The organism is Pseudomonas sp. NY15437 (assembly GCF_048068435.1).
Lineage (GTDB): Bacteria > Pseudomonadota > Gammaproteobacteria > Pseudomonadales > Pseudomonadaceae > Pseudomonas > Pseudomonas nitroreducens_B.
Genome location: NZ_JBLUQC010000002.1, coordinates 385,104 through 441,238, shown reverse-complemented (window position 1 = coordinate 441,238; position 56,135 = coordinate 385,104). Strand labels below are relative to the sequence as shown.

Annotated in this window: 48 protein-coding genes and 1 tRNA gene (1 of these 49 only partly in view); 24 read left to right on the top strand and 25 right to left on the bottom strand. The window is 67.8% G+C overall.

Going from position 1 to position 56,135, the window contains the following annotated elements; translation table 11 throughout:
• Positions 1-30: 30 nt before the first annotated feature.
• Together ACNFIA_RS06090 and dmeF are read right to left on the bottom strand one after the other, a co-directional pair.
• Positions 31-960 carry a pseudouridine synthase gene (locus tag ACNFIA_RS06090; protein ID WP_416783457.1) on the bottom strand — a complete coding sequence of 310 codons (930 nt, stop codon included), beginning with the start codon at positions 958-960 and terminating at the stop codon, positions 31-33.
• An 81-nt stretch (positions 961-1,041) separates the two neighbouring features.
• Entirely contained in the window at positions 1,042-1,995 is a 954-nt protein-coding gene (gene dmeF, locus ACNFIA_RS06085; protein WP_416783455.1) for a CDF family Co(II)/Ni(II) efflux transporter DmeF, read from the bottom strand.
• A 60-nt stretch (positions 1,996-2,055) separates the two neighbouring features.
• On the opposite strand from dmeF, the gene ACNFIA_RS06080 reads away from it, so the two are divergent.
• Positions 2,056-2,331: a metal/formaldehyde-sensitive transcriptional repressor gene (locus tag ACNFIA_RS06080; protein ID WP_259759454.1), complete on the top strand. Its 276-nt coding sequence runs from the start codon at positions 2,056-2,058 to the stop codon at positions 2,329-2,331.
• A 16-nt stretch (positions 2,332-2,347) separates the two neighbouring features.
• On the opposite strand, the gene ACNFIA_RS06075 is transcribed toward ACNFIA_RS06080, so the two are convergent.
• Positions 2,348-2,578, bottom strand: a complete 231-nt coding sequence (locus tag ACNFIA_RS06075; protein WP_416783453.1) for a DUF2789 domain-containing protein — start codon at positions 2,576-2,578, stop codon at positions 2,348-2,350.
• Between the two features lie 167 nt (positions 2,579-2,745).
• On the opposite strand from ACNFIA_RS06075, the gene ACNFIA_RS06070 reads away from it, so the two are divergent.
• Positions 2,746-3,948: an MFS transporter gene (locus ACNFIA_RS06070; RefSeq protein WP_416783451.1), complete on the top strand. Its 1,203-nt coding sequence runs from the start codon at positions 2,746-2,748 to the stop codon at positions 3,946-3,948.
• Between the two features lie 94 nt (positions 3,949-4,042).
• Here ACNFIA_RS06070 and ACNFIA_RS06065 read toward each other — a convergent pair whose 3' ends face one another.
• Positions 4,043-4,660, bottom strand: a complete 618-nt coding sequence (locus ACNFIA_RS06065) for a glutathione S-transferase (RefSeq protein WP_416783450.1) — start codon at positions 4,658-4,660, stop codon at positions 4,043-4,045.
• A 127-nt stretch (positions 4,661-4,787) separates the two neighbouring features.
• On the opposite strand from ACNFIA_RS06065, the gene ACNFIA_RS06060 reads away from it, so the two are divergent.
• Positions 4,788-5,678, top strand: a complete 891-nt coding sequence (locus ACNFIA_RS06060; RefSeq protein ID WP_416783448.1) for a LysR substrate-binding domain-containing protein — start codon at positions 4,788-4,790, stop codon at positions 5,676-5,678.
• An 89-nt stretch (positions 5,679-5,767) separates the two neighbouring features.
• Here the strand turns inward: ACNFIA_RS06060 and ppk2 are convergent, their stop codons facing one another.
• On the bottom strand, positions 5,768-6,586 hold the full coding sequence (ppk2, locus tag ACNFIA_RS06055; protein WP_416783447.1) for a polyphosphate kinase 2: 819 nt from the start codon (positions 6,584-6,586) through the stop codon (positions 5,768-5,770).
• Between the two features lie 226 nt (positions 6,587-6,812).
• Here ppk2 and ACNFIA_RS06050 point away from each other — a divergent pair, with 226 nt between their 5' ends.
• From ACNFIA_RS06050 to recD, 4 genes are all read left to right on the top strand, one after another.
• Positions 6,813-7,649, top strand: a complete 837-nt coding sequence (locus ACNFIA_RS06050; RefSeq protein ID WP_259759460.1) for a VirK/YbjX family protein — start codon at positions 6,813-6,815, stop codon at positions 7,647-7,649.
• 104 nt (positions 7,650-7,753) lie between these two features.
• Positions 7,754-11,221: an exodeoxyribonuclease V subunit gamma gene (gene recC, locus ACNFIA_RS06045; RefSeq protein ID WP_416783445.1), complete on the top strand. Its 3,468-nt coding sequence runs from the start codon at positions 7,754-7,756 to the stop codon at positions 11,219-11,221.
• Positions 11,218-14,910, top strand: a complete 3,693-nt coding sequence (recB, locus tag ACNFIA_RS06040) for an exodeoxyribonuclease V subunit beta (RefSeq protein ID WP_416783443.1) — start codon at positions 11,218-11,220, stop codon at positions 14,908-14,910. The genes recC and recB overlap by 4 nt, the downstream gene beginning before the upstream one ends.
• Positions 14,907-16,934, top strand: a complete 2,028-nt coding sequence (gene recD, locus ACNFIA_RS06035) for an exodeoxyribonuclease V subunit alpha (RefSeq protein WP_416783441.1) — start codon at positions 14,907-14,909, stop codon at positions 16,932-16,934. Before recB ends, recD begins: the two co-directional genes overlap by 4 nt.
• Before the next feature lie 45 nt (positions 16,935-16,979).
• Here recD and ACNFIA_RS06030 read toward each other — a convergent pair whose 3' ends face one another.
• Both ACNFIA_RS06030 and vapB read right to left on the bottom strand, forming a co-directional pair.
• On the bottom strand, positions 16,980-17,393 hold the full coding sequence (locus ACNFIA_RS06030) for a type II toxin-antitoxin system VapC family toxin (RefSeq protein ID WP_416783736.1): 414 nt from the start codon (positions 17,391-17,393) through the stop codon (positions 16,980-16,982).
• A gap of 24 nt (positions 17,394-17,417) precedes the next feature.
• Positions 17,418-17,666 (bottom strand): type II toxin-antitoxin system VapB family antitoxin, encoded by a 249-nt coding sequence (vapB, locus tag ACNFIA_RS06025; RefSeq protein WP_416783439.1) that lies wholly within the window; start codon positions 17,664-17,666, stop codon positions 17,418-17,420.
• A 168-nt stretch (positions 17,667-17,834) separates the two neighbouring features.
• Between vapB and ACNFIA_RS06020 the strand changes: the two genes are divergently transcribed.
• The 4 genes from ACNFIA_RS06020 to ACNFIA_RS06005 all read left to right on the top strand — a co-directional run bounded on the left by ACNFIA_RS06020 (position 17,835) and on the right by ACNFIA_RS06005 (position 25,975).
• Positions 17,835-20,681: an ATP-binding protein gene (locus tag ACNFIA_RS06020; protein WP_416783437.1), complete on the top strand. Its 2,847-nt coding sequence runs from the start codon at positions 17,835-17,837 to the stop codon at positions 20,679-20,681.
• Entirely contained in the window at positions 20,660-21,856 is a 1,197-nt protein-coding gene (locus ACNFIA_RS06015; protein WP_416783435.1) for an EAL domain-containing protein, read from the top strand. Before ACNFIA_RS06020 ends, ACNFIA_RS06015 begins: the two co-directional genes overlap by 22 nt.
• A 144-nt stretch (positions 21,857-22,000) precedes the next feature.
• The gene (locus tag ACNFIA_RS06010; protein ID WP_416783433.1) at positions 22,001-25,234 is read left to right on the top strand and encodes an ATP-binding protein; all 3,234 of its coding nucleotides are present in this window, start codon (positions 22,001-22,003) and stop codon (positions 25,232-25,234) included.
• Positions 25,235-25,324: 90 nt separating this feature from the next.
• Positions 25,325-25,975: a response regulator gene (locus ACNFIA_RS06005; protein WP_259753227.1), complete on the top strand. Its 651-nt coding sequence runs from the start codon at positions 25,325-25,327 to the stop codon at positions 25,973-25,975.
• An 898-nt stretch (positions 25,976-26,873) separates the two neighbouring features.
• On the opposite strand, the gene ACNFIA_RS06000 is transcribed toward ACNFIA_RS06005, so the two are convergent.
• The 5 genes from ACNFIA_RS06000 to ACNFIA_RS05980 all read right to left on the bottom strand — a co-directional run bounded on the left by ACNFIA_RS06000 (position 26,874) and on the right by ACNFIA_RS05980 (position 32,900).
• Positions 26,874-27,593: a molecular chaperone gene (locus ACNFIA_RS06000; protein ID WP_416783430.1), complete on the bottom strand. Its 720-nt coding sequence runs from the start codon at positions 27,591-27,593 to the stop codon at positions 26,874-26,876.
• Positions 27,583-28,935 (bottom strand): fimbrial protein, encoded by a 1,353-nt coding sequence (locus ACNFIA_RS05995; protein ID WP_416783429.1) that lies wholly within the window; start codon positions 28,933-28,935, stop codon positions 27,583-27,585. Before ACNFIA_RS05995 ends, ACNFIA_RS06000 begins: the two co-directional genes overlap by 11 nt.
• Complete coding sequence (locus ACNFIA_RS05990; RefSeq protein WP_416783427.1) at positions 28,932-31,520, bottom strand: fimbria/pilus outer membrane usher protein; 2,589 nt, start codon at positions 31,518-31,520, stop codon at positions 28,932-28,934. The genes ACNFIA_RS05995 and ACNFIA_RS05990 overlap by 4 nt, the downstream gene beginning before the upstream one ends.
• On the bottom strand, positions 31,504-32,256 hold the full coding sequence (locus tag ACNFIA_RS05985; RefSeq protein ID WP_416783425.1) for a molecular chaperone: 753 nt from the start codon (positions 32,254-32,256) through the stop codon (positions 31,504-31,506). Before ACNFIA_RS05985 ends, ACNFIA_RS05990 begins: the two co-directional genes overlap by 17 nt.
• A gap of 98 nt (positions 32,257-32,354) precedes the next feature.
• Positions 32,355-32,900 (bottom strand): fimbrial protein, encoded by a 546-nt coding sequence (locus tag ACNFIA_RS05980; protein WP_259753232.1) that lies wholly within the window; start codon positions 32,898-32,900, stop codon positions 32,355-32,357.
• Between the two features lie 235 nt (positions 32,901-33,135).
• Between ACNFIA_RS05980 and ACNFIA_RS05975 the strand changes: the two genes are divergently transcribed.
• The 6 genes from ACNFIA_RS05975 to ACNFIA_RS05950 all read left to right on the top strand — a co-directional run bounded on the left by ACNFIA_RS05975 (position 33,136) and on the right by ACNFIA_RS05950 (position 37,054).
• The gene (locus ACNFIA_RS05975; RefSeq protein ID WP_416783423.1) at positions 33,136-33,504 is read left to right on the top strand and encodes a YciI family protein; all 369 of its coding nucleotides are present in this window, start codon (positions 33,136-33,138) and stop codon (positions 33,502-33,504) included.
• A 39-nt stretch (positions 33,505-33,543) separates the two neighbouring features.
• Positions 33,544-34,074, top strand: a complete 531-nt coding sequence (locus tag ACNFIA_RS05970) for an SRPBCC family protein (protein WP_416783421.1) — start codon at positions 33,544-33,546, stop codon at positions 34,072-34,074.
• A gap of 29 nt (positions 34,075-34,103) precedes the next feature.
• Entirely contained in the window at positions 34,104-34,256 is a 153-nt protein-coding gene (locus ACNFIA_RS05965) for a hypothetical protein (protein WP_259753235.1), read from the top strand.
• Positions 34,253-35,035: a DUF899 domain-containing protein gene (locus tag ACNFIA_RS05960; RefSeq protein ID WP_416783419.1), complete on the top strand. Its 783-nt coding sequence runs from the start codon at positions 34,253-34,255 to the stop codon at positions 35,033-35,035. Before ACNFIA_RS05965 ends, ACNFIA_RS05960 begins: the two co-directional genes overlap by 4 nt.
• 22 nt (positions 35,036-35,057) lie before the next feature.
• Positions 35,058-35,495, top strand: coding sequence for a YybH family protein (locus tag ACNFIA_RS05955; RefSeq protein WP_416783417.1), 438 nt, complete (start codon positions 35,058-35,060; stop codon positions 35,493-35,495).
• 305 nt (positions 35,496-35,800) lie between these two features.
• Positions 35,801-37,054 carry an RNA polymerase sigma factor gene (locus ACNFIA_RS05950; RefSeq protein ID WP_416783416.1) on the top strand — a complete coding sequence of 418 codons (1,254 nt, stop codon included), beginning with the start codon at positions 35,801-35,803 and terminating at the stop codon, positions 37,052-37,054.
• Between the two features lie 36 nt (positions 37,055-37,090).
• Here ACNFIA_RS05950 and ACNFIA_RS05945 read toward each other — a convergent pair whose 3' ends face one another.
• From ACNFIA_RS05945 to ACNFIA_RS05930, 4 genes are all read right to left on the bottom strand, one after another.
• Positions 37,091-37,864, bottom strand: coding sequence for an SDR family NAD(P)-dependent oxidoreductase (locus ACNFIA_RS05945; RefSeq protein ID WP_416783415.1), 774 nt, complete (start codon positions 37,862-37,864; stop codon positions 37,091-37,093).
• Between the two features lie 382 nt (positions 37,865-38,246).
• Complete coding sequence (locus ACNFIA_RS05940; RefSeq protein WP_259753240.1) at positions 38,247-39,050, bottom strand: gamma-glutamyl-gamma-aminobutyrate hydrolase family protein; 804 nt, start codon at positions 39,048-39,050, stop codon at positions 38,247-38,249.
• 394 nt (positions 39,051-39,444) lie between these two features.
• Positions 39,445-41,115: a diguanylate cyclase gene (locus ACNFIA_RS05935; RefSeq protein ID WP_416783413.1), complete on the bottom strand. Its 1,671-nt coding sequence runs from the start codon at positions 41,113-41,115 to the stop codon at positions 39,445-39,447.
• A 492-nt stretch (positions 41,116-41,607) separates the two neighbouring features.
• Positions 41,608-42,936 carry an OprD family porin gene (locus tag ACNFIA_RS05930; protein WP_259753242.1) on the bottom strand — a complete coding sequence of 443 codons (1,329 nt, stop codon included), beginning with the start codon at positions 42,934-42,936 and terminating at the stop codon, positions 41,608-41,610.
• Between the two features lie 451 nt (positions 42,937-43,387).
• Here ACNFIA_RS05930 and ACNFIA_RS05925 point away from each other — a divergent pair, with 451 nt between their 5' ends.
• From ACNFIA_RS05925 to ACNFIA_RS05905, 5 genes are all read left to right on the top strand, one after another.
• Positions 43,388-43,765 (top strand): RidA family protein, encoded by a 378-nt coding sequence (locus ACNFIA_RS05925; protein WP_416783411.1) that lies wholly within the window; start codon positions 43,388-43,390, stop codon positions 43,763-43,765.
• Positions 43,766-44,158: 393 nt separating this feature from the next.
• A complete protein-coding gene (locus tag ACNFIA_RS05920; protein WP_416783409.1) occupies positions 44,159-44,677 on the top strand; it encodes a hypothetical protein in 519 nt (172 codons plus the stop codon).
• A gap of 61 nt (positions 44,678-44,738) precedes the next feature.
• Positions 44,739-45,584, top strand: a complete 846-nt coding sequence (locus ACNFIA_RS05915; RefSeq protein ID WP_416783407.1) for a DUF692 domain-containing protein — start codon at positions 44,739-44,741, stop codon at positions 45,582-45,584.
• Positions 45,577-46,350, top strand: coding sequence for a DNA-binding domain-containing protein (locus ACNFIA_RS05910; RefSeq protein ID WP_416783406.1), 774 nt, complete (start codon positions 45,577-45,579; stop codon positions 46,348-46,350). The genes ACNFIA_RS05915 and ACNFIA_RS05910 overlap by 8 nt, the downstream gene beginning before the upstream one ends.
• 12 nt (positions 46,351-46,362) lie before the next feature.
• Positions 46,363-46,785, top strand: a complete 423-nt coding sequence (locus ACNFIA_RS05905) for an organic hydroperoxide resistance protein (protein ID WP_416783405.1) — start codon at positions 46,363-46,365, stop codon at positions 46,783-46,785.
• An 811-nt stretch (positions 46,786-47,596) separates the two neighbouring features.
• Here the strand turns inward: ACNFIA_RS05905 and ACNFIA_RS05900 are convergent.
• The 4 genes from ACNFIA_RS05900 to ACNFIA_RS05885 all read right to left on the bottom strand — a co-directional run bounded on the left by ACNFIA_RS05900 (position 47,597) and on the right by ACNFIA_RS05885 (position 51,003).
• Entirely contained in the window at positions 47,597-48,112 is a 516-nt protein-coding gene (locus ACNFIA_RS05900; protein ID WP_416783403.1) for a DoxX family protein, read from the bottom strand.
• An 80-nt stretch (positions 48,113-48,192) separates the two neighbouring features.
• Positions 48,193-48,831, bottom strand: coding sequence for a ferric reductase-like transmembrane domain-containing protein (locus ACNFIA_RS05895; RefSeq protein WP_416783401.1), 639 nt, complete (start codon positions 48,829-48,831; stop codon positions 48,193-48,195).
• Between the two features lie 124 nt (positions 48,832-48,955).
• The gene (locus ACNFIA_RS05890) at positions 48,956-50,266 is read right to left on the bottom strand and encodes an ATP-binding protein (RefSeq protein ID WP_259753251.1); all 1,311 of its coding nucleotides are present in this window, start codon (positions 50,264-50,266) and stop codon (positions 48,956-48,958) included.
• Positions 50,263-51,003, bottom strand: coding sequence for a response regulator (locus tag ACNFIA_RS05885; RefSeq protein WP_259753252.1), 741 nt, complete (start codon positions 51,001-51,003; stop codon positions 50,263-50,265). Before ACNFIA_RS05885 ends, ACNFIA_RS05890 begins: the two co-directional genes overlap by 4 nt.
• 225 nt (positions 51,004-51,228) lie before the next feature.
• Between ACNFIA_RS05885 and ACNFIA_RS05880 the strand changes: the two genes are divergently transcribed.
• Positions 51,229-51,501 carry a DUF2790 domain-containing protein gene (locus ACNFIA_RS05880; protein ID WP_416783400.1) on the top strand — a complete coding sequence of 91 codons (273 nt, stop codon included), beginning with the start codon at positions 51,229-51,231 and terminating at the stop codon, positions 51,499-51,501.
• Between the two features lie 94 nt (positions 51,502-51,595).
• A complete protein-coding gene (locus ACNFIA_RS05875; RefSeq protein WP_416783398.1) occupies positions 51,596-52,816 on the top strand; it encodes a cytochrome c biogenesis protein DipZ in 1,221 nt (406 codons plus the stop codon).
• A 40-nt stretch (positions 52,817-52,856) separates the two neighbouring features.
• Here ACNFIA_RS05875 and ACNFIA_RS05870 read toward each other — a convergent pair whose 3' ends face one another.
• The 5 genes from ACNFIA_RS05870 to ACNFIA_RS05850 all read right to left on the bottom strand — a co-directional run.
• Entirely contained in the window at positions 52,857-53,153 is a 297-nt protein-coding gene (locus tag ACNFIA_RS05870; RefSeq protein ID WP_416783396.1) for an addiction module antidote protein, read from the bottom strand.
• A complete protein-coding gene (locus ACNFIA_RS05865; protein WP_416783394.1) occupies positions 53,150-53,446 on the bottom strand; it encodes a type II toxin-antitoxin system RelE/ParE family toxin in 297 nt (98 codons plus the stop codon). The genes ACNFIA_RS05870 and ACNFIA_RS05865 overlap by 4 nt, the downstream gene beginning before the upstream one ends.
• Positions 53,447-53,546: 100 nt before the next feature.
• Positions 53,547-55,394 (bottom strand): diguanylate cyclase, encoded by a 1,848-nt coding sequence (locus ACNFIA_RS05860; protein ID WP_416783392.1) that lies wholly within the window; start codon positions 55,392-55,394, stop codon positions 53,547-53,549.
• 112 nt (positions 55,395-55,506) lie between these two features.
• Positions 55,507-55,580, bottom strand: a tRNA-Gly gene (locus ACNFIA_RS05855).
• Between the two features lie 151 nt (positions 55,581-55,731).
• A protein-coding gene (locus tag ACNFIA_RS05850; protein WP_416783391.1) for an alpha/beta fold hydrolase crosses the window boundary here: on the bottom strand, positions 55,732-56,135 show its 3' end. 490 nt of this gene lie beyond the right edge of the window; 404 of the gene's 894 nt are visible here — the last part of the coding sequence; its start codon lies beyond the right edge, outside the window; the stop codon is at positions 55,732-55,734.

Here is a 56,135-nt window from a genome sequence, read left to right as displayed (position 1 = left end):
CCGGGCCACTATCGACGGAAATGGATCGCCTTAAGGGTGACCATCGATGAAATTGATGGAAGGCCAGGTCAGCTCCAGCTGGCTGGTGAACTGCCGCGCTTGGCCAGTGACCGGGTCGATGAACGCCAGCTGCCGGGCCAGCAGCTTCAGCGGCTTGTCGAAGTCTTCCGGCGGACGCTCGCCGCGCGGCGGCAGCGTCGGGTAGAGCGGATCGAAGCACAGCGCCGCGCCCAGGCCGGACATGTGCACGCGCAACTGGTGGCGCTTGCCGGACACCGGGTGCAGCCCGTAGCGCCAGAGCTCGCCGCGCCGCTCCAGCACCTCGATGCGGGTTTCGCTGTTGGGCGTGCCGTCCACTTCCCGCATGCGGATGAACGGGTCGCCCTCGACCATCCGCGAACGGTGCACCAGGGGAAACTCCCTGTGCGGCAGGGCCGGCGCGATGGCCTCGTACAGCTTGTCGATGCGCCGCTCGCGGAACAGCGCCTGGTAGGCGTCGCGGTTGTCCGGCTTGGCGGAGAACAGCACCAGGCCGGCCGTGAGCCGGTCGATGCGGTGCAGCGGCACCAGCAACGGGTTGTCCAGGCGGCGGGCCAGGCGGGCGAGGAGGGTTTCCTCGACGTACTGCCCCGACGGCGTCACCGGCAGGAAATGCGGCTTGTCCGCCACCACCAGGTGTTCGTCGGCATACAGGATGCTTTCCCGGAAGGGGATCGGCGCTTCCTGCGCCACTTCGCGGAAGTAATGGATGCGCAGTGCTTCGCGGTAGGGATGTTCGGGGCCGATGGGCTGGCCGTCGCTGCCGAGCACCTTGCCCCGCGCCATGCGGTCCAGCCAGGTATCGCGGCTGATCGCCGGGAAGCGCGCGCACAGGCAATCCAGCACGGTCGCCCAAGGGCCGGCCGGCAGGTGCAGGGTGCTGGCGCGTTGCTGGGCGGCGGAGAAGTGCGGGCTGGACATCGTCGGGGCAACCGGGGTTCGACAGGCTGCGCATTAGGCCGCAGCGGCGGCCGTGCGTCAAAGCCGGCGCGACCTCCGGCGTCAGGTCGTGGTGGGGTTGATCTCCACGGTGATGTGCGCCAGCTCCTCGTGGACCTGCAGGCGCTGGCGCACCAGTTCCGGCGTCAGCTCGTTGCTGCTGGCCAGGCTGAGGATGCAGGCGTAGCTCGACTTGCCCACGCGCCACAGGTGCAGGTCGGTGATGCGCGCCGGTTGCGGCAGCGCGGCGACCACCTCGCGGATTTCCTCCACCACCGGGTCGTTCATCTCCGCATCCAGCAGCACCCGGCCGCTCTGCTTGAGCAAGCCGACCGACCAGACGGCCACCAGCACCGCGCCCACCATGCCCATCAGCGGGTCGAGCCAGGCGGCGCCCCAGATCAGGCCGCCGATCAGGGCGATGATGGCCGCCACCGAGGTGGCCGCGTCCGCGAGCACATGGAGGTAGGCGGCACGCAGGTTCAGGTCGTGGTCATGATCATGGCCATGATGGTGGCCGTGGTCGTGATCATGGTGGTGATCGTGGCCATGATGGTGGTGCTCGCCGCGCAGCAGCCAGGCGCAGGCCAGGTTCACCAGCAGGCCGACGACCGCGATGGCGATGGCTTGCTGGTAATGGATCGGCGACGGGGAGAGCAGCCGGGCGACGGACTCGAACATCATCAGCGCCGCCACGCCCAGCAGCAGGATGGCGCTGGTGTAGCTGGCGAGGATCTCGATCTTGAAGGTGCCGAAGGCGAACCGCGCATCACCCTTGAAGCGCCGCGCGGCCACATAGGCGAAGAACGCCAGGCCCAGCGCCAGGGCGTGGGAGCTCATGTGCCAGCCGTCGGCCAGCAGCGCCATGGAGTTGAAGATCCAGCCGCCGGCGATCTCCACCACCATCATCACCACGGTCAGCAGCGCGGCGCGCAGGGTGTTGCGTTCGGCCAGGGGATTGCCTTCGTGGAACTGATGGTCGTGGCGACCGTCTTGCGGGTGGGCGGCGTGCTGCATGATGATGGTCCGTAGAATCGGTCTGGATACTATACCTCAGTATACCTTTGGAGTTTTGACGTGGGACATACCATCAAGGATCAGAAGAAGCTGCTGACCCGGGTGCGGCGCATCAAGGGCCAGAGCGAGGCGCTGGAGCGGGCGCTGGAGGCGGGCAGCGAATGCACGGCGATCCTGCAGCAGATCGCCGCCATCCGCGGTGCGGTGAACGGCCTGATGGCCGAGGTGCTCGAAGGCCACCTGCGCGACCACCTGGGCGCCGAGGACCGCACTGCGGAGCAGCGCCACGAGGACCTGGAGCAGGTCATGGGCGTGCTGCGCTCCTACCTGAAGTAAACCGGCGGATCGCCGCTCAGCGGGACAGGCGCACCGCCAGTTCGTCGACGTCTTCGGCCCAGTCCGAATCCTGTTGCCATGCCTCGCGCAGGAACTGCGCCTGGGCGGGGTTCCAGAACGGTGCGTCAGGCAGCTTCTGGCCTTCGGCCAGGCGGTGGCCGGCGAGGAAGGCATCGATCTCGCTGCGGCCGTCGGGCAGGCCCAGTTGCTTGAACAGGTTGGCCAGGGTGTGCGGCGTGGTGTCCATCGGGGGCTCCTTCACAGGCTGGGCACGCCGGCATGGCGTGCGGCAGTGCAACAACTATAGGAGCCAGCGCCGCCGGGCAGGGCACAGATTGGCAAGCGGGGCGGAAATAGATAGCCTGCTTTCAATCGTCCCGTTACCCGCTCCGCCACCCACCGTCAGGCCCGTCCATGAGCTCATCCGAGCAGCGAACCGCCTCCGTCACCCTGCGCATCCTCGCGACCGTCTTCTTCACCTTTGTCCTGTTCCTGAGCATCGGCCTGCTGTTGCCGGTGCTGCCCGGCTTCGTCCACGACAGCCTGGGCTACTCCACGGTCGTGGCCGGGGCGGTGATCGGCCTGCAGTACATCGCCACCCTGGTCTCCCGCCCCTTGGCCGGCCACGTGGCCGATACCTACGGCGCCAAGCGCGCCGTGCTGTACGGCCTGGGTGTGCTGGGCGCCGGCGGCGCGCTGGTGCTGGCGTCCACCAGCGTCGGCGCGGTGACCTGGCTGAGCCTTGCGCTGCTGCTTTTCAGCCGCCTGCTGTTCGGCCTGGCGCAGGGGCTGCTGGGAATCGGCACGGCGAGCTGGGGGATTGCCCTGGTCGGCACGCAGAACACCGCCAAGGTGATTTCCTGGAACGGCATCGTCAGCTACGGCGGCATCGCCATCGGCGCGCCGCTGGGGGTGGCCATGTCCGGCTCGCTGGGACTGTGGAGCCTGGGGGCGAGCATCCTCGCGCTCACTGCGCTGGGCTGGTTGGCGGCCCGAGGCCGGGACGAGGTGCCGACCATCCCTGGCACGCGCATGGCCTTCCACGCCGTGCTCGGCCGCGTGCTGCCCTACGGCATGTGCGTGATGCTGGGCTCCATCGGCTTCGGTACCCTGGCGACCTTCATCACCCTGTATTACGGCAGCCAGGGCTGGGCGAACCCGGCCTGGTGCCTGACGGCGTTCGGCGTCTGCTTCGTCGGCGCGCGGCTGATCTTTTCCGGCATGGTCAATCGCTTCGGCGGGTTTGCCGTCGCGGTGGTCTGCCTCGGGGTGGAAGTGTGTGGCCTGCTGCTGCTCTGGCAGGCGCCGGGGCCGGGGTTTGCGCTCCTGGGAGCGGCGCTGACGGGCTGCGGCCTGTCGTTGGTCTATCCGTCGCTGGGCGTCGAGGCGGTGCTGCGCATCCCGGCCAGCAGCCGCAGCGCGGGCCTGGGCGCCTACGCGCTGTTCTTCGACCTGGCGATGGGCGTTGCCGGCCCGCTGATGGGCCTGGTCGCCGCCCGCCACGGTTATGCATCGATCTTCCTCGCCGCAGCGGGCCTGGCGCTGTGCGGCTTCGTCATCTGCTTCGGCCTGCTGCGCTTCACCCGGCAGCGGCACGAGGAACTGCCCAAGGATTGAGGGGAGGGCGGCGGCCGGGTTCGTGAGCTCGCTCCTGCAAAGGGCCGGCCGCCGAGGCACGGACCAGTAGGAGCGAGCTTGCTCGCGAACCGCATCACACCGGCGGAAACGCCTTGAAGACGTCCAGCGCCTCGGCCTGCTCCGTCCAGTCGGCCACGGCCGGGTAGCTGTCCGCCGGAATGTCTTCCGAATGCAGCAACTGCACGAAGGTCCAGGCCACGGCGATGCTCACGCCGGCCTGGTCCAGCGGGGCGCCGGCGTCCAGCGACATCTCTCGCAATTCGCTTTCCAACTGCGCCAGGCCGGCGTGCAGTTGCTGGTCGACCCGTTCCTGCCAACTGGCCAGCTGCTTGTCCTGCGGCCGCTGCTGCTCGTAGTAGCGCTGTACGGCCTTTTCCATCACCGCCAGGGCCAGGCCCAGGAGCCGCATGGCGCGCAGTCGCGCGGCCGGTGCGGCCGGCATCAGGCTGCGCCCGGCGAGGTGTTCGAGGTAGTCGATGATCAGTGTGGAGTCCATCAGCACCTGGCCGTCGCCCAGCACCAGGGTTGGCGCCTTCACTACCGGGTTGATGCCGCGAAACTCCTCGTACGTGCGAAATACCGACAGCGATTGGTGGCTGAATTCGATACCGAGCAGGCGCAGGGTGATGGCGACACGGCGCACATAGGGTGAGTCGAGCATGCCGATCAGGTGCGGAAGCTTCTGTTGCATGGGGGCGTCCTGTTAGTGGAAATTGCAGGGGGCTGGCGCAGTTTTCCGCGTGGTGGCCATGAATCTAGCGGCTTTGGTCGCTGGGAAATAGCGACGATTAGTGACCGATTCAGTTAGGAAAACTTACATGAGCGCATTGCCGCCACTCTCCGCCCTGCGCAGTTTCGAGGCCGTGGCCCGGCTCGGCAGCGTGACGCTGGCGGCCAGCGAGCTGCACGTCACCCACTCGGCGATCAGCCAGCAGGTGCGCCAGCTGGAAAGCCTGCTCGGCATCACCCTGCTGCTGCGCGAAGGCCGGGGGCTGCGCCTGAGCGAGGAGGGGCGGCTGTACGCCCTGCAGATCCGCGCGTCGCTGCGGGACATCGCCGAGGCCACCCGGCTGGCGAAGGCGCGTCCCGGCGAGGACGAACTGGTGGTGGCGCTCACCCCGTCCTTCGGCCAGAAGTGGCTGCTGCCGCGCCTGCCGTCCTTCCGGGCGAGTTATCCACAGTACCGCCTGCGCCTGCTCGCCAGCCTGGAGGTGATGGACCTGCGCCAGGGCCTGGCCGACGTGGCCGTGCGCATCGGCCAGGGGCACTGGGAAGGATTGGCGCAGCAGCGCCTGTTCGACGACGAGGTGGTGGTGGTCGCCGCGCCGGACTTCAACGGCGGCCGGCTGCCGCGCAGCCCTGCGGAAATCCTCCGTTGCCCGCGCGTGACCGGATTCGAGTCCTGGCTCGGCTGGTGCCAGGCGGCCGGCGTGGCCGTGCCGCACGAGCCGGCAGCGTTCGTGGTGAACGATTCCAACCTGAGCATCGAGGCGATCCGCATGGGCCAGGGCATTGGCCTGGAGCGCCGCAGCCTGGTGGCCGGCGCGCTGCAACGCGGCGAACTGGTGGCGCTGAGCGACCTGCGCGTGCCCTACGGTTTTCCTTACTGGCTGGTGTGGCCCGAGCGCGAGGCGACCCAGGCCAAGGTCGCGGCCTTTGCCGGGTGGCTGACGAATGAGGTGAAGGCCTATCTGCACGCTATCGAATGAGGGACAGCGCCACGCAGGCGCAGGATGTCCAGGCAGACGCGGCAGTAGCGACCCGATCCAGGGCCGGCAGGGGCCGGCCCCGGTGAGCCTCAATAGGCTTCTTCGATGTAGTGGACGGGGTAGTCCGGACTCTTGTACTTGCCGATCTTGCCGCGCTTGGGCAGCTTGACTTCCTCGCGCGGGAGATCCTTGTACGGCACGTGCTTGAGGATGTGGTTGATCACGTTCAGGCGCACGCGCTTCTTGTCCTCGGACGGCGCCACTATCCACGGCGCCCAAGGCGAGTCGGTGGAGGCGAACATCAGGTCGCGGGCGCGGGTGTAATCGTCCCAGCGGGTGAACGATTTCACGTCCATCGGCGACAGCTTCCAGATCTTGCGGCCGTCAGTGATGCGGTCCTTCAGGCGGCGCTCCTGCTCCTCGGGGCTGACCTCCAGCCAGAACTTCAGCAGGATGATCCCCGACTCGGTGAGCATCCGCTCGAACAGTGGGGTCACGGCGAGGAACTTGTCGGCCTGCTCCTCGGTGCAGAAGCCCATCACCCGCTCGACGCCGGCGCGGTTGTACCAGCTGCGGTCGAAGATCACCACCTCGCCGGCGGACGGCAGGTGCTTGATGTAGCGCTGGGCGTAGAGCTGGGATTTCTCCCGCTCGGTCGGCGTGGGCAGCGCCACCACGCGGAATACCCGCGGGCTGACGCGCTCGGTGATGGCCTTGATGGTGCCGCCCTTGCCGGCGCCGTCGCGGCCCTCGAAGACGATGCAGACCTTCAGGCCTTTCTCCACCACCCACCGCTGCAGCTTGACCAACTCCACCGAGAGCTTGCGCAGGTGCTCCTCGTACTCCTTGTTCTTCATCTTCCCGGTCTGTTCGGCGGCCGGGTTCTTTGCCTTGCTCTTCTTGCCCATCATTTCCTCCATGGCTGGCCTGGGACGGCCGTGAAATCAGCATAGCCGCTGACCAGCAGAACGAATGCCCTGGCAACGGGCTTTCGAACATGTGGGAGAGCGACTGCCAGTTCCTGAGGGGCCGGTCGCAAAACGCGCAACAGCCGCCCGCCTTGGGAGGCCTTAAGCCTTCCACAAGGTGCCGCCAGCACCCTGTTGCCGTCTCGTTTGCCACCCTGTGACCTTCATGCATCTGCGCTCTCTGCGAAACGCCGCCCAGAAAGTGGTGGCCCTGATTACCGCCCCTCGTTTGCATTGGCTGTGGTCGCGCCAGCGGGAGCGCTATCCGGCGCTGAATGCCTCCTACAAGGGGCAATTGATTCCTGCTCGCCGCCACCGCAAGACCTACCTGTGCCGCCACTGGAGCATCGCCCGCCGCCTGCGCGCGCTGCACGAGCATTACCGGCAAATGGACCAGTTGCCGGCGGCCTGGTCGCAGCGCCTGCTCCGCCACCTGGGCATCGCCTTGTGCGACGTTGAGCTCAAGGGTGGCGAGTGGCTGCACCTGTCGCTGGAACCTTCGGAGTTCGCCAAGGAGGGGGAGTTGGGTCTGTTCCTGCGCGACGCTGCCGGTGAGCGCCTGTACTCCCTGAGCTTCTGCCTGGGCAAGGCCTGCATCATGATCGGGGGCCTGCAGGGGCCGCGCCCGAGCGTCGAGGAAGGCATGGTCAAATGGCTGGGCAAGGAGATGCACGGCCTGCGGCCGAAGAACCTGTTGATCTCCGCGCTGTACGAATTGGCACGGTGCCTCGGATGTCCACTGATCCTGGGCATCAGCGACGCGGCGCACAGCTGCTCCGACAAGCTGCGTTCCAGCTATGACACCTTCTGGCAGGAGCTGCACGGGGTGGCTCATGAGCAGCACTGGTATCGCCTGCCCGAATGCGAGCCCGCTCGTGATATTGCCGAAGTAAAGAGCCAGCGGCGCAGCGAATTTCGGCGCCGCGAGGCCTTGCGTGACGCCGCGCTCGCGCAGATCCGTGAGGCCTGGGCGCTCGACCGGGCTGCACAAGGCACCCGCTGAGCGCGGCGGCCCCGTCGTAAAAGGCTATCCCGTTCGGTCCCGTTTTGGTGAAATGCCCGTCGTACTTCGCGGGCAACGGCTGCTCGCCCGACCCTGGAGACACGATGACCGAGCAGCGACTGACCCCCGGCCTGATGGTGATCCACGGCAACCATCCGGAAGCGCTGCGCGACCTGCTGGTTCAGTGGATGAGCCTGCACCCGCTGGCGCCGCTGGAGAACGAGGTCATCCTGGTGCAGAGCAACGGCATCGCCCAGTGGCTGAAGCTGGCGCTGGGGCGCGATGTGGCGGAGGGCGGCTGCGGCGTCACCGCGGCCGTGGATGTGCAGTTGCCCGCGCAGTTTCTCTGGCGCGCCTATCGCGGCGCGCTGGGGCGCGACGAAATTCCCGAGGTCTCGGTGCTCGACAAGGGCCCGCTGACCTGGCGCCTGATGCGCCTGCTGCCGACGCTGCTGGAACGGGACGAGTTCGCCACCCTGCAGCGCTTCCTTGCCGACGACGCCGACCTGCGCAAGCGCCATCAACTGGCCGAACGCCTGGCTGACCTGTTCGACCAGTACCAGGTTTATCGCGCCGACTGGCTGGAGGACTGGAGCCGCGGCGTCGACCAGCTGCGCCTGGCCAACGGCAGCGTGCGCGAACTGGACGCCGACAACCGCTGGCAGGCCGCGCTGTGGCGCGCGCTGCTCGAGGATGTCGGCCCCGAAGGGCTGGCCACCAGCCGGGCCGGCGTGCACGGGCGCTTCATCGAGCGGCTGAAGGGCGCCGAGCAGCCGCTGCCCAACCTGCCGCGCCGTGTCGTCGTGTTCGGCATCTCCGCGATGCCCGCGCAGACCGTGGAGGCCCTTGCCGTGCTGGCACGCCACGCCCAGGTGCTGTTGTGCGTGCACAACCCCTGCCGCCACCACTGGGCCGACATCGTTGCCGACAAGGACCTGCTGCGCCACGAATACCGCCGCCAGCGCCGCCGCGCCGGCACCCCCGAGCTGCTCAGCGACGACCAGCAGCACCAGTACGCCCAGCCCCTGCTGGCGGCCTGGGGCAAGCAGGGCCGCGACTACATCAACCTGCTCGACCAGTACGACGACCCGGAAAGCTATCGCGCGCGCCTGGGCGCCGTGAGCAACGGGCGCATCGACCTGTTCAGCGAGGTGGAGCCGACCAGCCTGCTCGGCCAGCTGCAGGACGACATCCTCGAGCTGCGGCCGCTCGACGAAACCCGCGAACACTGGCCGGCGGTGGACCCGCAGGTCGACGACTCGGTGCGCTTCCACGTGGCCCACAGCGCCCAGCGCGAAGTGGAAATCCTCCACGACCAGCTGCTCGCGCGCTTCGACGCCGACCCCACGCTGCGGCCGCGCGACGTGATCGTCATGGTGCCGGACATCAACCCCTACGCGCCGCACATCGAAGCCGTGTTCGGCCAGATCGCCCGTGACGACAAGCGCTTCATCCCCTACACCCTGGCCGACCAGGGCCAGCGCGGCCGCGAGCCGTTGCTGGTGGCGCTGGAGCACCTGCTGCGGCTGCCCGACAGCCGTTTCGCGGTGAGCGAAATCCTCGACCTGCTGGACGTTGCCGCGCTGCGCGCGCGCTTCGGCCTGGCCGACGCCGACCTGCCGCTGCTGCGCCGCTGGATCGACGGCGCCGGCGTACGCTGGGGCCTCGACGGCCAGCAGCGCGAGCGCCTGGGGCTGCCCGCCGCCGCCGAAGCCAACAGCTGGCGCTTCGGCCTGCGACGCATGCTGCTGGGCTTCGCGGTGGGCGAGGGCGAGGCCTTCCAGGGCATCCAGCCCTACGCGGAAATCGGCGGTCTCGACGCCGCCGCCCTCGGCCCGCTGGCCGGGCTGCTCGGCGCGCTGGAAAATGCCTGCGAACTGCTCGCCGAGGAGACCGATGCGAGCACCTGGGTGCAGCGCCTGCGCCGCCTGCTGGACGACTTCTTCCTGGTCACCGACGACCACGACGAGCTGCTCCGCCAGCACCTGCTGAACCTGCTCGAAGGCTGGCTGGAAACCTGCGGCCACGCCGGCTTCACGGACCCGCTGCCACTCTCGGTGGTGCGTGAGGCCTGGCTCGGCGGCCTGGATGCCGGCGGCCTGAACCAGCGTTTCCTCGCCGGTGCGGTGAGCTTCTGCACGCTGATGCCGATGCGCGCGATTCCCTTCCAGCTGGTCTGCCTGCTGGGGATGAACGATGGCGACTACCCGCGCCCGCAATCGCCGCTGGACTTCGACCTGATGCGCAACGACTACCGTCCCGGCGACCGTTCGCGGCGCGAGGACGACCGCTACCTGCTGCTCGAGGCGCTGCTCTCGGCGCGCCGCCAGCTCTACGTCAGCTGGGTGGGGCGGAGCATCCGTGACAACAGCGAGCGTCCGCCGTCGGTGCTGATCGGCCAACTGCGTGATCACCTCGCCGCCGGCTGGCGCAGCGCCGATGGCGGCGACCTGCTGCACGCGCTGACCCTGGAGCACCCGCTGCAACCCTTCAGCCGCGCCTATTTCGAGGCGCCTGCGGCGCACGGCATCGATGGCCTCTACACCTATGCCCGTGAGTGGCGCGACGTGCACCGGGAGCATGCCGCCGCGACGACCGAGGCCGCGCTCCCGCCCCTCGTGCTGGATGCACCCATCGGCCTGCGCGTGCTCGCCGACTTCCTCGCCAACCCGGTCGGTGCATTCTTCCTGCAGCGCCTGAAGGTGCGCTTCGGCGAGGAGCAACTCATCGGCCAGGACGAAGAACCGTTCGAGCTGAACGGCCTGGACGTGTGGCAGTTGCAGTTCGAACTCTGCGAGCGCCTGCGCCCCTGGGTGGAGCAGCACTGGCAGGGCGAACAACTGGCGGCGCAGCTCACCGCCCAGGTCGAACGTCTGCGCCGCGAGGGCCGGCTGCCGCTGGCGGCCTTCGGCGACTTTTCCGCCCAGGCGCTGGTGGCGCCGCTGCACGACCTGCTGGCGCGCTACCGCGAGCAACTGGAGCATTGGTCGCAGGTGGAGGACGAGCAGCGCGAACTGAGCCACGTACATGGCGGCGTCGAACTGGCCGACTGGCTCGGCGGCCTGCGCCGCAATGCCGACGGCCAGCTCGCCAGCCTGCTACTGGTCAGCGGCAAGCTGCACGAAGGCAAGGGCTACAAATGGCATGGCCTGGTGCGCCCGTGGGTGCGCCATCTCGCCTTGCAACTGTGCGGCGAACCGGTGACCAGCGTGCTGGTCGGCCTGACCGGCACGCTGGAGTTCCCGCCGTTGCCGGCGCAGGACGCGCGCGCCGAACTGGATGCGCTGATGCAGGCGTGGTTTGAGGGCATGGGCCGTCCGTTGCCGGTGGCGTGCAAGGCGGCCTTCGCCTGGCTCGCCGCCGGAGACGACGAAGAGCGTGCCGCCCGCGAAGCCGCCAAGCGCTATGACGGCGGCTTCAACCTGAGCGGCGAGGCGTCGTCGTCGGCGGCGCTGGCGCGGGTCTATCCCGACTTCGCCGCGCTCACTGCCAGCGGTGAATTCGGCGCCTGGGCCGAAGCGCTGTACGGGCCGCTATTCTCGATTGTGCAGCGCAAGGAGCAGGACGCATGAGCGCCGTCGCACAAGCGTTGAATCCCCTCGAGTTCCCGCTGCACGGCAGCCGGCTGATCGAGGCCAGCGCCGGTACCGGCAAGACCTTCACCATCGCCTTGCTCTACGTGCGCCTGGTGCTGGACCACGGCGGTGAGCAGGCAGCGTTCGGCCGGCCGCTGAGCCCGCCGGAAATCCTCGTGGTGACCTTCACCGAAGCCGCGACCCAGGAGCTGCGCGAGCGTATCCGCGCGCGCCTGGGCGAGGCGGCGCGCTGCTTCGCCGAGCCCGGGCAGAAACACGACGGCCTGCTGGTGACGCTGCGCGACAGCTACGCCCCCGAGCGCTGGCCCGGCTGTGCACGCCTGCTGCGCCTGGCCGCCGAGTGGATGGACGAGGCGGCCGTCTCCACCATCCACAGCTGGTGCTACCGCATGCTGCGCGAGCACGCCTTCGACAGCGGCAGCCTGTTCACCCAGGACCTCGCCGCCGACCAGAGCGAACTGCTCGCCGAAGCCGTACGCGACTACTGGCGGCGCAACTTCTATCCGCTGGGCGTGGCCGCGGCCAATGCCGTGCGCCACTGCTACGCCGGCCCCGAAGCCCTGGCCCGCGCGCTGCAACCGCTGCTGGCGGCGCAGGAAGCCGGCTTCCGCTATGCCGACCAGCCGCTGACGGCGCCGGCCTCGCTGGCCGAGCTGCTGGAGGCCACCGGCCAGTTCTACGACGACCTCGCGGCCGCCGAAGCTCGCGCCCGCGAAGCCTGGGCGGCGGACCGCGAAGGCGTCGCCGAACTGCTGCGCAACCTGCGCGGCGACCTCAACGGCAACAGCTATCGCGGCAAGGATGACGACGCGGTGTTCGCCGGCTGGATCGACGCGCTGGATGCCTGGAGCGAGGGCGCGGACGCGCCGGACAACCTGGCGAAGTTCGGCCAGACGCGGATCAAGGTGAAAGCCAAGGCCGTGGTGCCGGAACACCCGGCGCTGCTGGCCATCGACGCCTGGGTCGAGCGCGCCGAAGGGCGCCCGGACATCGCCCCGCAACTGCTGCTGCACGCGCTGGGCGAAGTGCGGCACACCCTCGAAGTGGAAAAGCAGAAGCGCGCCGAACTGGGCTTCGACGACCTGCTGGTGCGCCTCGACCGCGCGCTGGCCGGCAGCGGCGGCGAGCGCCTGGCCGAGCGCATCCGCGAGCAGTTCCCGGTCGCCCTGATCGACGAATTCCAGGACACCGACCCGCTGCAGTACCGCATCTTCGAGCGCGTCTACCGCATCGGCGAGAACCCGAGGAACCTCGGCCTGTTCATGATCGGCGACCCCAAGCAGGCGATCTACGCCTTCCGTGGCGCCGACATCCACACCTACCTGCGCGCCCGCGCCGCCACCGCCGGGCGGCATTACACGCTGGGCACTAACTTCCGCTCGACCCTGGCCATGGTCAAGGCGGCCAACCGCTGCTTCCTGTTCGCCGAAAGCCACCCGCGCGGGGCCTTCCGCTTCGCCGTGGAGGGCCAGGACAACCCCGTGCCCTTCCTCGACGTGGGCGCGCGCGGGCGCGATGAAGCGCTGCTGCTCGAAGGCAGCGAAGCGCCGGCCATGACCTTCTGGCAGCTGGACAACGAGGGCCAGGTCTGCGGCTCCACCCTGTATCGCCAGGAAATGGCCGCGCGCACGGCCAGCGCCATCCAGCGCTGGCTGAGCTCCGCGCAGAGCGGCTTCCGCACGGCCGATGGCCAATGGCGCGCGCTGCGCCCCGCGGATATCGCCATCCTCGTGCGCGGCCGCAGCGAGGCTGAAGCGGTGCGCGGCGAACTGGCGAAGCGCCGGCTCGCCAGCGTCTACCTGTCCGACCGTGATTCGGTGTTCGACAGCGCCGAAGCCATCGACCTTCTGCACTGGCTGCGCGCCTGTGCCGACCCCGGCGATGACGGCGCCCTGCGCATCGCCCTGGCCACCCGCAGCCTGGCGCTGGACTGGGCGACCCTGGAGCGGCTGAACCAGGACGAGCGCTTCTGGGAAGACATGGTCCTGCGCTTCCGCGATTACCGGGTGCTCTGGCAGCAGCAGGGCGTGCTGCCGATGCTGCGCCGCCTGCTCGCCGACTTCGCCCTGCCGGCGCGCCTGCTGCGCGAAACCGACGGCGAGCGCAGCCTGACCAACTTGCTGCACCTGGCCGAATGGCTGCAGCGCGAGGCCGTTGAAGTGGACGGCGAGCACGCCTTGCTGCGGGTGCTCGCCGAACAGCTGGAGAATCCCTCCAGCGAGGAAATCCTGCGCCTGGAAAGCGATGCCGACCTGATCAAGGTGGTGACCATCCACAAGTCCAAGGGCCTCGAATACCCGCTGGTGCTGCTGCCTTTCATCTGCACCTGGCGCGAGCTGGACGGCAAGAGCGGCACGCCGCCGAGCTTCCAGTCCGGCGAGGCACGCGTGGTGGAACTGTCCCGCGACAAGGAGCTGGCCAAGGCGGCCTTCCAGCAGGCCAACGACGAGCGCCTGAGCGAGGACATGCGCCTGCTCTACGTGGCCCTGACCCGCGCGCGCCATGCTGTCTGGCTGGGCATGGCGCCGCTGGTGATGAGCAACAGCAAGAACCCCGAACTGCACAAGGGCGCCATGGGCTACCTGCTCGGTGGCGGCAATGCGCTGAGCGTCGAGGACGTGACCGCGCGGCTGGGCGACCTGCAGGCCGGCCTTGCGGAAATCGTCCTGCAGCCGGCACCGGACATCGGCACGGACCTGTTCGTCGGTGTGCAACGCGGTGAGCTGGGCGCCGCGCGGGAGCCGCGCCGCCGCGTGGCGGAGAAATGGTGGATCGCCAGCTATTCCGCGCTGGCGAACCTGGCCACCGAGGGGGCCGAGGAGGGCGACAGCGACATCGCCCCGGCGCCGGCCGCCGACGAACCCATCAGCGCCGACGAAGACCTGCTGCGCGAAAGCAGCCTGGAAGAACAGCGGGTGCTCGAGGCCGTGCCCGCGCCCTTCAGCCTGCACGCCTTCCCGCGCGGCGCGAACCCCGGCAGCTTCCTCCATGGGTTGCTGGAGTGGGCCGCCGACGAGGGCTTCAACGCCGACGACGACACGTTGCGCGACCAGGTCGCCCGGCGCTGCGCCGTGCGCGGCTGGGACGAGTGGATCGAGCCGCTCGCCGGTTGGCTCGGCCAGTACCTGCGCACGGCATTCCGTGTGCCCGACGCGGCGCCGGTCAGCCTCGCCGGGCTGACCACCTTCCAGAAGGAAATGGAGTTCTGGTTCGCCACCCGCCATGTCGATACCCAACGCCTGGACGCCGCCGTGATCCGCCATACCCTCGGCGGCGCGCCTCGGCCGACATTGCAGGCGAACCAGCTCAACGGCATGCTCAAGGGCTTCATCGACCTGGTGTTCGAGCACGAAGGGCGCTACTACGTGGCCGACTACAAGTCCAACTGGCTGGGCGCCGACGACGAGGCCTACACCGCCACGGCGCTGCGCGAGGCCTTGCTGGAGCATCGCTACGACCTGCAGTACGCGCTCTACCTGTTCGCCCTGCATCGGCTGTTGCAGGCGCGCCTGCCCGGCTACGACTACGACCGCCACATCGGAGGCGCGATGTACCTGTTCCTGCGCGGCAGTGCCTCGGCAACCCAGGGCATGTTTCTGGAGCGGCCGCCCAAGGCGCTGATGGACGAGCTGGACCGGCTGTTCCGAGCGCAGGTGACCGCATGAAGAGCACCACCCAGATGCTCGACCTGATCGGCCGCTGGGCCGAGCGCGGCTGGCTGCGCGAGCTGGACCGCGCCTTCGCGATCTTCCTGGTGGAGCGCGCGCCGGATGCCAACCCGCTGCTGATTCTCGCCGCCGCCCTGGCCAGTCACCAGCTCGGCCGTGGGCACGTCTGCCTCGACCTGGAAGCGACCCTGGCCGACAGCCGCTTCGCCCTGTCCCTGCCGCCGGAAGGCGACTCGGCCAAGGATGCCCCGGAGCTGCCCGGCGTGCTGCTGGACGGCTTCGACCTCGACGGCTGGCGCGCCGTGCTCCGCGACCCGCGGCTGGTCGGCGACGGCCCCGGCGACACGCCCCTGGTGCTGGCCGGCCGACGCTTGTACCTGCGTCGCTATTGGCAGTACGAGCGCGACGTGCGCGCCGGCATCGATCAACGTCTGCAGCAGGGCGATGCGCTGCGTGCCGCGCTGCCCGCCGCGCCCCTGCGCCGGGCGCTGGATGCGCTGTTCCCGAAGAAGCCCGGCGCGCCGGCCGACTGGCAGAAGCTCGCCTGCGCACTGGTCGCGGGCAACGCCTTCGGCATCGTCACCGGCGGCCCCGGCACCGGCAAGACGACCACCGTGGTGAAACTGCTGGCACTGCTGCAAAGCCTGGCGCTGGAGGAGGGCGGCCGACCGCTGCGTATCCGCCTCGCCGCGCCCACCGGCAAGGCAGCGGCGCGCCTCAACGAATCGATTTCCGGCGCGGTGAAGGGCCTGAAGCTGGACGCGCTGCCCGATGGCGAAGCCGTGCGCCAGGAGATCCCCACCGACGTCACCACGCTGCACCGCCTGCTCGGCAGCCGGCCGGACAGCCGCCAGTTCCGCCACCACGCCGGCAACCCGCTGGCGCTGGAGCTGCTGGTGGTGGACGAAGCCTCGATGGTCGACCTGGAGATGATGGCCTCGCTGCTCGCCGCCTTGCCGCCGCGTGCGCGATTGATCCTGCTCGGCGACAAGGACCAGTTGGCCTCGGTGGAAGCCGGCGCGGTGCTGGGCGAGCTGTGCAGCCGCGCCCGCGAAGGCCATTACCGCCCGACCACCCGCGACTGGCTGGAGGCCGTGACCGGTGAGCGGATCGATCCGGTGCTGCTGGACGAACAGGGCAGCGACCTCGACCAGGCCGTGGCCATGCTCCGCCACAGCCACCGTTTCAGCGCCGCCAGCGGGATCGGCCAACTGGCCGAAGCGGTCAACGCCGGCGATATCCCGGCCTTGCGCCAAGTGTGGAAGGCGCAGCACGAAGACCTCGCCCGCATCGCCGTGGACGCCCAGGACACCCGCCGCCTGCGCGACCTGGTGATCGACGGCGGGCGCGGTGGCGACCTGTTCGGGCCGGTGGGGTACGCCCACTACCTGCGCGTGGTGAGCGGTGGCCGCCCGGCGGACGACGCCGACCAGGCCGCGCTGGACGGCTGGGCCAGGCAGGTGCTGCACGCCCACGGCCAGTTCCAGCTGCTCTGCGCGCTGCGTCGCGGGCCCTGGGGGGTGGAGGGGTTGAACAGCCTGATCGGCGAGCTGCTGCAGCGCGAAGGGTTGATCCCCTCGGCGAGCGGCTGGTTCGCCGGCCGCCCGGTGCTGGTCACCCGCAACGACTACGGCCTGGGCCTGATGAATGGCGACATCGGTATCACCCTGGCGCTGCCGCAGGCGGCCGACGACGGCACGGTGCGTTGGGTGGCGCGCGTGGCCTTCCCGGCCGGCGACGGCACCGATGCCATCCGCTGGATCCTCCCCAGCCGCCTGCAAGCGGTGGAAACCGTGTTCGCCATGACCGTGCACAAGTCCCAGGGCTCGGAATTCACCCACGCCGCGCTGCTGCTGCCCGACAGCCTCAACCCCATCCTCACCCGCGAGCTGGTCTACACCGGCATCACTCGCGCGCGCCAATGGTTCACCCTGGCCAGCGCCGGGCGCGGCTGGCAGGTGCTGGAAGCGGCGACGGAGCGGCGGGTGCAGCGGGCGAGCGGGTTGCTGGATCGGTCGTGAGGTAGCAACGCTGGCCGGGGCGACCCATGGCGCCATGAGGCTCCGTCAGGTCGGCTGATCTCTGCACCAGTCCTCGACGAGCAGCCCCGGTACCCGACAAAACTCGCGGGTGTTGTTGGTCACGACGGTGCATTGGGTCGCCAGCGCATGCCCGGCGATGCCCGTGTCGTTCGGGCCGATAGGCGTCCCCGCGTCGAGCAGTTGCCGCATCAGCTTCGCGGAGGCATCCACGGCGTCGCTATCCCAGGGCAGCACGTCATCCAGACGCTGAACCAGCGCGTCGATCCATGCCGTCACTGCTCGGGGGGCTTTGGGCGATGCCGCGCCGTAGCGCAGCTCCGCATAGGTGATGGCCGAGATCACCAGCCGATTGCCGGCTTCTGCCGCCTCCTGCAGACGCTGCAGAACCTGCGGTGGGTTCTTGCGCATGATGAACGAACAGATGTTGGTATCCAGCATGTAGGTCACGGGAGCCGCCACAGGTCACTCCTCGTCGTCGCTGAAATCGACCCGGCCGGGTTCGATTACCGTGGGCCGATCGGACAGGATGTCGGCATCGATGGGCTCAAGGTCGGCCAGGCTGCTCCAGGTGGGGCGGGCCGGACGTAGCGTCAGGGTGTCGCCTTCACGGGTCATCACCAACTCGGTCACGCCCTTGAACTCCATGTCCCGGGGAATTCGGACGGCCTGGTTCTTGCCATTGCGGAACAGGGAAACGGTGGTGGTCGGCACGGTGCACCTCCTGGTCAAGGGAACGAAACCTGAGGTCCACAGTTTAACATATGCCAGGCATATGTCTGCATCAGGAGTGTGGAGCCGCGACGGGTGCCAGCCCGCATTTCCCCACTTTTTAGATTTGTCTGATGTCCGCCTGGCAAGCTTTTCGCCAGGCTGGCGGCCATGAAACTCAAGCAGTTCCTTCGTCGTCAGGATTCATCCTTTTCCACCCCGAAGGCGGCCCGAAAGCTCCTTCGTCTGCTGGCCTGGGTGGTGATCGCCTGTCTGTTCTTCACCCTGGGCCTGTTCCTCGCCGCGAGTTTCAACAGCGAAGTGTCGCAGCTGCGACGGCAGATGAATGCCGCCATGTACGAGGCCCAGGACTACCTCGGCCAACGCGAATCACTGCTGGAGCACCTCAGCCGCGGCGTCACCTGGAGGGCCCGCGAGCCGTTACTGCAATGGCGCCAGCTGAGCGTGCCGGTGCCGCCCCATGAGCAGGTCTTCGTCACCCTTGGCGAGCCGGATTCCAACTGGAGCCTGGCGCTGTCCGGCCGCGACCTGTCGGAGCTGGAAGCCAAGCGGCTGAACCTGATCTACGTATCGCCCGCGGGGGACCGGGTCGTCACCCGCCTGTACGGGGCGCCGGCGCTCAACGCCGTGGTGCCGCCCGCGGTCCTCGAAGCACTCGGGCAACCCGGCACGCCGAAGGAAGAGCAGCAGGTGCGCTGGCTCGCCGACCCGACCGACCCGCAGGCGCGGCAGTACCTGTTCACCCGCGTGACCCGCGAACAGGACAACGGCTGGCTGGGCCTGGAATTGTACGGCGCCGACCTCGCCGCCGCCCTGGGCGTGCCCGAGGCCGGGCGCTTCCTGCTGCTGGACCGCGAGCACCGGGCGATCCTCGGCAGCGCGGTCACGCCGCAGCTCGGCCTGCAGTTCAGCGACCTCTGGCAGGGCGACCACTTCGCCTTCAGCGGCCCCGGCCTGCTGCCCAGCCACCTGGCGCTGCTCAAGCACCTGGGGAGCTCCGACTGGTCGCTGATCTACTACTTCAACCTGGCCGAACTGCTGGTGCCGATGTGGCCGCGGGTGCTGGCCTCGCTGCTGTTCCTGCTGGGCTGTTCGCTGCTGGTCTGGGGCATGTGCCGGCGCATCGACCGCCGGTTGATCGGCCCGGCGCAGCACCGTCTGGACGCCCTGGTGGAGAACGAGGGCTTCTCCCGCGCCATGATCCAGACCGCCCCGGTGGCGCTGTGCGTTCTGCGTCGCAGCGATGCCGAGGTGGTGCTGGAGAACCGTCTCGCCCAGCAGTGGCTCGGCACGGGCGACGAGCGCCGCTACTGGAGCCACGGCTGGCTGGAGCGCGGCTTCAACAGTGGCGAGGAGGGCGGCTGCGAGGAGGTGGAAACCCACACCGGCCGGCACCTCTACCTGAGCTACACGCCCACCCGCTACAAAGGCGAGGAAGTGCTTTGCTGCGCCTTCAGCGACATCAGCGCGCGCAAGCAGACCGAAGCGGCGCTGGCCGAAGCCAAGCGCCTGTCCGACGCCGCCAACGAGGCCAAGACGCTGTTCCTGGCGACCATGAGCCACGAGATCCGCACCCCGCTGTATGGCGTGCTCGGCACCCTCGAACTGCTTGGCCGCACCGCCCTGGACCACCAGCAGTCGGGCTACCTGCGCGCCATCCAGCGCTCCTCCTCGACCCTGCTGCAATTGATCAGCGACGTGCTCGACGTCTCGAAGATCGAGGTCGGCCAACTGGGCCTGGAACCGGTGGAGTTCTCCCCGCTGGAGCTGAGCCTAGACAGCGTCCAGGCCTACGCCGCCGCGGCCCGCGCCAAGGGCCTGCAGATCTACGCCTGCTGCGACCCGCAGATGCCCGAGCGGATGCTGGGCGACGCCGTGCGCATCCGCCAGATCCTCAACAACCTGCTGAGCAATGCGGTGAAGTTCACCGACAGCGGGCGCATCGTCCTGCGCGTTCGCGCAGAGCCGGGCGAGGACGGGCAGGACACCCTGCACTGGCAGGTGGCGGACACCGGCATCGGTATTCCCGAGGACCAGCAGGCGAACCTCTTCGACGCCTTCTACCAGGTCTCCGGCCAGGCGCGCATGGCCGGCGGCACCGGCCTCGGCCTGTCGATCTGCAAGCGCCTCACCGAACTGATGGGCGGGCGCCTGCGGGTGGTCAGCGACGTTGGCCTGGGCAGCAGCTTCTCCGTCAGCCTGCCGCTGCACTGCGTGGACCGGCATCCCCCCGGCGAGCCCCGGCTGAGCAACGCCATGGTCTGGGTGCATGCGCCCAACCGCGAGCTGGCCGAATGCCTGTGCGGCTGGATCACCCGCTGGGGCGCGCGCGCCCAGGTGGTGGCGTGCGATCAGCCGGTCGAGGACGACGCCACCAGTGTGCTGGTGGACCTGCGCGTCAATCCCCATGACCGCACGCCGCTGCCCGCCTGGCGGGGTTGCCGGGTGCTGATCAGCGACCTGGGCGGCGAGCTGCCGCGCCAGGAGGGCTGCGACTGGCACGTGGGGCGCTACAACCTCGAAGGACTGCGCCGCGCCCTGGCCTCCGCGCAGGGCTGCGTCGGCGGCGAAGCCGCGCGCCTGCACGAGTCACTGCCCGATATCGGCCTCGGCCTGCGCGTGCTGCTGGTGGAGGACAACCCGATCAACCAGCTGATCCTGCGTGACCAGCTGGAGACGCTCGGCTGCACCGTCGAACTTGCCAGCGACGGCCGGCAGGCACTCGCCCGCTGGCAGCCGGAGTCCTTCGACGTGGTGCTCACCGACGTCAACATGCCCCACCTCAACGGCTACGAACTGGCCCGGGCGCTGCGCCAGCGCGGCTACCGCGGGCCGATCATCGGCGCCACCGCCAACGCCATGCACGAGGAAAACGACCGTTGCCTCGCCGCCGGCATGAACCTCTGCCTGCTCAAGCCGGTGGACCTGCGCACCCTGCGCCACTGCCTGACCAGCCTGCCCGCGGAGGTGCCGCCATGCGACATCAGCGAATCCTGATCGTCGAAGACCAACCCTTCCAGCGCGAGTACCTGCTCAACCTGTTCCGCGAGCAGGGCGTGCTGGAACTGCGCGCCGCCGAGGACGGCGCCGAGGCGCTGCGCTGGCTGGCGCGGGAGCGTTTCGACCTGGTGGTCAGCGATCTGATGATGCCCGGCCTCGATGGTGTGCAGCTGATCCAGCGGCTCGCCGCGCTGAGCGATCCGCCGCTGCTGGCGATCATGAGTTCGGCGTCGCGCCCGTTGATGGGCAGCGCCTGCATGGTCGCCCGCGCCCATGGCATCACCGTGCTCGAACAGATCGCCAAGCCGGCTCGTGCGCCGGTGATCCGCCGCCTGCTGGAGAAGCTCGTCGCACGCCAGGAGCGCGCCGAGCAGCGGCGTGCGCCGGTCATCCCGACGCCGACCCGCGAAGCGCTGGAAGAAGCCCTGGCGCAAGGCCAGTTCCGCGCCTGGTTCCAGCCCAAGGCCTCGCTGATCGACGGCCGCATCGTCGCGGCCGAAGCCCTGGTGCGCTGGCAACATCCGGTCCACGGCGTGCTGTATCCGGGGAGCTTCATGCCGGCGCTGACCGCCGCCGGGCTGGACGAGGCATTGCTGTGGGCGGTGCTTGGTCAGGCGTTGCAGGCCCAGGCCAACTGGAGCCAGCTCGGCTTTCACCTGTCGGTGGCGGTGAGCCTGCCGACCCATCTGCTGGACGATGCCGAGCTGCCGGATCGCCTCGCCGCCTTCGTCGCCACCCAGGGCGGCGTGCCGGCGCACATCGTTTTCGAACTGCTCGAATGCAGCAGCACGGCGACGCCGGCCAACTACTACGCCGGCACCTGCCGCCTGCGCATGAAGGGTTTCGGCCTGGCCCAGGACGATTTCGGCCAGGGCTACAGCTCGCTGTACAACCTGGTCTCCACGCCGTTCACGGAGCTGAAGATCGACCGCGCGCTGGTGCACGGTTGCGTGGACGACGAAGGCCTGGCGGCAGCGCTGGAGAGCATCGTCAAGCTCGGCAGGCAATTGGGTCTGGAGGTGATCGCCGAGGGCGTCGAGCACCCCGAGGAGCTGGCGCTGCTGCGCCGCCTGCGTTGCGATTGCGCCCAGGGCTTCCTCATCTCCGAGGCGGTGCCGCCGGACGTGTTCACCCGCCAGCTGCTGCAGGAGCGCGCCGCCATGGCTCATTGATCCATGGCAGACAGATCGCAGATGCCACGGCGCTCGTCGGCGCGGCATCCGCCCGCAGGTCGCCTAATTCGTTACTCACATCTACAGTTCGCTGGTATCCGGCGGGCCCTCCGCCGCCACTTTCCGCGACACCGGATGTTTTGCATGATGGAACATGACCACGGCTCGATTCGTAAACTGGCGAGCTCGTCGCTGCGCCTGAACGTCGTGCTGCTGTGCGCCGTCTCCCTCGCCCTGATGCTGGTGGGTGCCTGCTACTGGGCGCTGGGCCGGGTGGTGCAGGAAGAGCGCGACAAGGTGCATTTTCACTTCACCCGCCTGGTGGGCGACATCCACGAGCACGAGGCCTTCCTCAACCGCATCGCCCAGCAGAGCGACGAGTCGACCCAGCGCCAGGACCTGGATGTGATCCCGCTGCAGCGGCGCCTGCTGATCCGTGAAAACGGCATGGAGATCCACGAGGGGCGGGAATTCTCCTTCGCCATGTCCTTCACCCTGGCGCAGCAGGTGCGCCATGTCGATCCGCGCGACCGGCCCGGCACCTTCTCCTTCGGCGTGATGCTGGCGAATTTCTACAGCAGCTACTGGAGCACCTCGTCGTTCCCCTCGCCGCAGGTCCTGGTGCTCGACCTGCATGGGCCGACCAGCCTCGCGGTGCCCTCCATCGGCAACTTCCGCGGGCAGCGGCCGCTGACCCGGGTCAGCTACCTCCCGGTGATCGAGCGGGTGCACCAGGCGCTGGAGGCGCGTTCGCCCAAGCGCAGCGATACGCAGGTGCACTGGGCGCCTGCGCTGCCCTACACCGGCGGCGAGAGCCGCGAGCTGCTGGCGTATGTCAGCCTCGACCTGCCCGATGCGCTGTGGTGGGAGTCGGACCTGGATCGCCGCGTCGTCGCGGTCTCGCTGCTGGACCTCGAACGCATCAATGACCTTGAGCAGGTCCTCGACCGCCCGGTGTTCGACGAGCTGGAACTGGTGTCGCCGAGCGGCCAGGTGCTGATCGACTTTCCCGGCGGCGAGAAGGACTACCACGAGGGCCTGAACGTCAGCAGCGACGGCCTGGTGTTCAAGGTCCGCAGCGAATTCAACGGCGGCTGGACCGCGCTCTACCGGCTGAGCTACGCCAGCTTCTTCCGCTACGCCAAGTGGCAGTTCCTCGGTGGCCTGGCGCTGATCCTCGGCAGCCTGGCCGGTGGCTGGGTCGCCATCCGCTGGTACTCGCGGCGGGTGATCCGCCCGGCCCGCCGCGCCCACCTGGAGATCGTCGAGAGCGACGCCTTCAGCCGCGCGGTGATCCAGACTGCGCCGGTGGCGCTGTGCGTGCTGCGCCACGGCAGCCACCAGGTGGTGATGCAGAATCGCCTGGCCGAACTCTGGCTGGGCGATGCCGACGCCATCACCCGCATCAGCCGCGACTGGGACCTCAGCGGGCGGATCGGCGCAGGCGCCGGCGAGCTGGTGTTCGAACTCGAAGGCCGCGCCCTGCACGCCAGTTTCGCCCCGACCCGCTACCGCGGCGAGAACGTGGTGCTGTGCGCCTTCAACGACATCAGCGCGCACAAGCAGGCGCAGCAGATGCTGGCCGACGCCAAGCGTTCGGCGGACGCCGCCAGCGAGGCGAAATCGGTGTTCCTCGCCACCATGAGCCATGAAATCCGCACGCCGCTGTACGGCGTGCTGGGCACCCTGGAACTGCTCGGCCTGACCGAACTGACCGGCCAGCAGCGCGACTACCTGGCCACCATCCAGCGTTCGTCCTCGACCCTGCTGCAACTGATCAGCGACATCCTCGACGTGTCCAAGATCGAAGCCGGGCAGATGGCCCTGGAAGCGGTGGAATTCAACCCGCTGGAGCTGGCCGAGGACGTGGTCGCCGGGTACGCCGGGGTGGCCGAGGGCAAGCAGTTGCAGCTCTACGCCTGCATCGACGCGGACATTCCCGGCCTGGTGCGCGGCGACGCCGTGCGCATCCGCCAGATTCTCGCCAACCTGCTGAGCAACGCGCTGAAGTTCACCGACATCGGCCGCGTGGTGCTGCGCCTGCGCAGCGTCGCCAGCGAGCACGGCGAGACGGCCCTGCAGTGGCAGGTGACCGACACCGGCATCGGCATGTCCGATGCCCAGCAGCAGCGCCTGTTCGAGCCGTTCTACCAGGCCCACGGCCACGAGCACACGGTCAGCGGCACCGGTCTGGGCCTGTCGATCTGTGCGCAGTTGAGCGAGCTGATGGGCGGCCACCTGCGCGTGGTGAGCGAAACCGGCCTGGGCAGCAGCTTCACCTTCACCTTGGCCTTGCCGGTGCTCGAACACGACCAGCCGCTGGCCGATGCCGCGCCGCTGCTGCCGCAGCCGGTGTATGTGCGGGCACCGGTGAAGGAGCTGGCGCAGAGCCTGGCTGCCTGGGTCGACTGCTGGGGCGGCTCGGCGCTGGTGCAGGACGAGCTGCCCGCGGATGCACCCCCCGGCGCGGTATTGCTGGATGCGCTCGACGCCGGCGACGCGCCGCTGTGGCACGGCCCGCGCGTGCGTGCCCTGACCGACGGTGGCGCCCATCCGCAGGCGTCGGCCCAGGGCTGGGAAGCCAGCCTCTACCACCTGGCCGGCATCGCCCAGGCCCTGCGCCTGGCCCAGCAGGGCGGCAGCGTCGAGGATCGCCAGGCGCCGCGTATCCCCCGGCTGGGCAAGCTGGGCCTGCGCGTGCTGGTGGCCGAGGACAACCCGATCAACCAGGCGCTGCTCAAGGAGCAGCTCGAAGAACTGGGCTGCCGCGTGACCCTGACCAGCAACGGCCGCGAGGCGCTGCAGCGCTGGGCGCCAGGCGCGTTCGACGCGTTGCTCACCGATGTGAACATGCCGGTGATGAACGGCTACGAACTGGTGGGCGAACTGCGCCGCCACGACAGTTGGCTGCCGATCATCGGCGTCACCGCCAACGCCCTGCGCGAGGAGGGCGAGCGCTGCATGTCGGTGGGCATGAACCTCTGGCTGGTCAAGCCGATGAGCCTGCGCACCCTGCACGACGGGTTGCTCAAGGTGTGCGGGCATCTGCCGGCCGAGCCGGCGCCGGACGACGAGCCCTCGGCGGCGCCGGTGGCGGACCGCATCGAGGTCTCGGATAAGATGCGCGAACTGTTCCTGCGCACCATGCGCCAGGACATGCAGGGCGTGGGCGACGCCCTGCAGCACGGCGACCTGGCTACCGTTCGCCAGCAGGTGCATCGCCTGCGCGGCGCGCTGGCGGTGGTCCAGGCCCACGGGCTCAGTGATGCCTGCGGTGCGGTGGAACAAGCGCTGATCGCGCAGCCTGCCGGGCCGGAACTGTCCGCGGCGGTGAGCGCGCTGCTGGGACGAATCGAGGCAGCCCTGGCGCGGCTCTGACAGCCTGCGCGCAAACCGGGGCTACTCTGGAAAAGTGGCCGTGCCCCTGTGGCCGGCCGACGATCGCAAACGTTGGGACTCAGGAAACTCATGGAAAAAGTCAGAGTGGCACTAGCGGACGACCATCCCATCGTCCTGATGGGGGTTCGCGAAGTGATCGAGCGGGACGATCGCTTCGAGGTGATCGGCGAGGCACACAACTCCAGCGAACTGGTGGCCCTGTACCGAGAACAGCACCCGGCCATCGTCATCACCGACTACAACATGCCGGGCGACCAGACCTACGGCGACGGCCTCAAGCTCATCGAGTTCCTGCTGCGCAACTTCCCCGGCACGCGCATCCTCATCCTCACCATGCTGTCCAACCCGCTGATCCTCTCCAGCCTGTACGACCTGGGGGTCTCCGGGGTGATCCTGAAGAACGGCGATCTCGACGAGATCCTGGTGGCGCTCAAGGCGCTGGCCCAGGACCGTATCTACCGCGGCCCGGGCATGCAGTCCGCCAGCAGCGTGCTGGCCAGCGGCGATGACGTGGAGGGGCGTATCGCCAGCCTGTCGGCGAAGGAGTACGAGGTGCTGCGCCACTTCGTCTCGGGGATGAGCGTGCGCGACATCGCCCTGTTGCTCAACCGCAGCGTGAAGACCGTGAGCGCGCAGAAGATTTCCGCCATGCGCAAGCTGAACGTCGAGACCGACCAGGCGCTGCTGACCTTCTGTGTGATGGCGAACCTGTTTCAGTAGGCCTGACGCTGCATTCCTGCAGGCGGCCGTGCCATGTCTCGCGGCTTAGGAGCAACTGTCTTTCTCTGAAGGTCCATGCCGAGGGCTTCCCTCTCCCTAACCCTCTCCCTAAAGGGAGAGGGGACCGGTCGGTGCAGGAGGAATCAAAGGTGTCAGCCGGCACGGGCAGCTCCCTCTCCCTTCGGAGCGGGGCGCGCAGCCAGGGCGGGGGAGAAGGGCACGCCCCGGCGCGATTTTTCAGGTTGGAGCGGACTTTGTCCGCGATGGTCTCCGGCCCCATACGAACCTATCGCGGACGGAGTCCGCTCCTACGAGATCACGAACCCCGGAGGGAGAGTGGCCCGACTGGCGCAGGCTGACTCAAGGGTATCCGTCATCGGCGGATAACCCGTTCCGGGTTATGCGCCCTTCGGTCTGAAATGCCGATTCAACGAGGCCTCCTGAACGGGCATTCGGCGCGCGTGGATAGTTATCTGGAAGCCTTCTGAAAAGCCAACATCAAACCGGGGGGCTTTTCGTAGGAGCGAGCTTGCTCGCGAACCGCCCAACGCCGGCCTTCCCCTGTAGGAGCGGACCTTGTCCGCGAAGTCCCACCGCCACGCGAGGGGAGGGACAAGGTCCGCTTACGTCAACTCCTGCGTCGTGGCTTGCCCTCTCCCTAACCCTCTCCCTGAAGGGAGAGGGGACTGGTTCGGAGCAGGATGAGCGTCAGCCGGCACAGGCGGCTCCCTCTCCCTTCGGAGCGGGGTGCGTAGCAGGGTTAGGGAAGTTCCCGGCGCGGACGTTCGGAGAAAGACATTGAGCAGAACCGCCCGAAACCGAGCGCCCTTGTGGAGCGGGCCATGCCCGCGATCGCGCGCATGGCGCGCTCCTACAGGGGAATACTGCGCGTCAGTCCTCAGCGCAGCGGCGAGCGCCCCGGTTGGCTGTTGCCGCCGTCGTCGATCCACAGGTAACGCACCTCGCCGCCGCTGGCCGGCAGGGCCCGGGTGGGGGTGAGGGTGCGTTGGGAAAACGGTGGCAGCAGTCCGCCCGGTAGCGGCGAACCCGCCTCACCCTGGCGTACCTCGGCGCCGGCCAGGGTGATGAAGTAGGCGGTGGGGTTCTCCACCTGCACCTGCTCGCCAGCCCGGCGGAACACCAGGCGGCGCGGCGCCTCTTCGGCGTCGTTCACCAGGCTGCGTGGGCGATGGATGACCTTCATCTGCGTGCGCAACGTCACGGTCAGGCGCGCTTGCCCGTCGGCCAGCGCCTCGCCAGGCTGCGGCGGAATTTCGTAGAGGTTGAGCCAGTACAGCGATTCGCGGTCGGTGGGCAGCGGCTCGCCGGTGTAGAGCAGGCGCAGGCTGCGCTGCTGGCCGGGGTCCAGGCGGAACACCGGCGGCAGCGGCATGATCGGCGCCTGGGCGGTCTGCGGCGCGGCCTCGAGGTCGCCGTTGTCGACCCAGGTCTGCACGATGACTGGGTAGCGGTTCTGGTTCACCAGCGCCAGCGAGGCTTCGCGCTGGCCTTCGGTGACGATCACCCGCGTGCGCTCGGCGGTGACCCCGGCATAGGCATTCGCGCCGACCAGCACGGCCAGGCCGAGCAGCGCGGCGCGCAGCGACCTACTGCACACGGATCACCACCTGCGCCGTGGCTTCCACGCGGCCGGGAGTGACCGTTGGCATGCTGCCGAGGCTGAGCTTTTCCAGGCGCGCGCGGAAGGTTTCGGTGTACTGGGTGATGCCGCTGACCTCGCCGGACTTGTTCGAGGCGTTGCCGATCGCCGGGTACCAGCCACGGGCTTCGGCGTTGCTGCCGTTGGCCGAATCCTCGTTGGCCAGCAGGTTCATCGGGCTGCCGTCGCGCAGCAGGCGGATGCCCACGCCCTGGGCCATGCCGGGCTGGCCATAGCGGTCGGAAACCAGGTAGGACAACCCGCCGTTGGCATTCACCAGGCCCAGGCCCGAGGAGGCGGCCAGTGCGCCGGCGGACACCTTGATACCCAGCGCCGTGCCATTGGCGGCGGTGCTGTTGATCACCCCGCTCTGGCATTTGAAATCGACCTGGAAGGGCATCTCGCGACTGGCGCCGGCGTTGATCTCGCCGATGGAGATCGACGGGAACACCACGTGGGGCGTGACGTTGGTGACAGCGCAGGTGGGGTAGCGCTTGAGCGTGACCTTGTTGTACAGGCCAATGGCGCCTGGCCAGTTGTAATGCCAGCCCGGGTAGTTGCCGATGTGGCTCTGGCCGACGGTGGGGTAGGCCAGGCCGGGGCCCTTGATGGCGATGTAACCGGCCGGCTGGGTGTAGAGATAGGCCTGGGAGGCGATGGTCGCCGAGTAGTAGCGGGTGGCCTCGAGCGGCGCGCGGAACAGCTCGGCGCGCACCGCGCTGAGGTTCTTGGCCTTGACCAGCTGGTAGCCGCGCGAGTCGATGTCCAGGCCGGTCAGCTGGCGTTCGCGCCAGATATCGGTGAAGTACTCGCCGGTTTCCACGTGGGTCAGGCGCAGCAGGACGTTGGGCCAGGCGGTGCGGTAGGCCGACTGAAGCCCGATGGAGTTGCCCACGCTGTCGCCGCCGTTGTAGTAGCCGCTGTAGAGGTTGTCGGCGTTGCTGGAGAACATCTCGTAGACCGCGTCTTCCGGCGCGCAGCGGAAGAACACCCGCTCCGGATCATGGCCGGCAGTGGCGCCGTACTGGGTGAAAGGCGCCACCGAGCTGGCGATCACGCTGCCGTCGGGCTGGAAGCTGGCATCGCTGACGTTGATCACGCTGGGCAGGCCGAGAGAGCCGTTGCAGGTATCGCAGGCGCCATCGCCGGGCCAGGCGCCGGCCACGCCTTCGCCGGGGCGGATCGCCGTAGTGGAGGTGGTGGTGGCGCTGCCCACGCTGGTGACCTTGTAGCAGGTGGCCCAGGCGCTTGGCGCCAGCAGCAGGGCGAGCAGCGGCAGGCTGCGCAGGATGGGGTTCATGAGGCCTCCGGTGTGCAGGTGCCTTGCAGGCGGACCAGTACCTGGTCGAGCTTGGCGTCCTTGAGGTCGTAGGGCAGCAGGCAGGCGTCTTCCGGGCGCTCGCCCCACTGCACGCGCAGCCGGCCTTTCTCGCCTTCGGCGCGGGCGTAGACCTGGCCACCCTGGCCGACCATGCCGATGTTCACACCCTTGTCGTCGAACACGTCGGCGCCCAGCGGCAGCGGCTGGCCATCGGCGAGTTGCGCCTGGATCAGTAGCGGATGGCCGGTGAGGGTCTTGAACTCGACGCGCACGGCGGCGCCGGCGTAGGGGGCGATCTTGCGTTCGGTCTCCACCAGCTCGGCGTTCTCGTCGATGCCTTGCGGGTCGAGGCTGATGGGGTTGTAGCGGTAGGGCGAGAGCGACGGCACCACGGCATAGCCGTTGCCGTCCACCCGCGCGCCCTGGCCGCCGCGCACGCCGGCGCCGCTGGCGCCCTTGGCTTCGACCAGGGCGAAGGTGTCGCCGACGTAGGGGCCCAGGGTCAGGCCGCCGCTGTGCAGCACGGCGGCGCCGCGCATGCCGGCGTTGACCTGGCGATAGCTGGAGCTTTCGGCATAGCCGGCATTGAGCGTGGCGACGGCGGTCTGCTTCTGCACGCTGCCGTTGAAGTCGGTGCCCTGGCCTTCGCTGTCGCGCCCGGCAGAGAGCGCGTAGCTCAGGCTGCGTTCTTCGCCCAGGGTGCCGTTGAGGCCCGTCTGGTAGGTACTGCCGCTGCTGTCGCCGGAGCGTCGCGAGGCCATGGCGCTGAGGTTCGGTGCGCGGCTGGTGGAGCCCAGCGGCATCGACAGGCTCAGGGTCAGGGTGTTGTTGCGGTTGCTGCCATGCTGCAGGTTGTATTGCGGCGGTTGCGACGGGTCGTAGTCGTCGTTGACGTCGCGGTACCAGGTGGTCTGCTGGCGCGAGTAGGCGAGGTTGTAGCTGAGCTGCCGCCAGGTGTTCGAGTAGCCGACCTGGAGCTGGGTATCGCGGCTCTTGCCGTCGTAGTAATCGGCGGTGGAGCCGGACAGGTAGAGGTTGCCGTACTGCCCCAGCCCCTGGTTGACCAGCAGGGTGAACTGGTTGCGCTGCTTGTAGCTGCTCGAGTCCCAGCTGTCGCCGTGGTCGCTGGCATCGCGGGCGGAGAGCGCATCGCCGAGGTCGCGGTAGCCCTCGGTGGAGTAACGGTAGCCGGCCAGGGTCAGGGTGGTCTGGGTCGGCTGGAAGGTCCGGCTGTAGTTCAGCCCGACGCGCCAGCCCTGCTTGCGCTGGTCGTTTTCCACGGTGGCGCTGGAGAAGGTGGTGTTCACGCCGAAGGCGCCATAGGGCGTGGCCAGCACGCCACCGCCGAGCACGGCCAGGTAGTCCTCGGCGACGCGGGTGCCGAGGTTGGCGGTGAGGGCGTTGGTCAGGCCGCGCTGGTAGGTCAGGTCGCCGAACAGGTCGTTGCCGTCGCCATACTGGCGCGCTTGCCCGACCGTGGCGCTGTAGCGCGACAGGCCCGGGCGCATGGACTCGGGGACGGCGGAGAAGGGCACGGAGAAGCGCGAGACGCTGCCATCGGCCTCGATCACCTGCACGTCCAGGTCGCCGTCGTAGGCGGTGCCGTAGAGGTCGTCGATGACGAAGGGGCCGGGCGCCACGGTGGCTTCGTGGATCTTCCGGCCGTTCTGGCTGATCACCACGCGCGCATTGGTGTTCGCGGTGCCACGCACCTGGGGCGCGTACTGGCGCTGCGAGTCGGGCAGCATGCGGTCGTCGCTGGCCAGGCGCACGCCCCGGTAGCCCATGCTGCCGAACAGGTTGCCCTCGGTGTAGCTGTCGCCCAGGGTCAGTTCGCTGCGCAGGCCCGGCACCGCCCGCTGGGCGTAGGTGCGAATGCTGTTCCAGTCGCTGCGGGTATCCCCGGCGTAGCTGGAATAGGTGTAGTTGGACTGGTGGCGCAGGCGCCACAGGCCGAGGTTGAGGCCGCCGTTCAGGCCCAGGTAGCCGTAGTCCGAATCGCCGCTGCCGGAGCCTTCGAAGCTCGAACGGTAGAGGTTGGCGTCGTAGTTGACGAAGCCCATGGTGCTGCCGGCATCCCACTCGTCCGGGCTGACATAGCCGCGCGGCTTGATGTCGAGCAGCGCCTGGGGCACCGAGAGGTTCAGGCGCAGGCGAGCGGTGTCGAGGTTCCAGGTCGAATCCGGGAGGCGCTCGGTGAGCCGGTGGCAGATGCCCTGGTCGTCCTTGCCGGCGTTCGGGTCGGGACGCGCCCCCAGGCTCTGGCGCAGGAAGCGTTCGCTGAAGCAGGGCTCGGCGCGCTTGCCGTACTGGCGCATCTCCACTTCGGCGCGGGTGGCGTACTGGCCGTTGAGATAGAGGTCGACATGGTAGGTGCCAGGGTCCACCTGGTCGGCGCGGTTGAAGCGCTCCAGGCTGCCGCCGGCCAGCCCCGAACCCATCAGCAGGCTGTCGTCGAAGCGGTAGTCCGCCTCGCCCTGGGCCAGACCGGCGACCACCATGGCAAGGCCGCCGAGAGCGAACGGCAGCAATGCTCGGGGGTGGCGTTCAACGCGGCAGATCATGGCGAAGTTCCACTCTTGCGCCGTAGTCGTTGATCAGCAGGGCGGACAGCCGCGGTGTGCCGGCGGGCAGTGCCGAGGGCTTTTCCGCCTGCCAGAGGGCCTGGCCCAGGGGGGCGATCATGCCCGCCTGCAGCTTCCACTGGCGCTCGCCGACGCTGAGCGTCGCGCTGCCGAAGGAGGCGTGGTAACCGGTGGGGTTTTCCACCTTCACGCTCCAGGTGCTGCCGCTCTGTACCAGGAAGAAGCGCAGCTTCTCCGGCAACTGCTCCGGGCTGCCGGCGATGCCGGCCGGGCGATAGAACAGCTTCAGGCGATTGCGCAGCATCAGCAGCATCTGGTTCTGCTCGGCCTTGGCGGCGTTGCGTGGCGGGATCTGCAGCACGTTGAGGTGGAACAGCGACTCGCGGTCCTGGGGCAGGCCGGAACCGGTGTAGAGGATGCGCAGGGTCTGGCCGCTACCGGGTGCCATGCGCGACACGGACGGGTTGACCACGAAGGGCGCCTTGGCGGTGTCCGGCGTGGAGGCGGGATCGTTGACGTCGATCCAGGCCTGGATGACGTTGGGGAAGCCGTCCTTGTTGGTCAGTTGCACGGTCTTTTCCCGCGCATCGCCAGGGTAGATGACGCGGGTGCCGGTGATCACCACGCTGGCCTGGGCCAACGTGGCGCTGAAGGCTGCCAGCAGGGCGAGCACGAGCGTCGCCGCGCGCAGAGGGCGCAGTGGAAGGGCATTCATCCGGTTCACCTGTCCTGCCGGGGCGCTCGAGGGGCTGTTCCCCTGGGCGACGCGGCGCAATGCGAAAAAGCGGCACCGGGGGGCGGTGCCGCGGGGTATCACTCGTAGCGCAGGGTGTAGGTCACCGAGCCGAGTACCGGACCAGGCGTCACGGTGGTGGCTTCGGAGACGTACTGCACCGCGTAGTCGTAGCTGGCGCTGGTCTCACCGTCGGCGAGGACGATGTCGCCGGCGGCCACGGCCGCGCCGCCCGCCAGGTTCACCGGGTTGCCGGCCGGGGCGTCGAGCAGCTGCAGGGCGACGCCGGTGGCGCCGCTGGCGGCGGTGTTGGTCAGGTTGCCCGAGGCAGTGGCGTTGGTGGCCTGGAACAGCGTGGTGAAGTGCTCGGCGGCCCCGCTGGGCGCGGCGCAACCGGTCAGTTGCAGGGTGAAGCTGGTTTCACCGGTGGTCTGGCCGACGGAACCGTTCAGGGCGCTGACCGGCACGCTGTCGAGGATGACGGTCGGGTCGGTGTTGCCATCGACCACGGCCGAACAGGTCTGGTCGGTCACTTCACCGCTGAAGTTGATGGTGTTGGCGGCGAAAGCAAAGCCCGGCACAGCGAAAGCGGCTGCGACAGCCAGGGCGGTTGCGTGAAGTTTCATTCTCTTGAGCTCCATGGTCACGGGGGTTTTTCCCACGGCCATCTTCGCTACACCGCGTCCTGAAGGCTCTGAGACGAATCTGAAAGGGCCGGCGTGCCACGGATGAGCGCGGCCCCGGGCCGCTGGCCAGGCATTCGCCCGCGCCTGCGGAAAAAAAATTTTCACCCCGCTGTCGATTCCCATCCGCGCGCTTCGACTAGGACGTAACAGCAAGCGCACTGTGCGGGAGACGAGCATGAAGTACCTCTGCCTGATCTATGTGGATGAGCAGCGCCTGGCGAGCCTGTCCGATGCGCAGTACCGGCGGTTGATGGACGAGTGCTTCGCCAACGACGAGTACCAGCGCCGGGCCGGGCGCGTGCTGGCCTCCGAGGCGCTGGAAACGGTGGCAACGGCCACGACGCTGCGGCACGGCGCCGCCGGCCTGTCGATCACCGATGGGCCCTTCGCCGAGACCCGCGAGTACCTGGGCGGCTTCGTGCTGATCGATGCCCGAGACCTCAACGAGGCACTGCAGATCGCCGAGCGGATCCCCAGTGGCCATCTCGGCGCCGTGGAGGTCCGCCCGGTGCGCGACTGGGATCGATACTTCGCCGGGCGCTGACGCCCGGTGCCTTGAAGAAAGCAACGTCAGGAGAATGGAATGCTCAAGTGGATAGCGGCGGTAGTGGTCGTGGTCGTGGCGGTGGTGCTGGTGCTGGCGGCGAACCGGCCGGACACCTTTCGCGTGGAGCGCACGCTGCGCATCCAGGCGCCGCCGGAGAAAATCCAGGGCTATATCGAGGACTTCCACCGTTGGCCGCAATGGTCACCCTTCGAGAAGCTCGACCCGCAGATGCAGCGCAGCTTTTCCGGCGCCGCACAGGGCCCGGGCGCGGTATACGCCTGGGAAGGCAACGGCAAGGCGGGGGCAGGGCGCATGCAGATCCTCGAGAGCGACCCCGGCCGCCGCGTGACCATCGCCCTGGACTTCCTCAAGCCGTTCAGGGCCAGCAATACCGCCGAGTTCACCCTGGCGCCGCGTGACGGCGGCACCGACGTGACCTGGGCGATGTTCGGCCCGGTGCCCTTCGTGGCCAAGATCATGCACCTGTTCTTCGACGTGGACAGCATGGTCGGCAAGGACTTCGAAGCGGGCCTGGGCAACCTCAAGGCGCTGGCCGAGAAAGGCTGACGCGACCCACGATGCGAAGGAGGTGAGCCATGTGCCCCGTGTGCGTATCGACCCTGACGCTGGCGCTGACCAGCGTTCTTTCCGCCGGCGGCGTCAGTGCGTTCGCCGTCACCCGCCTGCGCGGCAAACGCCGCGCCCGGCCCCACCCGCAGGGGGAACGCCCCCAGGAGCGTGCGACATGACATTGGCCAACCAGGACTTCCCCCGCATGGTTTCCCCGGCCGCCTGGCGGCAGGCGCGCCTTCGCCTGCTGGAGCAGGAAAAGGCCGCCACCCACGCTCGCGATGCGCTCAATGCCCAGCGCCGCGAGTTGCCGGTGGTGCGCATCGACAAGGACTATCGCTTCGAAGGGCCGCACGGCCCGCTGCGCCTGCTCGACCTGTTCGAGGGGCGGCCGCAGCTGATCGTCTACCACTTCATGTTCCACCGCGACACCGGCCTGGGGTGCGAAGGCTGCTCCTACCTGATCGACAACCTCGGCCGGCTGGAGCACCTGCACGCCCGCGGCACCACCTTCGCCATGGTCTCCCGCGCGCCGCTGGAGGAGATCGCGCCGTTCCGCGCGCGCATGGGCTGGCAGTTCCCCTGGTACTCGTCGTTCGGCAGCGACTTCAACTACGACTTCCACGTCAGCATCGACGAGTCCGTCGCCCCGGTGGAATACAACTATCGTGACAAGGCGGAGCTCGAGCGACTTGGCCAGGGCTACCACGTGCGCGGCGAGCAGCCGGGCATGAGCGTGTTCCTGCGCGACGGCGAGCAGGTCTACCACAGCTACTCGACCTATGGCCGGGGGCTGGAGGCGCCGCTGTTCACCTACCACCTGCTCGACCTCACCCCGCTGGGGCGTGGCGAAGGCTGGGGCGGGATGCCCGACTACCAGGGCAAGGGCATGAACTGGACGCGCTTCCACGACGAATACGACGACGCCCCGCAGCCGCGCAGCTGCTGCGGTTCCTGAACCTCGAACAGGAGCAAATCCCATGACTGGCGACAAGAATGCAGACCACGGCGAGCTGCACGCCGTGCTGGAAAGCTGGTTGAACGCCGTGCGGGCCTCGGACGTCGAGGGCATCACCAGCCATTACACCCGCGACATCCTCGCCTTCGACGCGGTGAAGCAACTGCAATTCAAGGGCGTCGAGGCCTACGCCAGCCATTGGCGCGACTGTACGCAGATGTGCCGGGAGCCAACCTTCGACATCCACCAGCTGAGCTTCGAGTGCGGCGGCGACACCGCGTTCGGGCACTACCTCGCCTACTGCGGCGGCACCGACGACAAGGGCCAGCACAACGCTTCCTGGGCGCGCGTGACGGTCGGCCTGCGCCGCGAGGCCGGGCGCTGGAAGATCGCCCACGAGCACTTCTCCATTCCCTTCGACCCGGCGACGGGGCAGTTGCTGTTCGATGCCAAGCCGTAACCCGGTTGGCCTGCAGGAGTGCGCCATGCCCGTTCCTGCAAGAGCAAAGGCCCTCACCCTAACCCTCTCCCGCAAGCGGGAGAGGGGACCGTTCGGCGCAGGATGAAACCATGGCGTCAGCCGGCACAATCGGCCCCCTCTCCCTCTGGGTGAGGGCTGGGGTGAGGGCAACACCCCGCTCGGCCTTCCCGCCCCAACGCAACACCCCGCAACGATCGCCCGTCGCATCCGTCCGACCATTTCCCACCCCGAAGGGAATCCGTGCAGGATAGGCAGACCTTACCCCGCCAAGGACGTCCGGCCCCATGCATGATTACGCTCCGCAGCCCCAGCGCGATGTGGTAGACGAGGTCTACCGCCGCGAATCGCGCCGGGTGCTGGCCACGCTGATCCGCCTGCTGGGCGATTTCGACCTGGCCGAGGAGGCGCTGCACGAAGCCTTCCTTGCCGCCGTGGACCAGTGGCGGCGCGACGGCGTGCCGGCCAATCCGCGTGCCTGGCTGGTCTCCGCCGGACGCTTCAAGGCCATCGACGGGTTGCGTCGCCGCTCGCGCTTCGATGCCTCGCTCGCGCAGATCGCCGAACAACTGGAGATCGACGCGCAATCGGTGGAGGAGCTGGCCGACGAAAGCGTCGAGGACGACCGCCTGCGGTTGATCTTCACCTGCTGCCACCCGGCGCTGCCGGCGGACTCGCAGGTGCCGCTGACCCTGCGCGAAGTCTGCGACCTGAAGACCGAGGAAATCGCCCGCGCCTACCTCGCCACGCCGTCCACCATTGCCCAGCGCATCGTCCGCGCCAAGGCGAAGATCCGCGACGCGAAGATCCCCTACCAGGTGCCGGAAGCCGGCGAGCTGCCCGAGCGCCTGGCCAGCGTGCTGCGGGTCATCTACCTGGTGTTCAACGAAGGTTATTCGGCGTCGGCCGGCGACTCGCTGACCCGCACCGATCTGTCCGCCGAGGCCATCCGCCTGGGCCGGCAACTCCTCGAGCTATTGCCCGAGGCCGAGGTCATGGGCCTGCTGGCGCTGATGCTGCTGCACGAGTCGCGGCGCGAGGCGCGCACCGCCGAGGACGGCGAACTGGTGCTGCTGGAGAACCAGGACCGCTCGCGCTGGAACCGCGCCCTGATCGACGAGGGCCAGCAACTGATCAACGCCGCGCTGGCCACCCGGCGTGTCGGCCCGTACACGCTGCAGGCGGCGATTTCCGCCGTGCACGCCGCTGCGCCCGACATGGCCGGCACCGACTGGGCGGAGATCGTCGGTCTCTACGACCTGCTGCTGGCCATGCAGCCCTCGCCGGTGATCGCGCTCAACCGCGCTGTGGCCCTGGCCATGCGCGATGGCCCCGCAGCGGGGCTGGCGCAGGTGGACGCCATCCTTGCCGGCGGTGACCTGCAGGACTACCACCTGGCCCACGCCGCCCGCGCCGATTTCTGCCGGCGCCTGGAGCGCCGCGACGAGGCGCGGGAAGCCTATGCCCGCGCCCTGGCGCTGGCGAAGCTGGAGCCGGAGCGGCGCTTCCTGGAGCAGCGGCTGCGCGAACTGGAGCGCTGAGTGGCCGCGGGACATCCAGCGGCCAGGCGGTGTGCGCTACAGGCTGCTCACCAGGTGGCCGCCGTCCACGGCGAGCACCGCGCCGGTCATGAAGGCGCCGGCGTCGCTGGCCAGTAGCAGGAAGGGCCCTTCCAGTTCCTTCAGCTGGCCGAGGCGGCGCATCGGCACGGTGTCGCGGATGTAGGCCTGGCCCTTGTCGCTGTCGAAGTAGACGTCGTTCATTTCCGTCTTGAAGTAGCCCGGCGCGATGGCGTTGACCCGCACGTTGAAGCGCGCCAGTTCCAGCGCCAGGGATTTGCTCAGCTGCACCACGCCGGCCTTGGCCGCGCAGTAGTGGCTGTAGCCGCCGCCCACGCGCAGGCCGAGGATCGAGGCGATGTTGACGATGCTGCCGCCGCGCCCGGCCCTGGCCAGGCGTTGCGCCGCGCACTGGGCGACGCGCCAGACGCCGTCGAGGTTGGTGGCGAGCATGGCGCGCCAGTCTTCTTCGCTGATGTCCAGGGCGCGCTGGCCGTTGCCGATGCCGGCGTTGTTGAGCACCACGTCGACCACGCCGAACTGTGCCTCGGCGCTGTCGAAGGCGGCTTCAACGCTGGCGCGGTCGGTCACGTCCAGGGCCACCGCGTGGGCCTGGCCGCCGTCGCCGCGGATGGCCTCAGCCAGTTGCGCCAGCCGCTCGGTACGCCGCGCCGCCAGCACCACACGGGCACCGGCAGCGGCGGCAACGCGCGCCAGGTGGGCGCCGATGCCGCTGGAGGCGCCGGTGACCAGCACGGTCTTGCCGGCGAGGGAGAAGAGGTCGTTGCTCATGGCTGCACCTTGTTCGTCAGAGCGAAATCGCTGGCCGCCAAGGGTAGCCCGAGGTGCTCTCAAGGGCGTGCAGGGTGCGCCATTCGCGCGGCTGATGACGTGGAGCAGAGTGCTCGCAAGGTCTTCTAAAAATCGACCTTTCTCTACCCGGTAGCCTAGTGCTCGGGACTGGCCCTCACCCTAGCCCTCTCCCGGGGGAGAGGGGACGCAGGATGAAACAGTGGCGTCAGCCGGCACGATCTGCCCTCTCTCCCTGAGGGAGAGGGCGGGGTGAGGGGACACGCAATCACGGACTCCGTGGGGAAGACGATGGCTTCTGTAAAACCGCGGAAAAGAAAAAGCCCGGCGCAGGGCCGGGCTTTTTCATGATGCGGGAAGCGAATCAGGCAGCGAGTGCGCGGGCCTGCTTCTTCTTCACCTGCGCGCGGCAGGCATCGCCGAACGCCTGGAAGATCTTCACCGAGTCGGGGTTCTTCGCGGCTTGCCACTCCGGGTGCCATTGCACCGCGAAGAGGAAGGGCGAGAGCGTCGGTGCGTGGATCGCCTCGACCAGGCCGTCTTCGGCGTGAGCGATGGCTTCGATGCCCTTGCCCAGGTTCTTCAGGCCCTGGCCGTGCAGCGAGTTGACGCGGATCTCGTCACCCAGCAGCTGCTGCAGCCAGCTGCCCTGGACCGGGCGAACGCCGTGGGCCGGGCTGTACTGCACGTCGACCGGGTCGTCGGGATTCTCGCGATGGTCGTTGAAGCCGGGCTCGGCGTAGACCTTCTGGTAGATATCGCCGCCCAGGGCCACGTTGATTTCCTGCATGCCGCGGCAGATGCCGAAGATCGGCAGGCCACGGGCAATGGCAGCCTTGATCAGCGGGATGTCGAAGTTGTCGCGGTCCTTGTCCTGGCCCTTGCCGGGAGTCTGGTTCTCCTGGCCGTAGAGGGTCGGATCGATGTTGCTGCCGGCGCCGGTCAGGTACACGCCGTCGGCCATGTCCAGGTACTGCTCGAGGTCTTCGATGCCGCAGCAGGTCGGTACCAGTACCGGCACGCAGTCGGACTGTTCGACCAGGGGCACGATGTATTTGTGGGTCATGACCTGATAGTCGTGGCCTTTGCGCTCTTGGCTGCCCATGGACATCAGTACGACGGGTTTACGGAGGGTCTGTTTCTTGTTGCCAATGTTGCTGTTGGACATATGTCACCTTTGGACGGGCTGCAGCCCATCGTTTTTGTGCAGGCGCGCAGCGAAAAGGCGCGCTACCTGAGGCTTCGAGCACTGCCGGGAGCGCACAGAAGGCGAAGTTTCCCGGTCGAAACCTGCCTACCAGCCTGCCAGAGCCGTTAAATATGTCAAACGAATTCGACGCGAGGCGTCAAAAATAATGGCCGAAATCCTGCGGCGGGATATTTCTATCTGACTGTTTTTAAAGGATTTTTATTAATTTCCCGGCGCTCTGAAAAGTCCATTATTTAAAACGCACGGTCATAATGGTGAAAAATTTCGCACACTTTTTCACGCCGCCTGTGCAGGATCGGCAACGCCCGCGCGGGCGGCACGCTCTGCCGCGCGGGTTTGCCACGAGGGGCGATCAGAAGCACTCGATGCGGTTGCGGCCGTTCTGCTTGGCGCGGTAGAGGGCGGTGTCGCTGCGCGACAGCGCGGCTTCGGCGGAGGTGTCGTGCGCTTCCAGCGCGGCGATGCCGATGCTGATGCTCAGCGGTATGCGCTGGCCACCCTGCATCAGCGGCAGTTCCTGCAGCTGCTGTTGCAGGCGCTGGGCGAATATCTGCGCGGCGGCGACGTCGGCGTCGCCCAGCACCACGGCGAATTCCTCGCCGCCCATACGTCCGGCGAAATCCACGCGGCGGATGTCGCGCCCCAGGATGCAGGCGAAATGGCGCAGGGCCTCGTCGCCCACGGCGTGCCCCCAACGGTCGTTGATGGCCTTGAAGTGGTCGATGTCGCACATCAGGATCGCCGCGTGCCGCGTCGTCGAGCGTTGCACGCGGCCCAGTTCGGCCTCGATCAGGCGCATGAAGTGGCCACGGTTGGGAAGCTGGGTGAGGAAGTCGGTGGTGGCCAGCACCTGCAGTTCGGCTTCGATGCGCTTGCGTTCGGTGATGTCGGTGATGAAGCCGTGCCAGATCAGGCTGCCGTCGGGCAGCCGCTTGGGGTGCGCGTTGCCCTGGCGCCAGAGGGTGCCGCGCCCGGCGATCTGCACGCGGTATTCGTGCCGCCAGGGTTGCATCTGGGCGGCGGAGGTTTCCAGCGAGGCAAGGCAGGCGGGCAGGTCCTCGGGGTGGATCAGGTCGCGCAGGAACACCGAGTTCTGCTGCATCTGTTCGGCCGGCACGCCGTAGATGTCCATCACCCCCGCGCTGACGTAGGGGAAGGAGCCGGTGCCGTCGGGCTGGCGGCGGAACTGGAAGACCATGCCGGGGATTTCGTTGGTCAGGTCGGTGAGCAGTTCGACGCTCTCGCGCAGCTTTTCGGCCATGCTGCGCAGGGCGGTGATGTCGGTGGTGGTGCCGAGCATGCGCAGGGCATTGCCGGCGGCATCGCGCTCGACCACCTTGCCGCGGCTGCAGACCCAGATGTAGTGGCCGTCCTTGTGGCGCAGGCGGTGTTCCACCTCGTAGGCCTCGGTGCGGCCCTCGAAGTGCTCGCGCATGGTGTTCTGCACATAGTCGAGGTCATCCGGGTGTACCCGGGTGTAGGCGTCCTCGATGCGGCTGCCGATTTCATCCTCGCTGTAGCCCAGCAGGGATTTCCAGGCGCTGGAGTAGTGGATCTCGCCGGTGGGCACATGCCGGTCCCAGATGCCGGTGCCGCTGCCATCCACCGCCAGGGCCATGCGCCGCGCGCTTTCCTTGTGCGGTGAGCGGGCGCGGTCGAGCAGGGCCTCGCCCAGTTCCAGCACGTCGCGCAGCAAGCTCTGCTGCTCCTGGCTGAGCACGTTGTCGCCATTGCCCAGCAGCAGCAACCGGGCCTGGGGGAAGCCTTCCGGGTCGCGCAGGACCCGGCTCGCCAGCAGGTTCAGCCGTTGCCCCTGATGGCTCAGCGGGCTGGTGGCGGCATTGAGTGACAGCAGGGTGGCGAGGGAAAGCGCACCGGCGCCGTCGAGGCCGAGTTGGCCGAGCAGCTGGCCGTGCATATCGATGAGCAGCACGGCGCAGTCCCCACCGGCGTGGCGGGCGAGCCGCAGCAGGCCCTCGTATCGCTCGTATTCCTTTACCCCGGGATTACTGGAAGTTCGCATCCGATAGCAGCTTCTCAACGGAGGATAGGCACGATTCTGCGTGATGGTCGGCACCGGACATGCGGCGAGCCGACGCAGTGGCTTTATGAAATCACGGCGGATGAGCGGCCACAATCTCCGCCTGCGACACGGACGACGAACGCGCCTATCTGCCGGCGTGCAGCCGGGCAGGCGGGTGCATGCGCTGTGGCTGATTCGGGCACCGGATAGGGATGATAAATGCCGGACATAAAAAAAGCCGCTCCATGGGAGCGGCTCGGAAGGACGTCGAAGGAGCAATCACAATATCAACGTCAGGAGGTGTCTTCCGCCGGAAAAGTGCGGAAGCGGGAAGATGGAGTTGATTCTAGAAAGTTGTCTGCGCGGGATAAACCGTTAATCCGGGAAGAGACTTTCTGCACCGGCGTAATAATCTCGCCAGAACGCGGGGCAAACATTCAGATGAATCCGAAAGTTGCCCCGGTCGAATGAGCGAATAGTTTCCGCGCTGAATTACAGGATCGACAGCGGGTATTCGACGATCAGGCGCAGTTCGTTGTTGTCGGCTTCACCCTGGTCGCCATTGGAGCGGTGGAACGCCTGGCGCATACGGAACGACAGGTCCTTCGCCGGGCCTTCCTGGACGACGTACTTGGCCTCCAGGTCGGTCTCGTGGTGCTTGCCATCCTCGCCGTACAGGCCGACGTACTGGCCGTTCGGGTCTGCGTGGGTGCCGTCGATGTTGTCGCCCTTGATGTAGCGGGCCATGAAGCTCAGGCCGGGAACGCCGTAGGTATCCATCGCCAGGTCGTAACGGGCCTGCCAGGAGCGCTCGCCCGGGCCGTTGAAGTCGGAGTACTGCACGGAGTTGGCGAGGAAGATGGAGTCGCCGCCCGCGCCGGCGCCGTTGTCGCCGAAGCCGACGTAGTCGAACGGGGTGTCGCCGTTGACCTTCTGGAAGGCCAGGGTGAAGGTGTGCGCCTGCAGGAAGGAGTAGGCGGCGGCCAGCGACCAGGTGGTGTTGCTGATCTTGCCGGCCTTGGCCTGGCCATGGTCGCGGGTGTTGTAGATGTTGAAGTCGAAGCCCAGCGACTGGTCGCTGGTCATCGGCAGCAGCCAGTTCACGTTGCCGTAGTACTGGCGCCAGATGTCCTCGAACTCGGAGCCGTACAGCGACACGTTGAGGTGGTCGGTGATGGCGTACTTGCCGCCGACGTAGTCCACGCTGTCGGCCTCGACGTTGGCGTAGGTCGCGTACAGGCCGCCGTCATGGCTGGTGGTGATCGGGCTGGTGCCCGCGGTGAAGTGGCCGGCTTCCACGTCCAGCCCGTCGATTTCGCTGCTCAGCAGGTTGAAGCCCGAGGCGGTCTGCGGGATCAGGCGCGAACCGCCGGCCGCGAAGACCGGCGCCACCGGCTGCATGTCGCCGAATTTCAGCTCGGTCTTGGAGAGGCGCACTTTCAGCGCTGCGCCCGCCTTGCCGTAGTCGTCCTCGGGGTCGCCATGGTTGTCCACCGGCAGGTTGCCGGTACCGGTGCGCCCGCCGCCGGCGTCGAGCTTGATACCCAGGTAGCCGAAGGCATCGACGCCAAAGCCGACGGTGCCCTGGGTGTAGCCGGAGGAGAAGTTCGCCAGGAAGCCCTGGGTCCAGTCGCGGTTGTCGTCGCGGCCGTTCTTGCCGTCGTGGTCGTAGTAGTAGTTGCGCAGCAGGATGTCGAACTTGGCGTCCTCGGCGAAGCCCTTGGCGTCGGCCTGGCTGGTGACGAAGGGTTCGGCGCTGGCGAACTGGCTGGCGGCGGCGGAAACAGCGAGCATGATGACGCTGCGTTTGAGGTGCTTCATGGATATTGCCCCTAGAGTCTTGGAGGGCCGGCTCGATGAGATGCGTGAGAACCGGACATTTTTATAGGCAGGCACAATGAACCCGAACATGGATTGACCACGACGGAAATCGCAGGAAGTTGCGTTGGCATTGTTGCTATGAACTTTTACCCGTCCGCTCCAGACCGGTAAAAGCCAGCGCCCATAATGCCGAACGAGTGCCCGATTTAAATGACGGAATATGAAAAGGTCTATGTCTCAAAGTGTAATAATCCCTCGCTGAAGTTCAGTGGGGATAGTGCGCGCTCATGGACTGGAAGTATTGACTGACGACAATACTCGCGGGCCCGCGCAAGGAGCTCCAAGAATATCGATGGGCATGGCGGCCGGCGCCGCGATGACGCTAAGCTGCGCGCCCCGGTCGCCGCACGATGCGGCGATGTGTCCCCCATCGATTGCAGAGATTTGTCCCATGACGCCTACCTTCATTCCCGACGCGGACCCCGAATCCATCTCCTCCGACGTCGCCGGCTTCGGCGGCCTGCTGGTGTCCACGCAGATCCCCACCCGCGAGGACGGCAGCCTGGAACTGGGCGACATCACCGCCCAGAGCGAAGCCACCCTGCGCAGCCTGCAAGTGGCTCTGGAAAAGGCCGGCAGCGGCCTGGACCACGTGCTGCACCTGACCATCTACCTCACCAGCATGGCCGAGCGCGCCGCGTTCAACGAGGTGTACTGCCGCTTCTTCGCCAAGCCTTACCCGGTGCGCGCCGCCGTGGGGATCGCCGAGCTGGCGGTCGAGGGCATGAAGGTCGAAGTCACCGCCATCGCGGCCAAGCGCGTGGGCTGATTCCCCGTCGTCGCTCGATCGGGCCGCTTTGCGGCCCTTTCTTTTTTTCTCCCTTGCATGGTGACGCCGCGGGTTCGCGAGCACGCTCGCTCCTACGAAGAGCAACGCGGATCTGTAGAGCGAGGCAGACGCCCAGCTCTTGCTCGCGAACCGCTCCCCTCCGATCCCCCTCGCCCGAATGTATTGCTGTGTATCCGCCACTCCCTGCGCCGGTACACGCATACAAAAGCCTCCAGCCGCCGATACGCCCGCGATACATCGCCCAGGCGAAATAGCCCTACCCGAACGACACGGCGCCTGGGCAGGGCAAATCCTCCAGCGCAGCGTCCCCAGGGATTCGCCCTTGCGGCATGACCCCGGCGCAGCCCGCGCCACAGCATCTGGAGAAGCACCATGACCCGTACCTCGAAGACTCAACTGGGCCTGCTCGCTGTCGCCCTGGCCGGTGGCCTGAACCTGGCATCCTCCGCCTTCGCTGTCGAAGCCCTGCCCCAGGGCTACCAGCTGGCCTCTGCCGCCAAGGCGGGCGAAGGCAAATGTGGCGAGGGCAAGTGCGGCGCCAACCAGGCCAAGGCCAAGGCCAGCCAGGGCGAAGGCAAGTGTGGCGAAGGCAAATGCGGCGCCGACGGTGCCCAGGCCAAGGCCAGCGGTGCGGAAGGCAAGTGCGGCGAAGGCAAATGTGGCGACGCCTCCTTCGCCCGTACCGACGCCGACCACGACGGCCGCGTCTCCCGCGCCGAACTGCTGGCCGTGGCGCCCAAGGCCAATGCCGAGTTCGACGCCATCGACGCCAACCACGACGGCTACCTCTCCGAGGCCGAGGTCTACCAGTTCCGCAAGCACCAGTTCGACTCCAACGGCAAACCCTTCCCGTCCGACCTGTACAGCAAACTGAGCCAGGCCAGGAACTGAGCCGAGCCGACTGCCTCCCCGCGCCGCCGGCCGGGGAGGGCACTTCGCCAAGGAGACCGCCATGAGCACCACCGCACCCCTGCAGGGGGCAGGCCTGGGCCTGCGCCGCGCCCTGCTGCCCGACCTGCTGACCCTGGACGATCGCGCCGTGGACTTCCTCGAAGTCGCCCCGGACAACTGGATCGGCGTGGGCGGCACCTACGGCGAAGGGTTGGCCCGCCTGGCCGAGCGCTTCCCGCTGTCCTGCCATGGCCTGTCGCTGTCCCTTGGTGGCCCGGAGCCGCTGGACCACGTGTTCCTCGGCCGTATCCGCGAGTTCCTCGACCAGCACCAGGTGCCGCTGTTCAGCGAACACCTGAGCTACTGCTCCGACGAAGGCCACCTCTACGACCTGATTCCCATGCCCTTCACCGACGAGGCCGTGCGCCACATCGCCGGGCGCATCCGCGAAGTGCAGGACGCCCTCGGCCGCCGCATCGCGGTGGAGAACATCTCCTACTACGCCGCGCCCTACCAGGCGCTGAGCGAAATCGACTTCCTCCGCGCTGTGCTCGGCGAGGCCGACTGCGACCTGCTGCTGGACGTCAACAACCTCTACGTCAATGCCCACAACCACGGCTACGACGCCGCCGATTTCCTGGCCCGCGTGCCGGCCGAGCGCGTCGTCTGCCTGCATGTCGCCGGGCACTACGACGAAGCGCCGGACCTGAAGATCGATACCCATGGCGCCGAGGTGAAGGACGACGTCTGGAGCCTGCTGGCCAGCGCCTACCAGCACCTGGGCACGGTGCCGACCCTGCTCGAGCGAGATTTCAACCTGCCGCCGCTGGCCGAACTGCTCGGCGAGGTGGACACCATCCGCCGCCTGCAAGCCGCCGCGCGCCAGCCGGAGGTGCGCCATGGCTGAGACCCTGCGCGACCAGCAACTGCGCATGACCCGCTACATCCGCGACCCGCAGGCCAACGAGCCGCCGCCCGGCATCGAGGCGCGGCGCCTGGCGGTGTACCGGCAATTGTTCTTCGGCAACCTGCAGTCGCTGCTCGCCGGCAACTTCCCGGTGCTGCACGCCAGCCTGGCGCGCGAGCAATGGCAGGCGCTGACCGAGGACTTATACGCGGCCTTCCGTTGCCAGACGCCGCTGTTCACCGAGGTTGCCGGCGAGTTCGTCGAGTATCTGGAGGGGCGCACCGATCAGCCCGGCTGGGTGGCGGAACTGGCGCACTACGAGTTCATCGAGACGGCGCTGCTGCTCAGCGACAACGCCGAGCCGCCCCATGATCCGCACGGTGACCTGCTCGACGGCGTGCCGCTGCTTTCCAGCCTTGCCGTGCCGCTGGCCTACGCCTGGCCGGTCAGCCATATCGGCCCCGAGCACCTCCCGTCCCACGCGCCGGCCGAGCCGACATTGCTGCTGGCGCGCCGGGATACCGACCTGAGGGTGTACTTCTCGCGCCTGGCACCGCTGGCCCATGCGCTGCTGGTGTCGCTGCAACAGTGGCAGCTCACCGGGCGCCAACACCTCACGGCGCTGGCGGAAATCGCCGGCGTCGAAGCGGCCGCCATCGAAGGGCAGGGCATCGCCCTGCTGCGCAGCCTGAAAGAACAGGGCGTGGTGCTCGGCACCCGCCCCAACTGCACCACCCCCCGTCGTCCCCCCTTGCACCGCCCCTGAAGGAGAAGCGCCATGACCGACACCCTCGCAACCGTGATCTACACCGCCCACACCCACACCACCGGCGGCCGCGACGGCCGCGGCCAGACCGCCGACGGCGAGCTGGACCTGCCCCTGAGCCCGCCCGGCTCGGGCCGCCCCGGCACCAACCCCGAGCAGCTGTTCGCCATCGGCTGGTCCGCCTGCTTCATCGGCGCCCTGCGTCGCGCCGGGCAGAAACTGAACCTGCGCCTGCCGGCTGACGTGGCGGTGAGCGCCGACGTGTCCCTGGGCAACACCGCCGACGGCGGCTTCGCCCTGGCGGCCCAACTCACCGTGCACCTGCCGGGGCTGGCCGCCGAGGACAAGGCGAAACTGGTGGAAGAAGCGCACCAGATCTGCCCGTACTCCAAAGCTACCCGCGGCAATATCGAGGTGGGGTTCGTCATCCCCTGATCGATCCCTTCTCCACCGTGCAGCCCGCGCACCTTCATCGGTGCGCGGGTTTTTTTTGTGTCTCATCGGCGCGCGAGGTGCTTCCCTGTAGGAGCGGGCCATGCCCGCGATCGCGCCCATGGGGCGCTCCTGCAGGTTGGCGCCGGTATTCCCGACCGCGTAGGCGCGGACTTTGTCCGCGATGCTTTTGCTTCGGGCTGGGAGTTTTTGCGCCGCCTCGGTTTGCGCGTAGGCTTCATGTTTCGCCCCCTCGGGCGAGTTACTTTTCCAAACGACGGAAGGCCGCCCCCCAAAAAGTAACCAAAAGGCTTGCCCCGGACATCCGGTTTTTCGCTTGGGGCGAAAAATGCCCTCGTTGAACCGCAGTTTCAGGGGCCCGCCGCGAAGGGCCATCCCTGGCCCATCGCGGCTCTCGCGACATCCATGTCGCTCAACCCCTGAAACTCCGCTTCAACGAGGCCTCCTGAACGGGGCATTCGGCGCATGCGGATGCTCTTCTGGAAGTTTTGAGTAGCCAAAGCCAAAGCCAAAGCTAGGGCTGCACGTAGGGCGAATAACCCGGAACGGGTTATCCGCCGATACCTCGACGGCGGATAACGCTGGCGCGTTATGCGCCCTACGATCGCTGCGGCGGTGTCCGGACTGGCATGAAACCCCGAGGGTAATTCGCACCTTGTAGGAGCGGGCCATGCCCGCGAACGGCGGACGAAGTCCGCGTTCAACCTCCTGCACCGACTTCCCGCAGACAAACAAAAACGCCCTCTCCACAGGGAGAGGGCGTTGCGGGTCTAGCAGACGAGTGGCCAGCCGATCAGGCGCTCCGCGAAGCTCCCAGCACTCGCCGCACCACCCCATCCAGGCTCAACGCCCCGGCCCCCTTGAGTGCCAGCGGCAGCAGCGCCACCAGGTAGATCAGCGGCAGCTTGTAGTTGCCAAAACCATGGTCGGTGATCGAGTAGCCCTGGGCCAGCTCCGCCAGGCTCGACCACTGTGCCGGCCAGTGCACCGCGGCAATCGCGACGAGGGTCACGACGATCAGCGAGGCCGAGGCGAAGCGGGTGGCCAGGCCGAGCAGGAGCAATACCGGCGCGATCAGTTCGGCCCACATCGACACCTGCCAGTCGAAGCCGGCGGAGAAGTGGTTGAAGGGGAAGGGGAAGTTGGCGTGGATCTGTTCGAACCAGTTGTCGCCATGCCATTTCTCCAGGCCCGATTCGAAGAATTCCCAGGCCAGGAACAGCCGCAGCGGGATGTCCCAGCCCCAGGCGGCGAGGCGGTCGAGTTGGGCGAAAATGGTCTTGATCGGGTTCAGGGTCAGCAGGGTCATGGCACACCTCGAAGGCGGAGTCGTGGGCAAGGGATCAGCGGCCGGGCGCAGGTCCGGCCCGGTCGTGGCAGGCATAGGAGTCAGGCGTTCGGCAGGGCGGGGCGCGCGCTACGGCGCAGGCGTACCGCCAGCTTGGCGAGGAGCTTGAAGGCGATGGCGCTGAAGATCAGGCCGAAGCCCAGCGGGTACCACGAGCCCAGCGGCAGGCGCTTGTAGAAGGACAGCAGGAACACCAGGGCGATGACCCAGGTACCGGTGCTGTGCAGGCGCTTCCAGGTGCGGGCGCCGAGCCGCCTCACCGCGTAGGGGAATGAGGTGAGGGTCAACAAGATGATGAACAGGTAGCCGACCGAGCCGGGGATGTTCGCGGCGGCGCTGCGACCGTGCCAGAAGGTCTCGGGGAAGCACTTTACGTAGAAGACGATCAGCACGGCGTGCACGGCGTGGGAGAAGGCGAAGGCCAGGCCGAGGAAGCGCCGCTCGCGCAGCAGGCCGTGGGTGAAGTCGCCCGGCAGCAGCGACGCCAGGGACGAGGCGAGAAAGGTGGCGAGGAACAGCGCGAAGGAGGTGCGGGCGGTGACGCGGATGGCGCTGCGCAGCGCTTCCACCCACTGCGGCTGGGACCACAGGGCCAGCGCGGTGACGATCAGCACCAGCAGCGACAGCAGGCAAAACAGGCGCCAGCCATGCAGGCGGGCGGGTTCGGCGGGACGGTTCATGGCGGGCTCCTTGGAGGAACGCGGCGGGCGGGGTGCCGCCGCTGTTCGTGGAGCCATCCTGGGGGCAGGGCTTATCCCGGATGTGTCCGGGGACAGGCGTCTTGTATCGCTCTGTACAAACCACTCACGGCGCCGGGCGCAATTGCAGCTGCGCGCACAGCCCGCCGCTGGCGCGGTTGGACAGGGTCAGCGTGCCGCCCAGCGCCTGGCTCAGTTGCTGGACGATGGCCAGGCCCAGGCCGGTGCCGCCGGTGCTGCGGTTGCGCGAACTTTCCACCCGGTAGAAAGGTTTTACCACTTCGGCGAGCTCGTCCTCGGGGATGCCCGGACCATCGTCCAATACACGCACATACACCGTACCCTGGGTGTCGCGCTCGACCTCCACCTGGGCGGAGCCACCGAACTTCAGGGCGTTGTCCACCAGGTTGGTGAGCACCCGGCGCAGGGCATGGGGGCGGGTTTCCAGCACCGCGTGGCTGCTGCCCAGCAGTTCCACGGCCTGGCCGCTGTCCTGGTAGTCCAGCACCAGGCTGTCGAGGAAGGCGTCGAGGTTGACCTTCACTGCCGCCTCGCTGGCGCCGTCCATGCTGCGTGCGTAGGCGACGCCCTCGCGGACCAGGTGCTGCATTTCCTCCAGGTCGCTCCACAGGCGCTCGCGCTCGGGGGAGTCGTCCATCTGCTCAACGCGCAGCTTCATCCGTGTGATGGGCGTCTGCAGGTCGTGGGAGATGGCAGCGAGCAGTTGCATGCGCTCCTTGAGGTAGCTGCCGATGCGGCCCTGCAGTGCGTTGAAGGCGCGGGCGGCATAGGCGACTTCGCTGGGGCCGCGCTCGTCCAGTTCCGGCGCCGGGGCGTCGGGGTCGAGGTCGTCCACCGCCTGCGCCAGCTGGGTGAGCGGGCGGATGGCCAGACGCACGGCGATCCAGGTGCAGAACAGCAACAGCGCCAGCTGGACCAGCAGCACCCACGGCAGCCATTGCGCCACGGGCACGCCCTTGGGCGTCACGTCGATGGTCAGCGGGCTGCCGTCCTTGAGCGTCAGGTGCACCTGGAAGTGCGGGATGGCCCCGGGGATGTTCTCGAAGCGCAGCGGGTAGCGCGGCCCGACGACGTCGGCGATGGACTGGGCGGCCATCGGCGCCTGCGCCATGTTCATCGGCTCGCCCGGCTGGCCTTCGCTGAGCAGGTAGCGGTAGTTGGGGCGCTGCACCATCGGCAGCCACGCCTGGCGCTCGTCCCGGGGCAGGCGGTCGAGCAGGGCGACGGCGGTGCTGACGTCGGTCTCCAGGTTGCCCAGCATCATGTTGCGCGCGCTCTGGTAGCGCTCGTAGAACTGCGAGCAGAACGACAGGCTGTAGGCGAACACCAGCCCGGCGAGGAAAATCAGCGCCAGGCGCGCGGCCAGCGTGCGTGGCCAGTGCAGGAGGGATTTCATTCGTTCGGCTCGAGCAGTTCGACGGCCAGGGCGAAGACGTAGCCTTCGCTGCGCACCGTCTTGATGTAGGCCGGCTCGCGGGCGTCATCCAGCAGGCGCTGGCGCAGGCGGCTGACCAGCAGGTCGATGGAGCGGTCGAAGATGTCCGCCTCGCGGCCCTGGGTGAGGTTCAGCAACTGTTCGCGACTGAGCACGCGCTGCGGGTGATCGACGAACACGCGCAGCAGGCGGTACTCGGCGCCGCTGAGGGCGACCAGGGTGCCGTCTTCGTCGAGCAGGTGGCGCGCGGTGGTGTCCAACTTCCAGCGACCGAAGCCGATCAGCCGGCTCGCCTCGCTGACCTGCAGGTTCGGCGGCAGCATGCGGGTGCGGCGCAGCACGGCGTTGATCCGCGCCAGCAGCTCGCGGGCGGAGAAGGGCTTGGTGAGGTAGTCGTCGGCGCCCATTTCCAGGCCGATGATGCGGTCGGTTTCGTCGTTGCGTGCGGTGAGCATCAGCACCGGGGTGGACTTGTGCTTGCCCACGCGCAGCTCGCGGCACAGCTTCAGGCCATCGTCGCCGGGCATCATGATGTCGAGGACGATCAGGTCCACCGCGTTGGCGTCGAGAAAGGCGCGCATCTGCCGGCCATCCGCCGCCAGGCTTACGCGCAGGCCGTTCTTCTTCAGGTAGTTGCCGACCAGCTCGCGGATTTCGCGGTCGTCGTCGACGATCAGTACGTGATCGACATGGTCCATGCCGGTGCCTCGTTCGTAGTGGGTTGAGGCGAGTGTATAGCGCAGCGCCGTGCTTGCCTGCCGTGCTTTGTATTCCACTGTATCCAACCCCGCCGGCGATACCCGGCGCGGCAAACCCTGGGCTTGCGCGACACAAGCCCGATACCTCCTGAACGTGAAATGGGCACCAACGGCGAGGCACACAGCCCCCGCCGATCAAACCCGACACAGGACAGGAGAACCACCATGAAAGCCGCTCACATCGCCCAAGCTTGCCTCTTCGCTGCCATCGCCGCCTTTGCCAGCGTCGGCGCCCAGGCTGCCGACACCGCGCCCGCCGAGCAGTACCACTACGGGCAGAAACTGGACGTGAAGCGCGTCCTGGCCATCCACGAAGAGAATGCCTCGCCGTTCGACTGCGGCATCGTCAACGCCCGCATGGACTACCTGGATTCCCACGGCCAGCCGCACAGCCTGGCCTATCGCAAGTTCGCCACCAACTGCAACGAAGGCGGCTGATTCCCCTGGGCCGCGGCCACGGAACGGCCGCGGCGTTTTTCTCCCTGGCGCTTAACCATCGAGACTCCCGGGCCGACGGCCCATCGAGGTGCCCATGTTGCTCATCGCCTTTCTCGGCGGGGCGCTGACCTTGCTCAGCCCCTGCATCCTTCCCGTCCTGCCGTTGTTGCTGCAGCGCGCCGGCGGCCCGGCGTGGTCGCCCTGGGTCACGCTGCTCGGCCTGGCCAGCGGCTTCGCCGCGCTGGCGAGCCTGGCGACCGTCTCCAGCAACTGGGTGATCGCCGCCAGCGAGTGGGGCCGCTACGTCGCCCTCGCGCTGCTCGCGGTGTCCGCGCTGGCGCTGCTGTGGCCGCGCTTCAGCGACGTAATGGCCAAGCCCTGGGCGTGGCTCGGTGATCGCCTGCACGGTGAGTCCCGGCGCCTGCCGCCGACTGTTTCCGCGTGGGTACTGGGCTTCGCTGCCGGCCTGCTGTGGGCGCCGTGCGCCGGGCCGGTGCTGGGGCTGATTCTCTCCGGCGCCATGCTGCAAGGCCCGAGTGCGCAGACCAGCCTGCTGCTGTTCGCCTACGGCCTGGGCAGCGCGACGGTGCTGGGCGTGGTGCTCTTCGCCGGCCGCCGGCTGATGCAGCACGTGCGCCCGCGCATGGCGGTCATCGAGGGGCTGCGCCGCGCTACCGGCCTGCTCGCCCTGCTGGCCGTCATCGGCATCGCCAGCGGTGCGAGCGCACAACTGGCCGCCGGCCGCTCATCCACGCTGGTGAACAGCCTGGAGCGCAAGGTCATCGAGGGGGTGCCCGCGCTGATCAGCCAACTGATGCCCGGCGACATGGCCCACGGCGCCGAGCGCCTGCCCGACCTCGGCCCGGCGCCCGAGCTGCAAGGCGCGGTGGAGTGGATCAACAGCCCCGAACTGAACCTGCGCGAGCTGCGCGGCAAGGTCGTGCTGGTCGACTTCTGGACCTACGACTGCATCAACTGCCAGCACAGCCTGCCGTACGTGAACGCCTGGGCGAAGAAGTACGCGGACCAGGGGCTGGTGGTGATCGGCATACACACCCCGGAGTACCCCTACGAACGCGTGCCGGCCAACGTCCGCGAAGCGGTGAAGCGACACGATATCCACTACCCCGTGGCGCTGGACAACCAGTACCGCCTCTGGAATGCCTTCGCCAACCAGTACTGGCCGGCGCACTACTTCATCGACGCCCAGGGGCGGATTCGCCACGTGTCCATCGGCGAGGGTGGGTATGAGGAGCAGGAGCAGGTGATCCAGGCGTTGTTGAAGGAGAGGGATGGGGGGAAGGCAGGGGCTTGAGCTGGCGAAGGGGAGGGCGGTGTATCCGCCCCTTCCTCTTTTATTTACTGCTACCGGCTGGCCTTGCCTGCAGCTCGACCCCCAGAGCGCGCATTACTTTCATCACCGTCTCGAAGCGCGGCTTGGCGCCAGGTGCGAAGACCTTGTACAAGCTCTCCCGGCCAAGACCCGAGTCGTTGGCAATCCTCGTCATCCCGCGGGCCTTGGCAATATTTCCGATAGCCAGAAGCAGCTCATCGGAATCCCCGTCTGCCAGCACCTGGGACAGGTACTCGGCGATCACTTCCTCGTTGTCGAGGTGTTGACTGGTATCGAAGTCGCTCAGTTCGATGTTCATTCAATTGCTCCCGCCAGTTGCTGCGCCAGCTTGATATCCCCTTGCTGAGAAGATTTGTCTCCGCCACACAACAGCAGGACCACCACATCGCCGCGGCGCGTGAAATACACGCGATAACCGGGGCCGACATCCAGACGGATTTCCGGTACTCCAATGCCCACCGGCCTGATGTCACCGAAATGACCGGCTCGGACACGGTCCAGCCGCCGAAGAATTGCAACTTTCCCGCGGACATCCCGCAGACCGGAAAGCCAATGATCAAACTGGACTGTTTGCTTGAGGTGATAGGCCATGAAGTGGCTGTATCCATAAGGATACAGGTGCGCTAGCCAGCTCGCATCTGAAATATCTGCCTATCGAGATGAAAATACCGAGCAGCGCGTAGGAGCTCGGTCAGCCCGCCACCCGATTCCGTCCCTGCCTCTTCGCCTCGTACAACGCCGCATCCGCCCGCGCCACCAGCGCGTCGGCGGAGCGTTCCTGCCCAGGCACCATTGCCGCCACACCGATGCTCACGCTCACCCGCCCCAGCGGCGAGAACTCATGGGGCAGGGCGAGGGCCTCCACCGCCTGCAGCAGCTTGTTCGCCATGCCTTGTACGCCGGCGAGGTCGGTCGTCGGCGCGAGGAAGACGAACTCCTCGCCGCCATAACGCGCCACCAGGTCAGTGGAGCGGTTCACCGTGGCCGCCAGCGCCTGGGCGATCCGCCGCAGGCAGGCGTCGCCCGCCGGGTGGCCATAGTGATCGTTGTAGCGCTTGAACCAGTCCACATCGACCACCGCCAGCGCCAGCCACTCACCCGAGCGGCGCGCGCGGCCCCATTCCTGCTCCAGCACCCCGTCGAAGCGGCGGCGGTTGGCGATGCCGGTCAACGCGTCGGTCAGGCTCATGGCGTGCAACTGGCTGTTCAGCTCGCGCAACTCGTCGGTGCGCTCGGCCACGCGCAGCTCCAGCTCGTGCTCGGAGGTGCGCAAGTTGTCCACCAACTGCTGCTGGGTGCGGATCAACTCCTCCTGCACCCGCGCCTTTTCCCGGCGCATGACGTTGAAGCGGTCGGCGAGGGCGAAGGCCAGCACGATCATTTCCATCGCCGAGCCCAATTGCAGGCCATCCACGGTGAACAGGTTGGTCGGCACCAGGCCCATGGCCCGCAGCGACGTCATCGCCCCGCCGAGCATCAGCAAGGCAAAGGCCGCGAGGAAGAAGAACGCGCTGCGCTGGCGCTTGAATGCGCTGACCACGGCGCCCGCCAGCAGGATGACCGCCGTGGCGAAGTTCAGCAGGATACCGGCGCGGGACACGTACGGCAGGAAGAGCGCATAGGCGACGAGGCTGAGCAGATACAGCACGATCATCCCGCGCAGCACCCAATCCAGGCGCGGCAAATTGCGTTCGAACTGCATCATCCTCCGCGCGAACAGCAGCAGCGCCGCCAGCGCCAGCGACACGCCCGAGTAGTAGACGATGTTGGCGTTGAGCGGCACGCCGAGAATCGACCAGTCCGGCGCCAGGCCATTCTTGATTGCCAGCGCCAAGGCGGTGCAACTGACGAAGACCACGTAGAGCAGGTAGATCGGGTCGCGCAGCGCGAACAGCAGCATCAGGTTGAACAGGATCATCGCCATGGCGATGCCGAAGTACCACGCCTTGCCCGTGTAATCGTCGCGCTCGTAGGCGTGGAACGCCTCTACCGGCCACAGCTGCAGCGGCACCAGCAAACCGATGCTCGACGCCACCCGCAGGTACACCACCTGCTCCGAATGCGCTGGCAGGTCCAGCGGAAAGACGAAATTGCGATTCGGGTAGACCTTGCTCGACTGCGGCACATCGCTGCCGGTGTCGATGGTCCGGTACGAGCCGTCCGCCTGCGGGATGTTCGCCTGCACATGGGATACCCGCGGGTTCTCCACCACCAGCAAACGCTGCAACGGCGCGTCGCTCGGGTTGCTCAACTGCACCTTCAGCCAGAACGCCGAGCGGGTGAACCCCATCGCCAGCGAACTGCCCGGCGGCTGGCCGCCCTTGAAGCGCGCCTGCTGCTCCGGGGATAGCACGTCTGTCAGCGTCAGAGCGCGGCTCGGGTCTTCGAGGACGGAAACGTACGTGGTGAGCGTCAGCGGTTGGGTGGTGACGCTGGCGGCATCAACCACCAAGCCGGCCCAGGCGGGGCGGATCAATAACAGGAGCGCTGCGAGCAGGAGCCAGGACGGAGATTGCCGGTGCAGGGCGGAAGCGGGCATGCGGCGAGTCCGGGATGTGGGGAGATGGAGATTCTACAAGACGGGATTTGGCAGCACCAAAAACGCAAAAGCCCCCGGCAACTCACGCTGCTGGGGGCTTTTGCTTGGATTCTGGAGCGGGCGAAGGGAATCGAACCCTCGTCATGAGCTTGGGAAGCTCAGGTAATGCCATTATACGACGCCCGCTTGGGGGTGCCTTTTTACCAGAAGGGCGAGGCTTAGTGAAGCCTTCTGCGGTCAGGCGTGCCGAGCGGGTGGCTGGTGTGAACAGGCTGGCGCATGGAAAACCGGGGGCGGAAGGTCTGGGGCCGGCCCCCGGCTGTGGGCGCAGGCTGCATCAGCCCACCATGGCGGCGATGGGGACGCCCTGGCTGGTGGGCAGGTACGGGTTGGCCAGCACCGGGTGGCGTTGCGGCTGGAGGAAGCTCAGGAGGGCGTCCTGGGTTTCCTGCCAGGCCTTCTTGTGCTCCACGTCGATGAAGTGACCGGCGTTGCGGATGGTGCGGAACTCGCAGTCACGGATCAGTTGCTGGAACAGCTTGGCCTCGGCCGGGGTGGTGTAGATGTCCAACTCGCCGTTCATGAACAGCAACGGGATGTCGATGGCCGCGAACTTCTCCATGTAGCTTTCCGCGCTGAGCTTGAGCACCTGGCAGACGTGGAAGTGCATCTGCCGGTATTCATGCTCGTCGAGGCCGCTGACGTGTCGGAAGTTGTAGCGCTTGAACAACTGCGGCAGGT

Excerpts from the sequence above, each read along its gene's own strand:
- ACNFIA_RS06090 (WP_416783457.1), bottom strand. The coding sequence starts at position 960 with ATGTCCAGCCCGCACTTCTCCGCCGCCCAGCAACGCGCCAGCACCCTG.
- dmeF (WP_416783455.1), bottom strand. The coding sequence starts at position 1,995 with ATGCAGCACGCCGCCCACCCGCAAGACGGTCGCCACGACCATCAGTTC.
- ACNFIA_RS06075 (WP_416783453.1), bottom strand. The coding sequence starts at position 2,578 with ATGGACACCACGCCGCACACCCTGGCCAACCTGTTCAAGCAACTGGGC.
- ACNFIA_RS06070 (WP_416783451.1), top strand. The coding sequence starts at position 2,746 with ATGAGCTCATCCGAGCAGCGAACCGCCTCCGTCACCCTGCGCATCCTC.
- ACNFIA_RS06065 (WP_416783450.1), bottom strand. The coding sequence starts at position 4,660 with ATGCAACAGAAGCTTCCGCACCTGATCGGCATGCTCGACTCACCCTAT.
- ACNFIA_RS06060 (WP_416783448.1), top strand. The coding sequence starts at position 4,788 with ATGAGCGCATTGCCGCCACTCTCCGCCCTGCGCAGTTTCGAGGCCGTG.
- ppk2 (WP_416783447.1), bottom strand. The coding sequence starts at position 6,586 with ATGGGCAAGAAGAGCAAGGCAAAGAACCCGGCCGCCGAACAGACCGGG.
- ACNFIA_RS06050 (WP_259759460.1), top strand. The coding sequence starts at position 6,813 with ATGCATCTGCGCTCTCTGCGAAACGCCGCCCAGAAAGTGGTGGCCCTG.
- recC (WP_416783445.1), top strand. The coding sequence starts at position 7,754 with ATGACCGAGCAGCGACTGACCCCCGGCCTGATGGTGATCCACGGCAAC.
- recB (WP_416783443.1), top strand. The coding sequence starts at position 11,218 with ATGAGCGCCGTCGCACAAGCGTTGAATCCCCTCGAGTTCCCGCTGCAC.
- recD (WP_416783441.1), top strand. The coding sequence starts at position 14,907 with ATGAAGAGCACCACCCAGATGCTCGACCTGATCGGCCGCTGGGCCGAG.
- ACNFIA_RS06030 (WP_416783736.1), bottom strand. The coding sequence starts at position 17,393 with ATGCTGGATACCAACATCTGTTCGTTCATCATGCGCAAGAACCCACCG.
- ACNFIA_RS06020 (WP_416783437.1), top strand. The coding sequence starts at position 17,835 with ATGAAACTCAAGCAGTTCCTTCGTCGTCAGGATTCATCCTTTTCCACC.
- ACNFIA_RS06015 (WP_416783435.1), top strand. The coding sequence starts at position 20,660 with ATGCGACATCAGCGAATCCTGATCGTCGAAGACCAACCCTTCCAGCGC.
- ACNFIA_RS06010 (WP_416783433.1), top strand. The coding sequence starts at position 22,001 with ATGATGGAACATGACCACGGCTCGATTCGTAAACTGGCGAGCTCGTCG.
- ACNFIA_RS06005 (WP_259753227.1), top strand. The coding sequence starts at position 25,325 with ATGGAAAAAGTCAGAGTGGCACTAGCGGACGACCATCCCATCGTCCTG.
- ACNFIA_RS05995 (WP_416783429.1), bottom strand. The coding sequence starts at position 28,935 with ATGAACCCCATCCTGCGCAGCCTGCCGCTGCTCGCCCTGCTGCTGGCG.
- ACNFIA_RS05990 (WP_416783427.1), bottom strand. The coding sequence starts at position 31,520 with ATGATCTGCCGCGTTGAACGCCACCCCCGAGCATTGCTGCCGTTCGCT.
- ACNFIA_RS05985 (WP_416783425.1), bottom strand. The coding sequence starts at position 32,256 with ATGAATGCCCTTCCACTGCGCCCTCTGCGCGCGGCGACGCTCGTGCTC.
- ACNFIA_RS05980 (WP_259753232.1), bottom strand. The coding sequence starts at position 32,900 with ATGAAACTTCACGCAACCGCCCTGGCTGTCGCAGCCGCTTTCGCTGTG.
- ACNFIA_RS05975 (WP_416783423.1), top strand. The coding sequence starts at position 33,136 with ATGAAGTACCTCTGCCTGATCTATGTGGATGAGCAGCGCCTGGCGAGC.
- ACNFIA_RS05970 (WP_416783421.1), top strand. The coding sequence starts at position 33,544 with ATGCTCAAGTGGATAGCGGCGGTAGTGGTCGTGGTCGTGGCGGTGGTG.
- ACNFIA_RS05965 (WP_259753235.1), top strand. The coding sequence starts at position 34,104 with ATGTGCCCCGTGTGCGTATCGACCCTGACGCTGGCGCTGACCAGCGTT.
- ACNFIA_RS05960 (WP_416783419.1), top strand. The coding sequence starts at position 34,253 with ATGACATTGGCCAACCAGGACTTCCCCCGCATGGTTTCCCCGGCCGCC.
- ACNFIA_RS05955 (WP_416783417.1), top strand. The coding sequence starts at position 35,058 with ATGACTGGCGACAAGAATGCAGACCACGGCGAGCTGCACGCCGTGCTG.
- ACNFIA_RS05950 (WP_416783416.1), top strand. The coding sequence starts at position 35,801 with ATGCATGATTACGCTCCGCAGCCCCAGCGCGATGTGGTAGACGAGGTC.
- ACNFIA_RS05945 (WP_416783415.1), bottom strand. The coding sequence starts at position 37,864 with ATGAGCAACGACCTCTTCTCCCTCGCCGGCAAGACCGTGCTGGTCACC.
- ACNFIA_RS05940 (WP_259753240.1), bottom strand. The coding sequence starts at position 39,050 with ATGTCCAACAGCAACATTGGCAACAAGAAACAGACCCTCCGTAAACCC.
- ACNFIA_RS05935 (WP_416783413.1), bottom strand. The coding sequence starts at position 41,115 with ATGCGAACTTCCAGTAATCCCGGGGTAAAGGAATACGAGCGATACGAG.
- ACNFIA_RS05930 (WP_259753242.1), bottom strand. The coding sequence starts at position 42,936 with ATGAAGCACCTCAAACGCAGCGTCATCATGCTCGCTGTTTCCGCCGCC.
- ACNFIA_RS05925 (WP_416783411.1), top strand. The coding sequence starts at position 43,388 with ATGACGCCTACCTTCATTCCCGACGCGGACCCCGAATCCATCTCCTCC.
- ACNFIA_RS05920 (WP_416783409.1), top strand. The coding sequence starts at position 44,159 with ATGACCCGTACCTCGAAGACTCAACTGGGCCTGCTCGCTGTCGCCCTG.
- ACNFIA_RS05915 (WP_416783407.1), top strand. The coding sequence starts at position 44,739 with ATGAGCACCACCGCACCCCTGCAGGGGGCAGGCCTGGGCCTGCGCCGC.
- ACNFIA_RS05910 (WP_416783406.1), top strand. The coding sequence starts at position 45,577 with ATGGCTGAGACCCTGCGCGACCAGCAACTGCGCATGACCCGCTACATC.
- ACNFIA_RS05905 (WP_416783405.1), top strand. The coding sequence starts at position 46,363 with ATGACCGACACCCTCGCAACCGTGATCTACACCGCCCACACCCACACC.
- ACNFIA_RS05900 (WP_416783403.1), bottom strand. The coding sequence starts at position 48,112 with ATGACCCTGCTGACCCTGAACCCGATCAAGACCATTTTCGCCCAACTC.
- ACNFIA_RS05895 (WP_416783401.1), bottom strand. The coding sequence starts at position 48,831 with ATGAACCGTCCCGCCGAACCCGCCCGCCTGCATGGCTGGCGCCTGTTT.
- ACNFIA_RS05890 (WP_259753251.1), bottom strand. The coding sequence starts at position 50,266 with ATGAAATCCCTCCTGCACTGGCCACGCACGCTGGCCGCGCGCCTGGCG.
- ACNFIA_RS05885 (WP_259753252.1), bottom strand. The coding sequence starts at position 51,003 with ATGGACCATGTCGATCACGTACTGATCGTCGACGACGACCGCGAAATC.
- ACNFIA_RS05880 (WP_416783400.1), top strand. The coding sequence starts at position 51,229 with ATGAAAGCCGCTCACATCGCCCAAGCTTGCCTCTTCGCTGCCATCGCC.
- ACNFIA_RS05875 (WP_416783398.1), top strand. The coding sequence starts at position 51,596 with ATGTTGCTCATCGCCTTTCTCGGCGGGGCGCTGACCTTGCTCAGCCCC.
- ACNFIA_RS05870 (WP_416783396.1), bottom strand. The coding sequence starts at position 53,153 with ATGAACATCGAACTGAGCGACTTCGATACCAGTCAACACCTCGACAAC.
- ACNFIA_RS05865 (WP_416783394.1), bottom strand. The coding sequence starts at position 53,446 with ATGGCCTATCACCTCAAGCAAACAGTCCAGTTTGATCATTGGCTTTCC.
- ACNFIA_RS05860 (WP_416783392.1), bottom strand. The coding sequence starts at position 55,394 with ATGCCCGCTTCCGCCCTGCACCGGCAATCTCCGTCCTGGCTCCTGCTC.